The organism is Candidatus Symbiopectobacterium sp. NZEC127 (assembly GCF_025962675.1).
In the GTDB taxonomy this organism is placed as follows: domain Bacteria; phylum Pseudomonadota; class Gammaproteobacteria; order Enterobacterales; family Enterobacteriaceae; genus Symbiopectobacterium.
Genome location: NZ_JAGFPG010000001.1, coordinates 2,011,335 through 2,069,005 on the forward strand (window position 1 = coordinate 2,011,335; position 57,671 = coordinate 2,069,005).

Consider the following 57,671-nt stretch of genomic DNA (forward strand, 5'->3'; position numbering starts at 1 on the left):
CCGCTTCCAGGCTTTCTGGTGGTATTCCGCCGTTAGCGCCGCCTGCGCCAGCGTCTCTAACCGTGACACGTCCACCGCGCTCATCGTCCAGCCCGCAGAGTTTTCAAGCTGTTGCGCACAGGCCGCCAGACGCAGGTACCCACCGGGTTTCAGCAGATCGGTCGCCATGGTAATGGGATGAATACCGGTTTCATGAATCGCACGGATATTGAGCTGACTGGCCCCGCCGGAATAGGAGATGGGCAGTTTTCCGTCGAAATGGCGTGATAACACCGCTGCGACGTTAATCGAAATGGGAAACAACGCCCGGCCCGACATGTACATTTCATCGCCCGGTAGACGGTGTTTATGATTGCCAGCACCCAGCGTGTTGGTCAGTTTTACGCCGAATTCCAACCCCTGTTGGTGTGCCAACGCCAGCAGCCGCTCCAACATGCCCAGCGCTCGGTCTTGCGGCAAGTCATGCAGGAAAGAGGACTCTTTTAATTGGATATAATCAAACCCGCAGCCATCCAGAATTTCGCGAACGCGCGCATAGCCAAGCAGCGTCGGGTTCAGTTTCACAAAGGTATGCAGGCCCTTTTCTTCCAGCATATAGCGGCAAATCGCTTCGATTTCGTCGGGAGGGCAGCCGTGCATGGTTGATAAGGTCACGCCGGTGACCAGCCGGGAAGGAATACGCTCCGGTAGCATTGCCAGTGCAGTGCTGTCAGGGTGCACCACACCATCGAACAGGGTATCAACGTTCGCGATCCACTGCGCCAGCGTCTGGCGATAGCGCTGAAAGGCGGGTGAATCGGCGGCATCCATCAGGGTGGCAATAAACGTTTGCATCGGGGCTTGTTGAATGCCTTTCAGGTCATAGCCTACGCTCATATTGAAAATAAATGAGCGGCCTTGTTCAGGCGTGCGCGGGGCAAACAGACACTCCAGCAACCACAGGGCAAACCACGCTTTGAGATATTCATCGGCGGCTTTTACCAGCGTAAATTCGGTAGACCATTCGGTATTGAACCCTTCATCCTGCGCATCAATACAGGGTTTTTCCAGCTCCAGTTTGTCCAGAATCTGCACCGTTTTCAGTTCAATAAAACTGCCGCCGGTCAGCCATGCGGTAATGATATTTTGCGCCAACTGGGTATGCGGACCTGCCGCTGGCCCCACCGGGGTGTCGCAGACTTCGCCGAACACGCGCATTTGCCGAGCGGGATTGCGGCGATAGAACTGGCTCTCAGGGATGCCAAAAATAGAGCGACTTTGCTGGTATTCAGAAAACATTCTTTCCAGCAATTGCTCAAACGGAATGGGACGCATCACATCACCCACATTGCTCTCCTTTATTGGTTCTTTTTTTAAAATAAACCGAACGACATTGTTATTGTGGTTAAAGCAATATGCAGGCCAGAAATAGGCCGTCGGGGAGCGCGGCGTGGGAATAAGGCGCTATAGCGTGTTCTGCTGACCAGACGAAATACCTATGCCGAGGGTGAAAGGGCGGGATGCTCAGGGTTAGCATCAGGTTTTTGCAAATTAATAATCGCATTTCTCATTTTGAGAAAATAACCGGGGTTTCCCCGCGATGCCCCGCGTCATTACGCGCCAAAATAACCCCATACGCAGGCACAGAATTTGCATTACTCCCTTATCAGTCATGATTTATGCGAGGTATGCAATGGGGCTTTTTACTCAGGCAGCGGAATTGGAAAAAAATAACCGGGCTTTTGCCTTTATCCAGATCGTCGAAAGCCGGGGCTCTACACCGCGCCACAATGCCAGCATGCTGGTTGATGAAGACGGCAACAGTCTGGGAACCATCGGCGGCGGGATGATGGAGCGGTTGGTGCTGGAGCAAGCGAAAGAGGCGCTAGCGCAAGGGCAATCCCGCGTATTTAGCGGGCGCATGGCGCGTCAGGGCGAAGGTGCCGTTGGCTCGGATTGCGGTGGCGCCATGAAGATACATATCGCGGTGCAGCCACGCCGGCCGCAATTGGTGCTGCTGGGTGCGGGCCACGTGAACCGCGCCATCGCCGTGGTGGCCGCCCCGCTCGGCTTCGAGGTAGCGCTGATGGATACCTGGAAAGAGAATCTGGATCACCCGGATCTCCCGCCTGCCAGCCGCAAATTACTGGTTGAGAGTTTCACTGCCGGTATCCAGCAGCTGACACTGGATGATAACTGCTATGTGGTGATCGCCACCAACCATCAGGACAGAGAAGCGTTGGAACACACCATCGGCAGTCCGGTGCGTTACCTTGGCTTGCTGGCCAGCCGAAGAAAGATCCAGACCTTCCGTGCCGAGCTTGAGAAGCGAGGCGTCGATGCCGCTGACATCGCTGCGCTGCGATCGCCGATTGGGTTGGATATCGGGGCGGAAACCCCGGAGGAGATCGCCATCAGCGTGATAGCGGAAATTCTTCAGGTGAAAAGTGGTGCCAGCGCGGTATCACTCCAGTCCACCACGCTGGCTGTCGTATCAAAATAGCCTATCAGAATAGTGTCTTCACCAACGCGGCGTTAAACGGCTTGCGGCGCAGAAAGCGCCCATGCCCGGCGCGGCCGGTGAACACACCCTCACGCCACACCACCTCACCGCGGCTCAAGGTCATGATCGGCCAACCCTGGCATACCATGCCCTCATAGGGAGAGTAGTCGCCGTTATCATGCATCTCATCGTGCCGCAGCGTAACGCGCTGGTGCGGATCAAACAGCACCAGATCGGCATCCGCACCGGGCATCAGGTTACCTTTCTGCGGCCACAGGCCAAACAATTGCGCCGGACGCGTGCTGGTCAAGGCGACAAACTGCTCAGGACTGATTATCCCCGTCGATACACCGTTCGAATAGAGTAATGCCAGTCGATTTTCCACGCCTGGCAACCCGTTCGGACAACGGCTGAAATCCCCACCGGAGAGCATGTGACGTTGATGCAGTGAAAAATTACAGTGATCGGTCGCCAGCGTGGCGATACTGCCCTCTGCCATCCCTTGCCACAGCGCGGCCTGCTCTTCCTGTCCGCGCAACGGCGGGCTGAGGATGTATTTCATCCCGTCAGGGTCTTGGTAACGTTGCTCATCCAGCAGCAGGTATTGTGGGCAGGTTTCTGCCCACACCGGCTGCCCGTTGCGCTGCGCCAGACGGATATAATCCAGCCCCAATGCGTTGGACAGGTGAACGATATACAGCGGCGCGCTATCCGCTAACGACGCCAGGTTAATCATGCGCGCGATCGCCTCCGCCTCACAAGCGACGGGGCGACTCAAGGCGTGATACATCGGCGCGGTGTTCCCCTGTTGCACAAAGGCATCACGACGCCATCGAATCGCCGCATCATTTTCCGGATGTACCGTGGTTAACGCGCCCACCTGACGCAGCCGCTGCAACGCCTGCAACACCGCCGCGTCATCCAGTTTGTACTGATAGGTCAGGTAAAGTTTGAAGCTGCTGATCCCTTCTTGCTCCACCATCGACGCCATTTCATCCAGAATAGCATCGTCGACATGCTGCACCACGCCGTGAAAGCTGTAGTCGATCGCCGCCTGCCCCTCTGCATAGGCATGATAGCGCCCCAATTGATGATGCAGGTTGCATCCCGCCGGACCAAAGCCCATATGATCGACAATAGTCGTGGTGCCGCCGCACGCCGCCGCACGCGTGCCGGAAAAAAAATCATCGCAGCTGCGGCCAATGCCGACATCGATATTGAAATGGGTGTGTACATCAATACCACCGGGCATCACCTGATACCCGGTTGCATCAATCACCGCCATCTCGGGCGTGATGGCGATATGGGGTTCACGCCGTACGATCCGCCCCTGTTCGATCAGCAGATCCTCGTGATACTGCCCCTGATGATCGACCAACGTGCCGCCTTTGAGTAAGCGCTGCATAGCATTCTCCTGCATCAAGTTGAAGACGGTTAATCCATCAAAGGACGGCCTTCCCACACCACTTCGCGATAGTGTTGTCGATCGGTATCGCCTTCAGAACTGACTACCAGCACACAGGAGGAGGAATCCAACCCCAACTGTGCCAGCAACGCTTCTCGATCCGGACTGTGCAGTATCGCCGCCAAGACGCCCATACCGACAGCGCCCGATTCACCGGACACGATGCGCGCATCCTGCCCCAGCGGATTGCCCAGCACCCGCATACCCAGCGCGGTGACGCGGTCTTCACAGGAGATAAACTGGCGGGAACAATCTCGCAGGCGCGGCCATCCTAACGGGTTGGGTTCACCGCAGGCCAACCCCACCATCATGGTGTCCATCGCACCGCCGACAGCGACGATCTCCCCGTGTTGCGCTGAGCGGAACAAACAGTCAGCGCGATCGGGCTCCACGATCACCGCATGCAATTTATCTGCACCATAGCAATTCACCAGATAATCCAGCACCCCCGCCGCCATCGCACCCACGCCAGCCTGAAGAAAAACGTGCGTCGGTGTCGGCCAGTCGTTCTCGGCAACCTGTTCTACCGCTTCCACCGCCAGCGTCGCATAACCTTGCATTATCCAGGCAGGGATTTTTTCGTAACCTGGCCAGGCGGTGTCCTGTACCACTTCCCAGCCCTTTTCTTGCGCGGTTTGCATGGTCAGGCGCACGGTATCGTCATAGTTCATATCAGTGACGATACATTCCGCCCCCAGCCCGGTGATGTGTGCGACACGCTCCGCAGACGCCCCCTTGGGCATATAGACCACCGCCTGTTGCCCTAACGCGTTGGCCGCCCAGGCAACGCCTCGACCGTGATTGCCATCCGTGGTGGTGGCAAAGGTAATGCTTTCCGCCAGTGCCGCGCGGCCTTGCTCAAACGAAAAATCCTCCAGGGAGAAGTGGTATTTTTCGCACACGCAGCGGGCGATGGCATAGGCACCGCCGAGAATTTTGAAGGCGTTGAGCCCGAAACGTTGAGATTCATCTTTCACCAGCACCTGCCCCACGCCCAATTCAGCCGCAAACGCCGTCAGCGAGTGCAGCGGCGTCGGGCGATAACCCGGCATCCGTTGATGAAAGTTGCGCGCCTGTTCCGCCTGTTCCCGGCTGAACAGTGCTGCGCCGTGCGGCGTAAAGTGAGCGTTGTCGGCAATCTGCATCCGTAGTGAAAACGTTGACATGTTGGCATCCTGATTTTGATTAATGAATTCATCGCTATTCCCTATCCATACATCAATATCTGTGCCAGTTTGTAGTTGCAGCGCCCAGTGCAATGTCGAATAATCGAAAACAGGAGATCACTGTGAGAATGAACGAGTTTCTTCTGCACGGGATTCCCGCCTTCGCGGGAATGACGCCTTCCTTCGTCATCCTCGGCGAAAGCCGGGGATCTCTGTGAGAATGAACATGTTTCTTCTGTAAGGGGTTCCCGCTTTCGCGGGAATGACGGAGGGGAACGGGAATGACGGAGGGGAACGGAAATGACGAATTCTCAAAATGAGAAACAGCCGCGAGGCGCTTTACCCGATATAAGAGCGTAGCCCATGACCAGCCAGACCCTGTCTCTGATGCACATCCAGCCCACCATTCGGCATTTCACCCAGATGCTCAGTCAGGTATTGCGGCTGGAAGTGGAGATCGTTGATAACCGGTTGCTGCGCGTGGCAGGCAGTGGACCCTATCGTAACCGCATCGGCCATCCCTCGGATAACACCCGCCTGCTGCAATACGTCATTGATAACAAGCAAGAGAAAGCGGTTATTCACTCGCAGCACGATCCGATTTGCCAGGGTTGTGGTCAGTACGGCAACTGCGGCGAGCTGGCGTTTCTTGGCCTGCCGGTGATGCACGGTGAGCGCTGTCTGGGCGTCATCAGCCTTGCGGCCATCAATGCAGAACAGCAGCAGCGATTGCAGGACAATATCAGCGTATTTTCCGATTACGTTCGCCATATCGCTTCACTGCTGATCGCTAACCTGACGAAGAATCCCACTGCCAATGATGGCATGGATGTGCTGTTCACCACGCTCATCAACAGCATGGATCAGGGCATTCTGGTACTGGATGAGCGTGGCATTATGACGTTTGCCAATCAGAATGCGCTGACGCTGCTCAACGCCCGTTGGGAAACCCTGGCCAACACGCCGGTGACCATCCGTCCGTTGGTGGCCAGCAAAGATTTCGCCAACGGCAATGCACAGCATGTGATCGCCTTTGCCGCACAGCAGGAAGTGGTGATCGGGCAGCATCATAACGGTAACAACCGGCAGTTGTTCCTGTTTGCTTTCCACCAATCTGAACGTCCCGCGCCACTCAATGAGGCAGACAGCGAACCGCGTATCGGCCAGTTTATCGGCAATGCACCGGCGGTACAGGCGCTGAAACAGCACATCGCGCGTTTTGCCGATAGCCCCTCCAGCATCATGATCACCGGTGAGAGCGGCAGCGGTAAAGAAGTTCTGGCGCGTTCCATTCATCAGGTGGGACGGCGTAGCATGCACCCTTTTATTGCCATCAACTGTGCGGCGATCCCTGAGCATCTGCTGGAGAGTGAACTGTTCGGCTATGTTAAAGGCGCATTTACCGGTGCCGCCCCGAATGGCAAGGCGGGGCTGATTCAGTCCGCCCATCTTGGCACCTTGTTCCTCGACGAGATTGGCGATATGCCGTTAACGTTGCAGGCCAAGCTGCTGCGAGTACTCGAAACGCGCGAAGTGATGCCGCTGGGAGCCAGCAAGCCAGTGGCGGTGGATATCCGCATTATTTCTGCCACCCACCAAAATTTGACGCGCGCGATCGAAGCGGGAAACTTTCGCGAGGATCTCTACTACCGCCTGAAGGTGATACCGGTCGAGATCCCACCGTTGCGCGAGCGCACGGCAGATATCGAACTGCTGGTGCACCACTTTCTCAATCTGCACACACGCCGTATTGGCAGCACCTACCCTGGCGTGAGCCGCGAGGTAATGGCCTTGCTGCGAGATTATCGCTGGCCGGGCAATGTGCGTGAATTGAGCAATCTGGTGGAGTATCTGGTGAATATCGTGCCCGACGGCGAGGTGATTGATCCGACGCTGTTGCCGCCGCATTTTCATCGCGCCACAACCCCCCCGTTGCCCGCCGTCGAAGCGGTTACAGCAACAACACCCGCCGTGCCCCCGAGCCTGAAACAGCTGGAACACCAGCGCATTATCGAGGCGTTAGGTCGTGGCGTGAACAAAGCACAACTGGCGCAAGAGTTGGAGATCAGCGTGGCGACGCTGTATCGCAAAATCAAAAAATACGGGCTAGGTGATATTCACTAGCCCGCTCTCATCGCTAACGCCGCCGGAGCAACTGCTGGTACTGTTCCGGCGTATCCATATCCCAATGAATCGCGCTCTCCGATACGGGCACCCGCCGTTGGCCGTGACAGGTAATCAGCGTTTTCATCGAGGTGTGGTTATCCGCCGCCAGCACCGCATCGCGCAGGGCGGGTGGCAGCAATACCGGGTGCCCTTTCCCTTGAGCATATTCCGGAATCAGACAGGTCGCATCGCGCTGTTGCCACAGCGTGCGATACACCGCCCCGCTGACGGCAGGCATATCCCCCAACGCCAGAAAGAAATGCCCGCCGCCGAGCGCCGCCGCACCACAGCGAATGGAGGAGAACATCCCCTCGGTAAAATCCTCGTTATGGCACAGCGTGATGCGCCCATTGTCGCCATAGCGCCAGTTCAGTTCAGCACCGCGAAAACCGGTCACCAACACCACGCGATCGCAAAAGGAGAGTGCCGCCGCCAGCGCGCTGTCGAGCACCGTTCCTTCCCCCCAGGGCAGCATCATTTTCCACTGCCCCATACGGCTGGAAAGCCCGGCCGCCAGCATCAGACAGACTTTCTCACTCATGCAGCCAGCTCCACCAGCATCACTGTGCCAACACCGCTTTGATCGAGGTGATAATCGGCTGATAGCCCGTGCAGCGGCACAGGTTGCCCTCCAGCGCCTCGCGAATTTCTTCATCATTCGGTTGAGGGTTGGCATCCAGCAAGGCCTTGGCGCTGATCAACACGCCGGGCGTACAAAAGCCGCACTGCACGCCACCGTGGCGAATGAAGGCCTTTTGCAGTTTTACCCCGACAGGATCCTGATGCAGTGCTTCGACCGTGGTGATTTCAGCGCCATCGCACTGTGCCACCAGCAACAGACAAGAGCACACCGCACGCCCGTTCATGATCACCGAGCAGGCACCGCACTCACCGACGGAACAGCCTTCTTTGGTGCCGGTCAACCGACGGTCTTCACGCAGGTAATCCAGCAGGCGCGTATTGTCATTCACCGTGGCCTGCACCCGAATGCCGTTAATCTTCATTGCTACATCAATCATCTGTCACTCCTGCTGCGCCAGTCCTGTCATTACCTGACGGAACATGTCGAGATAAACTGGGATTTTGTAAGGTGCCGACCAACGACCACCAATCGCATCGGTGACCAGGGTTTCCAATGCTGCTGCGGCATTATCAATCACTGCCAGTGTCGGCGCGTGCCCCAGCAGCGCCTGCTCGACTACCGTCAAGCGCTGTGGCTTGCCAAACACGGCGCCATCGACCAAACGGCACAGTTCGATGTTGCCGTGCGCGTCCAATCGAAACAGCGCGGTGAGGCTTTGGCGCGTGATATTCACGGCAGTACGCCGCCCCAGTTGCAGATAAAAAGGGTGCAATGCGCCCGCCGGAGGCGGCGGGAGGATAATGCGTGTGAGTAATTCGCCGGGTTGTAGCTGGGTGCGATAGCCGCCGGTGATAAAAGACGCCAGTGGGACGCGGCGGCATTCACTGGCAGTACGCAACTCCACCTCAGCACCATAGACCATCAGCGGCGGCACGGAATCCGCACAGGGGGCGGCATTGACGATATTGCCGCCAACGGTCGCCCGGTTGCGCAGTTGCAGCGAACCCACCGTGCGACAGGCGGTTACCAGCAGCGGGTAATGGCGCTGCAACCGTTCATCGCAGACCAGATCGGTAAAGCAGGTGCCTGCTCCGATAGTAAGGGCGTCACCTTCAGCATCAATTCCGCGTAATTCGCGCAAGCTGGAAATATTCACCAGCCGCACCGGCGTGGTTTTTAAACGCGCCTGCACCAGCACATCTGTGCCGCCGGCCAACACCTGGGCACCGGGTTGGGCCAACAGCGTTAACGCCTGATCCAGACTGGCGGGCTGGTTCACCTCAAGGGTATTGAGACGCAGCACCTGCTTACGTTCACCGTCATGGGCTTGCACTTCACTCTGGCGTGCCGGTTTTTTCAGGTTGTAGCCCAGCCGTACCTGTTCCAGCGTCAACGGCAGCGTGCGATTCCAACGGCCAATGGCGAAACTGACCGCATTGTTGAGCGCGGCACCGCCCAGTTCCAGCACCGGCTCACCAATCACCTTGGCACCGTAAGGCCCGGCCTTATCGTGATTTTCTACCGCAATCACGTTAATGTTGGGGATATCGCGAATCGTCGGCAACAGGTAGGTGTCGAAGTTCTCGGATTTCACTTCCCCGTTTTCGATATTGAAATCTTCCAGCATGCCGTAGCCGATCATCCCTTGCACCACGCCGCCGTATACCTGCCCTTCAAACCCCACGCGGTTCACCACCTTGCCCACGTCGTGTACCGCCGTGATATCCAGCAGCGTGATTTTCCCGGTACGGGTATCCACCGCGACATCTGCCACCTGACACCCGTATACCCAGGTAAAATAGGGGCTGCCGCAGCCTTTTTCCTCATCCCAGTGAATGGAGGGCGCGACATGCCAGCCATAGGCGGAGAGATTGGCACCGGTCGCCTTGGTGAGCGTCACCACCTGAGCGAAATCCATGCAACGCGTCAGGTTGGCACGGTTGAACACCTTGCCGTCGCGCCACATCAGGGAGTCCACGCCACTTGCCCCCAGTTGTGCAGCAACCGCATCTGCCATGCGCTGTTTGATCTTGCTGGCGGCATTGAGCACCGCTTGCCCGCCCATCAGCGTGCCGCGCGAGGCAACGGTCGAGCCGCCGTCAGCTATCATCGCGGTCGCCGGATCGGTAAAGGTTATCCATGAGAGCGGCAGGCCGAAGGCTTCCGCCGCAATCATCGACATCGTGGTTTGCAATCCTTGACCATTCTCAGACACTGCCGTGGAGATATTGACGCTGCCATCGGCATTGACCTGAATCAGCGCGGATGACGCATCCAGCCCTTCCGCACCGAGCGAACAGCCACGGTGGCTTAACGCCAGACCGATGCCGTATTTGATCGGCCCCCCCTGCGCATTCAATAGCTGATAGCGTTCGCGTTTTGCCATAAATTCAACGCTGTTAGCCGCTTTCGCCAGCACTTCCTCGGCAGAGACCGTGTGTTCGCTGAACACCTGTCCTGCCATGCTGGTATCCCCTTGTTGCAGGATATTACGCTGACGCAGTTCAAGCGGTGACAGGCCAAGCGCCGCCGCCACTTCATCCATCAGCGACTCGTTCGCCAGAATCACCTGCGGCGCACCAAAACCGCGAAACGCCGAGGTGTAGTTGTTGTTGGTGTAGACCCCCGTGACATCAACGCGCACATTCGGAATGCGGTACGGCCCCGCCGCCTGCACCGAACTGCGCCAGGTGACAAACGGCGTTTGCCCGGCATAGCTGCCACCATCCGCCAGCACCTCAATCTTGATGGCTTGAATACGTGCCTCGTCATCCAGACCGATTTTGTATTTCATCTTGTACGGGTGGCGTTTATAGCTCTCCCGCATCGATTGCTCACGGTTGTAGGTAAATTTGACCGGCCTGCCCGTTAAGTGACACAACAGCGCCGCACGGCACGCCAGGTGGTCAATAATGTCATCTTTGCCGCCAAACGAGCCGCCAACGATCGCCCGCTTGATGTTGACGCGCGCTTGCGGCAAACCGAGGTACTTCGCCACAAAACCGCGCACGCGGTGCGCATTCTGTACCGACCCTGACAGCGTCATGATCTGCTCGTTATCGTCGATCCAGGCAATGATCGACTCCGGTTCAATGTAGGCGTGCTCCTGATACCCCACCTCATAGTCCCGTTCGAAAATATGGCTGGAGGCCGCGAACCCTGCGTCAATGTCACCTTTGATGGTGTGGTGGTGATTGATCACATTGCTGGCGCTGCCCGGGTGAATCAGCCGTGCATCCGGTTTTAGCGCGTCTTCTACGCGGGTGATGGGCTCAAACGGCGTGTAGCGCACGCTGATTCTATCCGCAGCCTGACAGGCCGCTTCGTAACTTTCCGCTGCAATCACCGCAATCACATCGCCGCGAAACGCAATATTCTCATTCACCAGCGGCGGATAGTCGGCCATCACCACGCCAATGTGACTTTCGCCGGGTACATCGCGCCAGGTGGCAATTTTCACCACGCCCGGCACCTGTAATGCGGCGTCGAGATCGATGTCCTCCACCCGCCCCGCCGCGATATCTGCATAGCGACACACGCCGTACAACATGTCTTTCAGGACGATATCATCACCGTACACCGCGCTGCCCTTGACCTTGGCCAAGCCATCCACGCGCGGCACTTCATGGCCGACCACTTGCATTTCCATCACGTCTTTCTCATCTGCTGCCATGGTTAACCTCATTGGTGACGCGGACTGCCATCAGCCAGCAATGCCTCGCCTTTGAGCGCGGTAATCGGACCGTAGGCGTTGGGCTGGCGATGCACATCAAAGTTGAACGTGGTGCGTTTGTAGATCTGGCAGAAATCGAGATCGCAATGGGCTATCGCCACTTCATCGCCTTTGGTCAGACAGCTGGCGACCACTTCACCCGATGGCGCAATGATGCAGCTCCCGCCAATGTGTTCCACGCCCTCTTCCGTTCCCGCTTTCGCCACCCCCACCACCCAGGTGCCATTCTGATAAGCCCCCGCCTGCATAGAGAGTTGGTTATGAAACAGTGACAGATCGTCGTGCTCCGGCGCAGGCGCATTGTGCACCGGCGTGTTGTAGCCGATCAGCACCATTTCCACGCCTTGCAGCCCCATCACGCGATAGGTTTCACACCAGCGACGGTCATTACAAATCGCCATGCCGACCCGGCCGCCAAAGGCGTTAAACACCGAGAATTCTGTTCCTGGCGTAAAATAGCGTTTCTCCAAATGCTGAAAGGCGCGCCAGGGTTCGTGCTCACGGTGCCCCGGCAAGTGCACTTTGTGGTATTTGCCGACGATAACGCCGTTTTTATCCACCAATATTGAGGTGTTAAACCGCCGTTTTTCCCCCTGTTCCACGCTCAGTTCGGCGTATCCCAGACAAAAGCCCACTTGCAATTCACGCGCCAAATCGAACAGCGGCTGTGTTTCGGCACCCGGCATCGCCGCCTCGCACCAGCTATCCAGTTGGGACTCATCGTCGATATACCAGCGCGGAAAAAACGTGGTGAGCGCCAACTCGGGATACACGATCAGATCCGCACCCAGTTGGTGCGCCTCGCGCATCAGGTTCATCAAGCGTGCCACCACGGCAGCACGGGAATCTTGTTTATTGACCGGCCCTAACTGGCCGATAGCGACATTGACATAACGCGCCATGTGATTTTTCTCCTGTAAACGCATCGGGTATCAGGCGCGATCGGCGCGCTGTACGACGGCACCCAGCAGAACGTTCGCGCCCGCGATCAAATCCTGTGGTGCCGTAAATTCGTTAATGTTGTGGCTCAACCCCGCCACGCTGGGCACGAAGATCATTCCGGCCGGACACATGGCAGCCATGATTTGCGCATCATGCCCGGCACCGCTAGGCATGCGGCGCGACGGTAAGCCACGCAGGCGCGCCTGTGCAGCAACCAGTTCGACCATCTCCGGCGCAAAGGGCGTCGGCTCAAAACGCGCCAGCATGTTGCGTGACACGCTAATCCCTTCTTCGTGCGCCGCCTGTTCGGCAAATGCCCACAGGCGCTGTTCGGCCAGACGCAGTGCCTCTGCGTCGGTATTGCGTAAATCCACAGTCAAGGTCACGGTATCGGGGATCACATTGACCAGATTTGGCGTGAACACCAGATGCCCGACGGTAGCGACCTGATCGCCACCCAGCTCTTGTGCCAGTTGGCGAGCAAACACGCCGATCCTAGCGGCGACGTAACCGGCATCGTGACGTAACCGTATCGGCGTGGTGCCCGCATGGTTCGACACGCCCTGCAAGTGGAATTCGGTCCATGAAATCCCTTGCACACCTTCCACCACCCCAATCGCCAGCCCTTCTTCATCCAGCACTGGGCCTTGCTCGATATGCAGTTCGAAATAGCTGTCCACCCGGTTATTCCCCACCGATGCCGGACCGGCATAACCGATTTTCCGCAACGCATCGCCTACGGTGACACCGTCAATACCGCGGGTTGCCAGCGCGGTTTCCAGCGCCAGCCCGCCCTGATACACCAGGCTGCCCATCATGTCGGGTTGAAAACGTGAACCTTCTTCATTGGTGAAAAACGCCACCGCAACGGGACGACGCAGCCGCACACCGGCATCTTTCAAGGTGGCAATCACTTCCAGCCCAGAGAGCACGCCGTAGTTACCGTCATACAGCCCGCCGGTTGCCACGGTATCAATATGCGATCCCATCATCACCGGCGGCGTATCGGTTAATCCGGGGTAGACACCCACGGTATTACCGATGGCATCCACCGTTACGTTGAGTCCTAACGCCTGCATGCGCGCCACTGCCCAATCACGCCCCTGCCGGTCTTCATCGCTGAGCGCCAGCCGACACACACCGCCCTGCGGCAATGCGCCTATCGCGCCCAGTTGATACAGCGACGCCATCAGGCGTTCGCCGTTAATGCGTAACTCGCTTGTCATGACATAACCTTTTTTATCGTGCTGCCGCGCGCCATCAACGATGCGCCCAGTGCGTCATCCGCTTTTCAATGAAGGCGAAGATTTCATACATCACCACCCCCATGGCGCCGATAACGATCAACCCCGCAAACACCAACGCCATATTCATGTTGGAGCTGGCCGACATCATCAGATAGCCAATACCCAGATTGGAGGCCACGGTTTCCGAAATCACCGATCCGACAAACGCCAGCGTGATGGCCACTTTTAACGAGGCAAAGAAGTAAGGCAGCGATCGGGGCAACCCCACCTTTTTCAAAATGTCGAAACGGGATGCCCCCAGTGAACGCAGCACATCCTCCATTTCAGGCTCTACCGTCGCGAGCCCGGTCGCGACGTTGACGACCACCGGGAAAAAAGAGATGAGAAAAGCAGTGGCAATGGCCGGAATGGTACCGATGCCAAACCACACCACCAGTACCGGCACAAAGGCCACTTTGGGAATCGAGTTAAACCCGACCAGCAGCGGATACACCGCTTTGTAAACCAGCGAGGACGCACCGACCGCAACCCCCAACACCAGCCCTACGGCTACCGCCAACACAAAACCCGCCAGCGTGGTGTAGAGCGTTTGCAGCGAATGCGCGGCGATGGGCCGCCAGTCCGCGACCAACGAGCGGAAGACATCGCTCAATGACGGGAACAGGTAGGTCGGCACATCCAGCCCCACCACAATCACCTGCCACAGAACGCCGAGCAGGACCAGCAGTGCCCAAGGGGCTATCTTGATTAACACATGACGAGATATCACGACGGGCCTCCGTTAGGCATGATGTTGTGAAGAGATGTGCTCGCGCAGTTCAAACACATAGCGAGAAAACGCATCGGTGTAGGTCACCTGAAGATCGCGCGGACGAGGAAGTTCAACCTCCCGGCGCGCGATAATCCGGCCCGGCCTGGCACTCATCACATAGACGGTATCCGCCAGAAACACCGCTTCACGCAGATCGTGCGTGACCAGCACCACCGTAAACGGCGCTTCCTGCCACAGATCGCGCAACATGCACCACAACTCTTCACGGGTGAACGCATCCAGCGCACCGAACGGTTCATCCAACATCAGCAAGCGCGGTTTGTGGATCAGCGCGCGACAAATCGAGGCGCGCTGCTGCATGCCACCGGACAACTCCCACGGGAATTTGTCTTCATACCCTTCCAGCCCAACCCGTTTCAGCAAGGCTCGCGCCTGCTCTTCATACTCGCGCCCTTTTTTACGTCGCGTAGAGCGGTAAGGCTCCACGATCTCCATCGGCAGCATGACGTTTTGTAGCGTGGTGCGCCAAGGCAGCAAGTTAGAGGCCTGAAACGCCATGCCGACGCATTTCTGCGGCCCCACCACTTCGCGTTTGTTGACGAAAACGTAGCCCTCACTCGGCGAGAGCAGCCCCGAGGTCAACTTCATGAATGTCGATTTACCACAGCCGGAAGGTCCTACCAGCGCCACGAACTCATTTTCATTGATACTGAAATTAATGTCCTTTATGGCCAGCTGTTCGCTGTTGCTGTACGCCAGACTGACATTCTCGAACTTAACGAAACTCATTGTTCACCACCTGAAATCATGCTGCCTGACGGAAATTACCGCACGGTACGATCGGCAGATGCCGGTAACAGCGCACTGGTAAACAACGCCTCCGTTTTCGGCGTCTCTTTCAACTCGAACGCGGACACCACATCACTGATGGAGTTACTCAAGCGCTGGGTATCCACACTGCCCAGACCGTTTTTCTTGGTTTCTGGCGTTACCACCAACTGATCAAACGCCAGTTGCAGGCGACGGGTTTCCAGCGGCAAATCGATCAGTGAATCCTGCTCCTTCACAAACTTGGCGGCGCTGACGGGATCGGCGAGGGTTTCCTGCACCGCTTTGTTAAAGGCACGCAAGAAGGCTTTGATGGTGTCAGGGTGTTTTTCCAGCATCTCTTTGCTGGCGATGATGGTGTTGCCGTAGAGATCGACGCCATATTGCGCATACGGGAAGATAGTCAGGTCATCAGCCTTGGCACCGCGCGCTTCGAGATTCAGCAGATTGGTAAAATAGAAGCCGGAAATCGCATCGACGTTTTTGCGCACCAGCAGGTTGGCGGTAACGGTGGGGTCAGCCGATTGCCAGGTGACGGCGTCTTTGCTCAACCCCACTTTCTTCGCAAAAGCTGGCCAGGCTTTGCGCGCGGCATCAAAGACCGGAGCCGCAATGGTTTTCCCTTTCAGGTCTGCTGGCGTTTTTACCCCAGTGCTTTTCAGCAAAAATACCGCGGCAGGCGTGGCGTTATACAGCATATAAACGCCTTTAATGCCGGTGCCTGGATGCTGGGATTCTTGTTCAATCAAAGCATTGAAATCGGCAAAGGCCATATCATAGGCACCGGTTGCCACACGAGTCACGGCACCCGCGGAGCCGTTACCGGAGTCGATCTGTACGTCCAGCCCTTCCTGGGCGAAATAGCCTTTGGCTTTAGCCATCAAAAACGGTGCAGAGGGCCCCTCAAAGCGCCAGTCGAGCGAGAATTTTACTTTGACAGGATCTGCCGCATAGGCGGATGACGCCAGTACAGATAAAGACAGTAGCGCCGTACAACCCAATTTGTGCAGTGTTGCGAATCTGGATGTCAACATCACGAATGTCCTCAATAGTGAAAGTCAGTGTGTAGCCGAATTAACGCCGGTTTTTGTCGTCCGCCGATGGGAGCGGAGCACGTTGATACAGGTCGCCAATCTGCTGATGAATATCTTCCATGCGTTGCATGCGTTGGCTTGCCCTCTCGGAACAGCAGGCCGCCAGCTCATTGCCAATAAAATTGACCATGCTGATGGCGGCGGTGTAGGAATCAAAAATGTCGCTGTGCTTTGCGGCACATGGGATGACCACATCGGCCAGCGCGCAGACATCAGATACCGGGGTATTACTGAGCACCACAATGCGGGTGCCATAGCGTTTGGCCACGCGTACCAGATGTAGCAGCAGTTGGATCTGGCGGGGAAAATCCACCACGAACAGCACATCCGTCTCGCGAATGTCCGCCAGCACGTCGGCAAATTTCGCAGCCGGATCGTTTATCAGTTGCACATCGCTCAGCGCATGAGAGAACAGCGACTGGGCATAGAAAGCAGGGGCGTAACTATTGCGAAACCCCAACACCCAAACGCGGCGTGCATCACGCATAAGATGCACCGCGCGTTCCAGCTCTTCAGGCATGCTGTCGCGCTGCATACCCGCCAGATTTTCGCGTTCCCGTTCGATATGCACATCAAGCCGTTCACGCACCGTTGTCGGATGTGGCGTGCGCTGTGCCAGATTAGTGAGCGGCGAATAGCCCATCGGCTCAATACCGCGACATTTCATGCGAAACTGATTGAAATCCTGAAAACCGAGGCGACGAAACACCCGCGCCGCGGTCGATTTAGAGACGCCCGCCAGTCGGGATAATTCCGTCGCGCTATAGCTTGCCAATTGATGTTGATGCGCCAGAATGACATCGACCAGCTTCTTCTCTGCCGGGGACAACGCGCCATAGATAAGGCGGATGGCAGTGTGCAACTCAGCCAATACGCTGGTGTGTTCTTCAGGTGCGGTTAGCGCGTTATTCATCATGACCTCGGTCTGCGTGGTACTTAACGTTTCGCGGTGCAAAGCAGCCACAAATGGCACATCTGTTTTATGAGAAAGCACATAACGAAACGCCTGTACCAACCACTAAGCAAAGGGCGCGCCAAAACCTTACCAATTCAAAGGTAATTATTTATCTACATGAAAAATATGGTTTTTATTGAGTAATCAGAAACGGCCTAGCCGAAAAATGGCGGCGGTGATGCATGTAGTATTTCAACTTTGGTGCAGATTTCACGCGTTTTGCACCATGACAATGCAGGGAGGCAAAGTAAAAGGGTACTCACTGTGGAAATTTTGTTAGCTTTGCCAGATCTCTGATAATTAAACTTAGCGTATCCGGATTATTGACTAAAAAAATCATCCGGAGATAATTATCACGTTGAAATATATGGTAAAGGGTGGAAGGTTTAAGCAAGCTGTCCAGGTTATAGGCTTTGTAGACCGGGTTGGTCATGAAATAAACCTTGCATAAATAAACAAATCTTTCGCTTAGCATCTTTCCTGTAATAATATGGTACTCAATACGGGCAATCGAAGCATCAACATCCTCAAGATTCCCCTCCGCATCTGTTCTTAGATAAAAATAATCATCCGGGCTGCCCAAAGCATGCACTGCCTCGTGGCGCATCGTATCCGCAGCCAGATTGACATAGTATTGCTGCTCGGTATATCCCTCATACTCTCGCTCGTCAGGGGTGTAATCTGCCGGAATAAACTCTGCATTGATAAATATTCTATCGAGTGGATCGTTAACGTAGGAAAACCCTAATATATTGCTCTCAGCGCGCGCTTCGTCCATCCCGCTCTCTCGTTTTTTTACCGCGATAATAATATTATCTTTAGCTTCATCACCAAAGACCAGCTTCATTTTATTTATCTTATCGCAAAAAATTTCACTAACATAATCCCTAACCTTTTTATCTGTTATCCTTAATTTATTCAACATATATTCATCGAACTCAGAATAATCATTACTGATTAAATAGCTGGCGCTGGATAGCGTTGCTTTTGTTTTATCAAAGGCTTGTAACATGATAGTAGAGACAGCAGTATATTGATGCTCCTTTTCAATCACATCGAGGCTTTTATACGCGTACTGTTCAGGATCCCTGAAAAGCACTGTTTTCTTTTCTTCAATATACAAATCTGCCTGCTGAACCGATGTGACAACTTTTTTTCCACTACGCTCAAGCAAGTTATACACCTCATGCATATTCTCATTGTTGTATAACTTAAACGGCAACCCAGACAAATCTGATCCATCAATATTAAAATCATGTCCTCTTGAATTACCCGACTGCCACTTGACCGATTTATCAGCCAAATCTCTGTCGAGAGAAAAGATCATCTCTTGTGCTTCAGAAGGGGTAGTAATGATGATTTTCTTAGTGCCAAAATCCTTAACAATGCTGACATCTGTGATTAAAAAATTAGGATTGATTTCACCATCATTATTCTTTCCATAAAGTTTAAAGTAAGTGGGGATAGCATTATCACTCACTGGACTCTCTAATGCATGAAAGAAAACATCATTATTGGATAAGTAATATAACTTACTGTCAAGCTTAATGTCTTTGTAAAAGCCATTGATTCCCACATAAGGTTTGAGTATTTCACTGGGTGAATCAAATTTCAATCCAGCACCAACATTTCGCTTCAATAAAAAACTGATATCGTTGCTTTCATAGAAATCAGCCGTACACAAAGAGAAAATCTGCCGTTTAGTTCTGCACATTGATGAGCGAAGTTTATAACGTTGCCGTCCTGAGTTAATGCCTGCCCCCTGAGGCATTAAATAATAGGAATTTGATTTCTGGTTCTTATAAAGATGAATACCCTCCTCCTCACCGGTTAACTCACCTAAAATATAGGTATCATCACCATTAGCCTTGATGCTTATTAATCTGTCTTCATAAGGAAGATACTCTTTCGCTTCACAAATAACAGCGCCATCGATGCTCTTCGACGGTGTTAACGCATGCATAGCGAGTTGACTAATGGTCTGTGAGTCTTTAGCACTGAGCAATATTTTATGTTTATTAATCTCGTTCACAATAGTATTGTCGATATAATAATCCTGGTCATAAGTCTCCCAAGGCAATCTCTCTAATGGATATTTGATGATTGAATAGATTCCAGTGACAAGATCAGGTTTGATAACAAATTTCCCACCTGAATAGGTTAACGGCAGCAAATCACCCTTACCTTCTAAATACATCGTCATACTGTCATCAACATGAAATCTAAAATACTCATCTGATATTTTTAAATATTTATTATGATATTTATCGAATTGATATTTCCTCCCTGCCGTTATCGGCCCGACATTGTGGTGTTGGATATCCATACTGACCAATTCATTCTTTAGTTTTTGATCAGACTCAATCAGTGATATCAACGCTTCGCTTGCCAGCGGCGTATGCTCACTTTCAAAAACCCATTTCCCCGCACGCTGAGTAATAGGCCGATACCCTCTGTCATCCTTGGCCATGTACCTGAAAACATTATCTGATATTTGAATCTCTAAGGCTGGCTTGAAAACATTGCCGACAAGCGCATAAGCCATGCCGTCAAATCTGATTAAAATTCCATCACCGTAGATTTCTGGTGAGCTATTTTTATAAAAATAAATATTTTTGGCGTTTGTCCAGAAATTTTCAGCCAAATTAAACGTGCTTTTAACTTCATTATTAAAAGGTAAGTTTTTATCAATCACCCAACAATTATGTTCATTATAAAATATTAATCCTTTGCTTTCCTCATCAGCGAAATGGTTGGCGACTCGGTCAATATAAACTGTCTTCTCTGGCCTCTGTGTTTTAATAATCAAATTATTATTTTTATGCTTGATGTTTTTGACAATGCTACTGATTCGTTTATCATCATTATTGTTTGCTATCTCATTTACCGTTTTGGTGAGCAAAGAGGATACAATATCTTTTGCCAGAGATAAGGTATAGTTTTCCAGATCCTCGAGATAATCTATAGACAGTTCTTTGTTATCAATAGAGTCAGAAATCATATCCAGAACGGTAGCGAAAATTAATGTTACCAGTCGTGTCTTATTATAGGTGGGTAACCATGTAAAAAGCCCACCTAATGCAGTCTCTATCTTTTGGGAAAGGGCATTAAAATTAGTGTAATTTGTACAACCCATGCCATAAATTTCGTAATGTAAAATCACACGCCCCTCTTCAATCAGAGAGGTCACTGGGCTCTTTACTGTTTTACTGATAACTCTTAATATTTTTGAAACTGACAACGCTTCCCGTTGATCGTGACAGTCCGTGGTTTTCACCCTCACCACGTCGTCGATAGTTGCACTCTGATTTTTTTCTCTTTCTTTTGGTGAATATATTCTCTTTTTGATATCATACATAACCTGAGAACGCCGATTGGCATTAAAGGAAAATCCTCTCTCGACTGAGCCATTTTTGTTTTTATTGACAGAAAGGTAGGGATCGACTTTCCCATCAACGCCAGGACGTTTCTTATTTGTTCTCTTTCGCTTATGATTATTTTCGAGGAAAGAAAAATGATGGGTTTTCCCTTTGAACATAGCGTTATGTTCTTTTATTAAAACACGAACTGTTCTTTTATCTTTTTTAGACAAGCTTTCAACAATCCGCCATAGCTTTACCAAATGGATATTTGCAAGAAAAAAGGACAGGTTATTTATTTCATTAGCAAAAGCGCCATAGATATATTTATGCGTATACTGAATACACTTTAACAACAGCCTGATATTTCTTTCTCTTTTATTTTCAATTTTTTTTACATCTGGTGATGATTCTGAACGCCTAAAAATATGATGAAATTCATTTCTTAAATGCCGGTCAATTTTTTCATCGCGTGTAAGATTAATTATCTCACTCAGTATGTTTTTATTTTTAATAATTACTCTTCTGCTCTGTCGCGCCACTCTATCAGGAGGGGCGTTAGCATGATCTACAACGTAACCGTCGTCAAAACTGGATACTACCAACTGATTTATCACAGAAATATCATTGTAAAACTCCTCTTCTGATATTTGCCACAATCCAGTTACAGGATCAGGAATGCCAATAATAGTTTTGTCGGTGTAAATGGAAGGGTTCACAAAATCATCGTCATTCATTTCATAGGGATATTCAGAAGAATTTTTAATGTCCAAATAAATACCCCGATCGTTGTGATAATTATTTTTATCACTATGCTGTTTTTGGGGGGAGTGGTTATTGCGATAATAAACAACTCCGGCAAATCCAGCGCCAAGGAGCAGACTGCCAAAAACCAATGCTTGCTTTTTTGTCAGATTGAACCCAATTTTCTGTTCATTAACACCTCTTGTTTTCTCTTTCAACGCCTCACTTTCATCTATCAGCTTTTGCCCCGAGAGGGATATGTGAGAAAACGCACTCTCGTCAGTACGTCGTGGTAAGGATGTGCCGAACGAGAAAACCCGTGTAATAAACGAAAATATGCTGAACACATCCGCCCGCGGGTTCGCTTCCTCGGCCAAGGTTTTTCTCGCCGCCGATGCAACAGGCCGGCCATTGGGCTGATGATGTAATCGATGAGCGGTAGTCATTTCATTGAAATTTTTACAATAAGGCAAATTTTCGAATGAATGCTTTTGGTTTGTTTTTACATGCATCAATAAATGCTCCGATTGTTACCAACATAACTCGTCATTAATAAATATCATTAGCTATTAGCCCTATGACTACTTACAGAGAAAATTATCATCGTGCATGACATCTAAATAAGACAAACAAGTCCGGTTATAACAGCAAAACATGATCCCGTGCAAAATCACGAATCAGCAGCGTTAATGTATCCGGGTTATTTAACAGAACGATAGCGCGAAGATAATTATCCCTGACGAAAAGCTGATGAAACACGGCTGGTTTCATCAGACTCTCTATATTGACTCCAGCATATATAGGGTTGCTCATAAAATATGATTTACAAAGATAGACAAATCGATCATTGAATGCATTTCCCGTCAGGATAAAATACTCAATCCGGTCGATAGCGTCCTCAACCTGTTGCAGTTTCCCATTTTCATCTATTCGATGATAAAAGTAATCATCAGGATTGCCTAATGCATGTATGGCTTCGTGGCAGAGTGTTCCAGACATCAAGTTTACATAGTACTCTTGCTGGCTAAATCCCTCATAATCACTCGCATTCATGGTCAAATCATCAGGGATGATATCCGTATTTAAAAAAACCCGATCAAGAGGGTCATTAATAAATGAAAAACCTAAAACATTACGATTCACATCTATATTTTTCTTATCCGATGCTATCGGATGGTTTTTGTTTCTGACAATAAGAATAATATTTTCTTTATTATGCATGCTAAACAACTGATTTATTCTACCTGAGATCTTAGTGAATGAATCAATAAAAATGTCAATCACTCTTTTATCAGAAATCTTTAACCGCTCAATGATATACTCATCAGCTAAATAACGATCGCTTTTGACAAATCGACTTGACTTATCAACCATTTCTATTGCATTACTATAGGCTTCATTGAATATCGCTGATAAAATGACATCACTCTTTTCATTCTCTATTGACGCTAACGTTATATAATCAAATGAATCAGGCCTGTTGATGATTTCTTTTATTGCATTATTAATATAATAATCGGCATCTTTTATGGAAGTAATGCTCTTTTTGCTGCTCAAATCAAACAGTTTTGTGACTTCATCACTATCAAATTTTTCATGTAACTTGCGTAATAACTGCTCAATATCTTCACTTCCCTTTTCAGCGATGATACCTTCCGAACTGCGTTGCTGCCACCTTAGTAATTTTTGTGAATACGTTTTGTCTAAGTCCAATACGATTTCTTGTGCTTCTATAGGCGTACTCACGATAGTTTTTTTATCATAAAAATCTTTTATGATGCAGACATCTGAAATGACGAAACTGGGGTTTATTTCGCCCTCTGCATTTTTTCCATACAGTTTAAAATAAACAGGTGCAATTCTATCTTCGGCGCTGTCCACTTCACTGGCATGAAAATAAACATTATCATTAAAAAAATAATAGAGCTTATTTTCATCATTTTTATTTCGGTAAAAACCGTCAAGATCGCGGTATGGCTCTAACATTTCCTTTGCGTTGAACAATTTAATGCCATTATCGACATTCCGTTTAAGTAGAGAAGTAAACTCTGCCGTTTCATAATACGCGTTCATGCACCCTGAAGGTACTTGCCGCTTTACTTTGCATTGCAATGTTTTGGTATTGTATTTATTTATTTTGATACCACTTTTTTTTTGAAAAGAATAATAGGTATTTCCTCGACTGTTTTTATATAAAAAAATACCATCATCAGCATGTCTCTCATTCGGTAATAAAAAATAATCATTTCCTAAGTCTGTAACCGCAATCATTTTATTGTTATAAAGAAAAAAATATTTTCCGTCTAAAACGTAGGCACCATCAATTTTTTGGGATCTATCATATTGATGTTCAGCAAGAAAAGTATCATCAGAAAAGGATTTGGCTTGCATGAATAACTGACTACGGGGCATCCTCTCAACCACGCTGTTATCTAGATAATAATTTTTATCATCATGGGAGGAAAAAGGTTTTTGTAACGCTTTTTTATAGTATGAAAACTGTCCTTCTGCAAGGTATGATTTTGTATAAAACTGGCTATCTTTTTCTCTCAAGGGAAGTATATCTCGATGTCCATCAACATACAGAGAGCCGAACACATCTTGCTTAACCCTGTAATAACCTTCATTGATTTTTAGATATCGATTGTAATTTTTATCGAACTGGAATTTTCTGGATAATGTTATTGGCCCAACGTCGCTGTGTGCTACGTGATTCCTAACCAATCTATTTTTGATGTTTTCTTTTTCTGTTAAAAAATGAACCAGATCGCTGCTCGCAGAATGGGTTATTTTACTTTCAAACACCCACTTTCCTGCTCGCTGTACAACAGGGACATACACACTGTGTTTCAATGCCAGGTAGCGAAACACTCTCGGATTGACTTGAAATTCTTTTGCCGGATAAATTCTATTTCCAATAACAATATACAGTTCATCTAAATGTCTTATTAAAATCGAATCACCATAAAACTCGGGTGAGCTGTTTCTAAAATAAAACACCCCCTTTTCATCCCTCCATATCTTATCAATCAATCTCTTGGTTTTTTTTACTTCGTGATTAAATTGAATGTTTCTATTTACAACCCAATGATTGTTCTCATAAAAAAGATATTTATTTCTTCTTTCATCGATGAAGTGGTTAAAAAAGTTTTTTACAGGAATATCTCTTATAGGGTGAGCTGTTCTGATTATTAATTTCCCTTTGCGATATTTAACATCATTAGTCATGGCATTAATCTCTTTTTGACCATCAGGCTTTATCATGTTATTGATCTGTATGGTTGATAAAGAAGAGATCATATCCTTCGCCAAATTAATAATATTATTATCAATATCCTCGATATAGGATAATGATAACTCCTTGCCTTCGATAGCATCAGAGATCATATCCAGGACGGTAGCCGCTATCAGGGTAATCAAGTGCGTTCTGTTATACATAGGAATCCAGGACAGCAGCGAATTGATAGCACTTTCAATTTTTTGAGAGATTGAGTTAAACTTACTGTGATCGACACACCCCTTGGCATAGATACTGTAATCTAACACTATCCGCCCCTCCTCAATCAATGAGGATATCGGGTATCTTATCGTTTTGCTAATCACTCGTAATATATCTGACAGCGCTAAACGCTCTCTTTCATCGCGACAATCTGTAAGTTTAATTATTTTAACGTCATCGTATGCTGGTGCATTTTTTTTAGTCTCCGTCTCTTTTTCAATGTGTCTTTTTCGAACGTACAAAACACGCGCTTTCGGAAAATGCGTCGTTACATTAGCCTCATTGGTATAGCCCTGTTTTTCATGCCTATCAGGGTATTTTTCAATAGTAATTTTTTGGTCAGGATACCGCGCTTCCGCAGGATAAATCGAACCGTTATCCGCTGAGATAGGCTGAATGGAATCGCGTCCCCACTGCCGGTAGCGAGAATAACCTAACCACCATCCTGTGCCGCCTAACATAATGAGTCCAATAGCTATCGTTGATTTTCTCCCAAGTGAGTAATCAGGAAGTACAGGTTTATCATTTATCTCACTGGTTTTCAGTCTCTCCGACTCTACATATAATTGATGCCCACGCGCCATCAGCGTTGAGAGTGATAGATTATTGTCTTCATAGTGTACATTGCTTTCTCGTAAACAGGTTTTTGTTAATTTGGTGACAGTTTGATTTTGATGCCTTAGGTTTTTCCTGCCGCTTGGACATTCAGTGGAACTGGCTATTTTGTTAATTTTAGCAGGCAATATATTTTTCTGCATTGATGGTTTTATTGCATCCTCAACGGATAAGTATTTTTTTTTCTCGTCCGCTATAATAAGCCTCACATCCATAGGCAATCTCATACAAGAAGTACGTGGTCATGATATTGAAAACATGATTAATCATATACAGGCTTTAGATAAGCGGATACCAGTTAACGATGATTTATGCTTACCCTTTTATTATATTGATTTTTTTAGTTTTAATGAATGGCCGAACAATAAAACCCCCGAGAATATAAATAATATTCAATATAATATTTTCCAAACTAAAAAATTAGCGCAGTTGGCTATCCTTGGAACCCCGCCGATTATAACCAGAAAAATTTTGCTGTTTGACATCCAGAGACTTCTGACAATTCACACAAAAACGCACGCCAGGTAATGCTTTGCGTCTTGCCTCCGGGATCGGCTCACCGCACTCGGCACAATGCGACAAACTCTCACCAGAAGGCAGTTCATTTCTTACTCTGGCAACAGCGTCCTCAACCGTGCTGTCTATTTGCTCCTGTACCGCACCATCCCCTGCCCAGCCAACGGCCATGTTATGTACTCCAACGCGAATCATCTTGTCTTTATGGTAGTGTGGATGGGTAAAATTGTCTTTTCAAGCTTCATGTTTCCGTGTACTGTACATAAAAACAGTAACATCAAGGATAGCTTTCATGTTTGTTGAACTTGTTTATGACAAACGTAACGTTGCCGGACTGAACAACGCCCACACGCTTATCGAAAAAGAACTGATAAAACGCGTACACCGCGCCTTTCCCGATGCTGAAGTCAGGGCAAAGGCCATGCAGGCGAACGCGATAAATTCTGATGCCAGTAAATCTGACAAAGCGGTCATCAATCGCCTCATTGAAGAGATGTTCAATGATGCAGATGAATGGCTGGTTGCAGACTAAAAAAAATGCACTATGACAATAAATTACGCAAACTTTGCAATATCATTGACCAGCACGCTGATGGTGTCTGGGTTATTGATTAATATTACACCACGTAGGAAATCATCATATTGGAATAAAAGACTCAAGCTCTCAGGTTTGATCAAGCTATCCAAGTCATAGGAACTGTAAACAGGGTTGCTCATAAAGTAGAGTTTGCACATGTGAAGAAACTCTCCTCTGATCTGTACATTCCCTCGGATATAGAGCTCAGTGCGTGCTAACGTTTCTTCGATAGTGCCAAAATCGCCATTCCCATCAGAATAATGATAAAAATAATCTTCAGGGCGACCCAACGCATGGATCGACTCATGGCACATAGTGGCAGAAACTGCTTTGGTATCCTTAGAGAGTTTCTGAGATTTGATGTGCGGTGGGAGTGACCCATATTCTTTAGCGTGAATAAAATCCGTCATGATAAAGATTCTATCCAGTGGATCGTTTGAATATGAAAATCCAGCAACATTATTTTTCCTACTCAGGTCACCGTTGTCCATAGTCTGTTTTTTTTCATGCTTATTCATGACTAGAAAAATATTCGATTTATCATTTTCATCAAAAACAAGATCCATACGATTCAGTTTAATCAATAACGTATCAATGAATAATTTTTGAGCAGAAAAATCAGAAATTCTCAACCTATTCTCTACGTAGTCTTTCACCTCCGGAGATTGTTTTTCGATCAGCATACGGACTTTCGAAATATCTTTCTTAGTCTTATCAAAGGCATCATTGAATACCTCAAAAAGATAGGCATGAGAGGGAGAATCTGCAATAGACGTGATACTATTGAAAGAATAATCATCTTTATTCTCGAGAACATCAATTTTGTAATCATCAATAAATTCATTACTGTATTTTATTGACGTTACTAATTTTTTACTGCTGAGAGAGAAAAAATCCTTGACATGTTGTACATCACCATTATCCAATAATTTTTTTTTCAAGTTGTCCAACGATGTGAAAGAAGTTTCAAAAGGCTCACGTTTAATATCGGAATTTTGCCATTTTGATAAAGCGCTTGATACCTCAGCATCTAAATTAAAAACCATTTCAAGAGCTTCTGATGGCGTAGTGATTATCGTCTGCTTTGTGTCAAAATCCTTGATAATACAGACATCAGCAATGATGATATTTTTGTCTATCTCACCCTCATTTTTTTTACCATAGATTTTGAAAAATACAGGAACCATACCGTCGCTGATAGGTTCCTCTTTGGCATGAAAAAAAACGCCATCATTAGATAAAAAATAAAGGGAATAAGAAGCCTCTTTTTCTTTAAAAAAGCCATCAGCATCTCCATAGGGCTCAAGGTGTTCAACTGGAGCATCAATATTTATACTATGATCAGAGTTTCTTCTAAGAAGCGTAGTTATGTCCTTTGACTCCATAAAACGTGCGGTGCATAGTGATAAAACCTGCCGTTTAGCGATGCAGCGTGAATCGCGAATTTTTAACTGTTGTGCTTTGAATATCTCATTAACTTTTTTTGGCATGATAAAATAAGTATTGCTTTTTGAATTTTTGTATATTTTTATATTATCATCCCTCCCCAATAAATAAGTATCATCCCCATTATTAGATATCTCTATAAAGTTTTTATCAAAGATAATATAATCCACTCTATTGATAGTGACTGCACCATCAATGTTATTCGACTTTGACATATACTGAGAAAATGATTTTTGGAAACTGAAAATACCGTTAGCCGTGTTTAAAAATCTTCTTTTAGATATTTTATTAATCACGGAACTGTCTAAATAATACTTACCCACATCATCCTGTTCAAGTGGCTGTCTCAAGGCTATTTTATATACATCATACATATTTCCTAACAGATCAAAATGAACATGGTATTTACCAGCATCAAAATTAACAGGTAAAATGTCATGACACCCTTCAATATAGCTCGATGAAAAATCATTAGTTTTAAAAAGATAATAATTATCATCAATTTTTATGTATTTATTATGCTTGCCATCATACTGATAAAGTACCGATGGACGAATTGGTGTCACATTTTCATGAAGGGTATCCTCACTGACCAACTTTTCTCTTATTCTTTCATTGTTGACCAAAAAATCAATAAGATCCTCGCCTACGTATGGTGAATGCTTACTTTCAAATTCCCATACACCACCGATATTAACCACGGGCGTAAATACATCATCTTTATTTGCTACATAACGATAAACACCATCCGAAATAAGCGTTTCAGAAACAGAATACATCTCATTATCAACAAAAACATGAAGTATATCATCTATTCTTGCCAACGTTCCATCCGCATATAAATCCGGAGAGCTATTTTTAATGAGATAAATATCATATCCTTGTTGATAGATTCCATACGTATTTTCCAATATTTTTTTTGTTTCAGGTGTGAAACGAACATCTGGACTTATATGCCAAGCATTATCATCATTATAATAAATAACTTTTTTACTCATTTCATCGACAAAATTCCCATATTCTCTATCGATAAAAGTTATTTCATCAGGGTCTGAAGTTTCGATTGTTAATCTGTTATTTGTGTGTTTTATTTTTCTGGTCATCTTAAGAATTTCATCTTCTAAATTTTTAGACTCCATGTCATTTATTTGTTTTGCTGAAAGTGAAGAAAGCAGATCTTTGGTAAAACTAATAAAATAGCCATATATTTCACTTACGGAACTCACGGATAACTCATTCCCATCGATGGCATCGGCAATCATATCCATAGAAGTTGCAGCCATTGATAAAATCATCCGACCCCGGTTATAATGCGGTACCCACTCCATAAGCAGATCAATACTTTCATCTATTTTCTTAGTTAGCTCAACAATATGCATGTCTGTTGCACATCCCTCCTCTTTAACATTATAATCATAGAGAATTCTTCCTTCTTCAGCGAGTGTGGATAGGGGATGCTTTATTGCCTTAGCAATGAGTCGCAAGGTATCACTCAGTGTTGGATTTTCTCTTTCTTTTTGACAAAAAGTGAGATCAATAATCTTCACTTCGTCTTTTTCTGGTTTTTGCGCGGTAACATTTTCACCTTTTAAGACATGCTCTCTTATTGCTGAATAGAAATAATCATTCCTGTTTTTATGCAAAACCTGGCCGTGCGTAATAGTGTGTTTATACATATCCATCACATCGTATGGCATATCGACATTCTTATTTGAATATATATCACTGATGTATAACTTAACATCCTGGCGCAGTCTTTTACCCTCCCCCCCTTTCCTCGCTAACTTCACTTCGTCTAAAATCAATAATAACTTATCAATAAAAAACACCCCATAGATGAAAGAAACGCCACTTAACCCATTTTTCCTATTTTCATGAAGATAATGCAATGTTAAATCAATACAGGCCAAGATCAACTTCGCATCCCTTACCTGACCGTTTTTAGCATTACTGACCTCGACTGTTTCATTCGCTTTGGAGTATAACAAATGCAGTTCATTTCTAATTCGCCAATCGATCATTGGATCATTCAAAAAAAAATTTATTTCCTCTGAAACCGATATCTTTTTTTCCTTTAAGTCATTATGTGACCGCTGCACCCTTATTTTCATATCAACATTAAAAACCTTATTATAAAAATCATCCAAGTGTAGAGGTGCTAACTTTCCAATGACTTCAATTTCCTTCAAATACTCATGCAGTGTTATTTTAAACTCTCGAGTCACAGAGGAGTGATTAGTGAGTGAGTTTTCGCTGGCGTTTAGCACAGCGTTTTTATCGGAATCCTGTTGTATTGCGTTTAATCTCTGCATGCTGTAGGCGTTATTACCCTGCACAATTTGATGCACAGCAAAAGAAAGAGAGTCGTTTTTTTCTACGCTTCTATTTTCAGTAGATGGATTCACATTGCCATAAGTGCTGTATATTTTACGCCCAACTGTCGCTGTTAAAACTAATCCAGCCACAATACCAACAGCACGCTGAAAAGCGGGATGCCACATTCTGCCAAAGAAGCCATTAGTAGGCCTTACATTTTCGGATGAGCCAGGCTCACTTAATAAATGCTCGCTATCACACCCGGCAGCACCTGGTTTTTTGCTAAAAGAGGGTTCTTCTCGCGAATTTTTTACAACTATTATATCTTGCAAGCATGTCGCAGTGATGTTACAAGTTTCTTGCTCAGGAAAACCTGTTTGTGAAAATAACACTATATTACGATTAGTATTATTGCATTGTATTGCTTTTGGCATAAAAGACATCCATTTTATTAAAAATTACATGACCATCAGATATTCAAAAATACAAACAAAACAATCAATAGTGTATTTAGTGATACCGAATTTTCATATCATTAAACGATATAATATCGATGAGTGAGATCATTGGTATTAACCAATGGACCGAGAACTTGAAATTGATTGATAGGCAATTATTTTTGCATTGCTCAAAAAACAGGCTATCGCATTCACCATCATGTTAGCCACTGATGACTCGGCCCCGTTTTTATACATGCACTGATAATAAAGGAGTATTGCCTCCCTCTTTCGGGTCATTGTTCTGGTAGAAATGATGGCAGTAGTATCGGGGAGGGCTAAGGCCTGATGGCATTACGCCCGTCCACGTTCTACTGAGGTGATTGATAATGAAAAAAAGCGTTAACGTAAAATCGTTTTACTATGGTTTTCCGGTATTTTTGGCTTCAACTCGCGACCCCATCACGCAACAACTGAATATCGCGCCACTCTCTGCCTCTTTTTCACTCGGCAATACGCTGATGATTGGCGTAAATAAAAGCAACAAAACTCACGACAATATCGTGGCCGGTTCGGATGTGGTGATCAATATCCCCCCGCATCAGTTGTGGTCTAAAATTGAGCAGTTGGGCCGTGTGACCGGAAGAGAAATTGTGCCTGACAGTAAATTGAGTCAGGGTTTTTCCTACTGCTCAGATAAAGCGGATTTAAGCGGATTTACCCTGGAAGCCTCCACGCAGGTTTCCCCCGATCGTATTGCAGATTGCCCGATTCAGGCTGAATGTAAAACCGTCGACGTTATTGAGAAAGCGGCCTTCATTTTGGTGGAGTTGGATATCAAACAGGTGTGGATCGATGAATACCTGTTGAACGAAGATGGCTCCCTCAATACCGCTCAGTGGAACCCGCTTATCTATAAGTTCCGTGAATACAACACCACCACGCCTGCATTTGGGTTTAACTTTAAATACGGCAGTTGATGTGCTGATTGGCGGACGAGGCAGGACGTAAAGATTTTAAATCTCCCTTGACGATGTGGCGTTATTTCCGGTAACTCTCAACGTTTGTTTATGTTACGGTTTCTTGCTGCCGACTCGCTATAGCATTCAATGGGATATGCCACGATGACTCGATTCTCCAGATTACAGATTCACCTGCATTGGATAACGCTGCTGCTGATTGCGCTGGCGTATGCGGCGATGGAATTGCGGGGCTGGTTTCCACGCTCATCCTTTGCCTTTTCCGCAATGAGAACGTTGCATTACAACGCAGGGGTTGCCGTTTGGGTATTGATGTTTATCCGCATAGGGCTCAAGCACAAATACCAAACGCCCGCGATCGTGCCTGCGCCACCGCAATGGCAGCATCACCTCGCCACGCTGACGCATATCGTGCTTTATGCTACTTTCCTGGCATTGCCTTTATTGGGCATTGCCATGATGGCATATGGCGACAATGAATGGTCGCTCATGGGCTTCACCGTCTCCCCTTTCGTCACGCCCGATGAAGACACTCAGTTCCTGCTGAAAGACATTCACGAAACGCTCGCCAATCTGGGCTATGTGCTGATTGCCCTGCATGCAGGCGCAGCACTCTTTCACCATTATGTTCAGCGCGACAATACGCTGCTGCGCATGATGCCGGGCAAATCCGACACCACTCAAACGCGCTAAACGCCAAGGCCAGAGCATATGCTCTGGCCTTGTACGCTTACCCGGAGAAACGTTATTCCAGCGCTTTCCCTTTCAATTCAGGGATCAGGAACAGCGTCGCCAGAATATCCAGCACGTAGATAGCGGCAAGCAGCGCGATCGCCATCTGGAAAGAGTAAACGCTGGCTACTGCACCAATCACCACGGGGCCAAAACCCCCAATACCGCGTCCAATGTTGAACAGCACGTTCTGCGCGGTCGCACGGGCATTGGTTGGATACGCTTCAGACATCACCGCACCATAGCCACCCATCATACCGTTAACAAACACGCCGAGCAGCGCACCGGCCCACAGCATGGTCATGGGATCGGTCAGTTGAGAATAGGTCAAAACCATAACGACAGCGCCAACCTGGAACAACAAAAACGAGGGTTTGCGGCCAATACGATCCGCCAGTTGTCCAAACACCCAGATACCGGCGATCATGCCTAAAATAGTCACCGAGGTCCACATGGCCGATTTGGTCAGGTTGAAGCCCAGGGTTTTGGACAGAAAGCTTGGCATCCAGATCATGATGCCGTAATAACCAAAGTTCTGAACTGAGGTGAGCACCACGATCCCGGCGCTGACTTTACTGGTCGCCTTGTCTTTCATCAGCAGTTTGAAAGAAGACCAGGTCGAGGCTTTTTTATCGGTCTTACGTACAAACACTTCCGGCTCGTGCAGGCGGTGACGAATAAACCAGGCCACAAAGGCCGGAATAATCCCCACCAAAAACATGCCACGCCAGCCGATGTGCGGCAGCAGCGCAGGGGTAATCAGCGCTGCACCTAAAACGCCAGCCTGCCAGCCCAGTGCAACATAAGAAGACGCGCGGGCGCGATGCTTGGCGGGCCAGGCTTCCGCCGCCAGCGCCATACCAATGCCAAACTCACCGCCCAGACCGATACCGGCAATGGTTCGGTAGATCAGCAAATCCCAGTAGCCCTGCGCAAAAGCACACAGCCCGGTAAACACAGCGAACAGCACAATGGTCCAAGTCAGAACACGAATACGACCGTAACGATCGCTCAAGGCACCAAAAATCAAACCACCGATCACAGCGCCGATCAGTGTCCAGGTGACCAACGATCCCGCCTGACCGGACGTCAGGCTCAAATCCGCAGATATCGCCGTCAGCATAAAGCCGAGAATCAGCAAATCAAATCCGTCCATGGCGTAGCCCACTGCCGACCCTGCTAATGCTTTCCAACTGTAGCTGTCAACGTGTTCTTTTTCCGTGCTCTCCGGCCTTGACGCGGGTGCACTTTGTGAAGGAATGGATTCCATCCTGCTCTCCTGAATCATTGTTATAAGAATATGAAATTACGTGCCTGGTATTGCCACCCTTGCCCTTGTGCGCCACCAGTATCATTTTTGATACAAGCATGACTAGCAATAGTCATACCACTTTTCCTCCAACACCCACGCAAACGTTTACTTCGCAAAAGCGCCCAACGACGGAGTGCGAAATGAATAATAATTTGATTTATAACGAGTTATTTTTCAGCCATTTCCTAAGAACAGGGGAATGCCAATTTGTACTAAAAGGGTTGTGCACTGATTACGGTAAACACCAGCACCAAAATAATGCAAACGCACCATATTATCACTAAATCAGTGCAATAAAAGAATTCACGCCTAACATGCAAACCTATGCACTGATTTCTCATCTTTGGCCTTAAACAGTGGTAGGCAGCAAAATTTACCCGTTTGTTTTATTTTTGATACAAAATAACAAGCAATAGTTAAAAAAAATCCTCCTGAAAGCGGAGGATGTTTGGCAGAGCAACCCCTTGCATCGCTGGATGCCGGGGGGCGAATCGCACACTAAAACCGTTTTTTTCCCGATGAGTAGCTGGTCACCAACGCGTTAATCGCCTGATAGCGCACCGCTACCGATGCGGTTTTATCTGCCAACGCCGGTTTTACGATATCAAGCAATCGAATCATTTCCGTCTTAGCCTGATGCGCGAAATCAGGGCTAACTGCCTGATCGGCATACAATGTCACATAGCTATCCGCCAGACCGCGTAAAACGTAATAGGAAACCGCGTTATCAGGATCGCTCCCAATCAGGCTGTCCAAATCGCGGCGCAAGACAACATAGCTATCCGTGCCATCCAGACTCTGAGTAAATGCATGATATACCGTTGTAAAATCCATCATTGCCACCTTTAGTCGCGGTTAGTCAACCACATAGGGAAGCTACCTTTTCTAAAACGAATACCGCAACTTGTCAACTGTGTTCAGCAATGGATATCTAAAAATTGACACAAACGAACATCACCCATCGTTTTTTCTTATTACCACAAACAAATACTTTCTTAAAAACAGCTTATTGCTAAATCCCCTACTAGCACATTTCGATTTTTGTCTAAATTTTTAGACAATCATATTGACGAGCATTAAAAAAACGAGCAACACTAAAAACCATAACATCAGCCCAGGTTTACCAACGTGGTTGGCCCTTAGGGTTAACCGGTAATGGCTGACAGTACAGAGGATCAGGAGTCCCTATGCCGCCCCGTTTCACCACAGAAGACATCACGGTGTTGCTGGAAGAATTACGCCAATTTTCCACCACCCACGGTCAGGATGGCGTCACGCGTCTCGCCTTCAGCCGGGAGGACGAGGCGGCGCACCGTTATCTGGCCGACATATTGGCGACGCAGGGGCTTGAGGTACGCCGGGACGCGATGGGCACGATATTCGCGCGGTTGCCCGGTCATGACCGTTCGCTTCCCGCGATTGGCACCGGTTCACACATTGACTCCGTGCCGAGCGGGGGCGCATACGACGGCACGCTGGGCGTGATCGCTGGCCTGTATGCACTGGCGCAATTCGAACCCGGCGAGCTAAAACGCAGCCTGGAACTGGTGGTGTTCCGTGCTGAAGAGTCGAGCCGGTTTGGTTTTTCCTGCATCGGTAGCAAAGTGCTGACCGGGCACATCGAACGTAGCGCGTGGATGAAAAACACCGACGATCAAGGATTAACGGTATTTCAGGCACTGAGCGCGGCAGGTTATACCGAGCATGAACTCGCCAGCTGCGAGCTTGCCCCCACACGCTACGATGCCTTTATCGAACTGCATATTGAGCAAGGACGCCGCCTTGAAAACGAAGGAAAAACCCTCGGAATTGTTGAAGGCATTGCGGCACCAACGCGCTTTCGCGTGACCGTAACCGGTCTTGCCGACCATTCCGGTGCCACGCCGATGTACCAGCGTCATGACGCTCTGGTCGCCAGCGCCATGATCATTGAAGACGTGCACCATGCAGCCTGTAAAGAGATGGTCTATGGCACCGTTGGCACCGTCGGCAAACTGGACGTGTCGCCCAACGCGATGAACGTGATCCCCGGTCTGGTGAAGTTTTATGTTGATATTCGTGGCATCGATAAAAACAGCATTCAACGGGTAGCGGATCGTCTGGCCGATTCCGTCAGCAAAGTGGCGAAAGAGAACGATGTGCAGATTGCGCTGGAATCGCTGGCCGCTGAAACCCCGACGCTGCTGAATAAATCGATTTGCAGTGTGTTAGAAGAAAGCGCCGCGCAAGAGGGGATTACCAGCATGCGCATGGCGAGCGGTGCCGGGCACGATGCGATGTACATGGCCAGTCACTACCCCACGGCGATGCTGTTTGTGCCTTCTCGGGAAGGCATCAGCCACCACCCGGCGGAATACACGGCACCGCAGGATATCGCACTGGCCGCCACGGTATTGAAAAACACGCTGGCGCGGTTAGCCAACGCCTGAAGCAGAAACAACAGAGCGCGTCATCAGTAGCGATCGAGGGTATCACGTAACAAACGCAGGGCATCTTCCCCTTTGGCGGCATTTTCCCACAGCGCATCGAACAGGGATTGATGGTGGTGAATCGCCTCTTTTGATGAGGAAACCCACGCCACCCCGGCGCTGATATTGGGTAATTCCCCCAAACGGAAAGGGCTGGAGGCCACCGAAAGCGCCTCACTGTCGTTATAGAAAATCTGGAAGGTAGAAGAAGGGATGGTCTGTTTGGTGATGGCTACCTGAACGATATCCTTTTTCTCTTCCAATACCTGGAGCAGGTATTTCACTTCCTGACGCGCCGCCAGCACACGCTCCATGCGCGTACTGGGTGAAATATTCAGGGAACCCACCAGCCCGAGATGAATAAATTTCTCGATGTGCTGAATACCGATCAGGTTATGAATTTTCGGCAAATGGGTATTCAGGTGGGATTTACGTTCCGACAGGATAGCCAGCGTTTGTAATGACTTCGGGTCAAGTTTGTCGCCCTGCACCGTCGTGCTGTCGGTTTCCAGCAACATCTGTTGCAGGTAGGCATCGTATTTTTCTGAGGTGAGCAGATAGGAGAACGGTTCAAAGTGAGAATAAATACGCGTAGAGCCCTCTTCAAGTTGACGCATTCTCTCAAAGAAGCCGCTGGCATGGGGATAATACTCCATGCCCACGCCCAGCAACGTCTCGACAGTGGTATTCAGGCACTGCGCCAGACGCTCAAGGGTTTCGATCTTTTTTATTTCGCCTTTTTCCAGACGGTATACCGCCGCACGCGATATACCCAGTTCGGCAGCAATCTGTTCCGCATTAAGCGACGCGGCAATCCGGTATGCACGCAACCGTTGCCCAATAGCCAAATAATCGATCGACGTGAGGTTCATGATTCCAGGCCACTGAATAATTTGCATTATTTTATCATCAACGGTTCTGACTGACAAATGTAGCCACCCGCGGAGAATACCGTGATGGCGCTTCATTATAGCGGTAACTCATAAATACAACGCCACACCAGGGCGAAAACATTATGCGCGGATTGGTTTCTCTTTTTTACACCGCGCCAGGGAAATTTATTTTATCTATATCACCGGAGTTTTTATGACAATGCGTGACGATGCCGCGCGTGCCTGTTCCCGTAGAGGAAGTACCGCACGCGAAAATGCCGCCAGCGTGCTGAGTAATGAATGGGTCAATGATGAATATAAACATCTGCGCGTGCGTGTCGATGCGCTTGCGGCACAGGTGAAACCGGGCCAATTCTTTAACCTGCAATGCCCGCAAACGGAGCAGGATAAACCGTTTTTCCGCCGCCCGATGAGCACCTGGTTTGCCAATGCGGAGCAGGGCTATGTCGATTTTCTGTATAAAGTGGTCGGTGCCGGAACGCGCGGTTTGTCGACGCTGCGCCCACAGGATGCGGTGAATGTGCTGGGTCCGCTGGGCAACGGCTTCACGCTGCAACCGGGCCATCGCCATATTCTGGTCGCCGGGCGCGGCGTCGGTCTGGCAACATTGGCACCGCTGGCCGAGCACGCGGCGGCGCATCATGTTCAGGTTACCGCCCTGCTGAGTGCGCGCGATCCTGAGCACTTGATGTCGCAGCAGCGTTTTCTCGCCAGCGGTGCCACTGTTATCGAAGTGACGGACAGTGATGGCTCCAGCGCCATGGCCCAGGTTGAGCAACGCATTCGCGCCGTGCACCAGCAGCGCCCGATCGATGCCGTCTATACCTGCGGTTCATCCCGCGTGATTCACCTGTTGCAACGCCTCTCACAGGAGTTGGGATTCAGCGGCGAAGCCGCACTGGAACAGCAGATGGCGTGCGGTTTGGGCATGTGCTACTGCTGCGTTCGTCCCATGCGCGATAAAGAGAGCCACGCGCTCAGCGATAAACGCGTGTGCTACGACGGCCCGGTATTTCCGCTGCATGAGGTGGTGTTATGACGGATTTGAGCGTCGATATTAACGGACTGCGTCTGGCAAATCCGGTGATGCCCGCGTCAGGCACCTTTGCCGAAGGATTGGCCGACGTGATTGACTTTAATCGCCTTGGCGCTTTCGTCACCAAAACCTTCACGCTGCACCCGCGCAGCGGCAACCCGCTGCCGCGTGTGTGTGAGCTGGATTCGGCCATGCTCAACGCCATTGGTATTCCCAGTAAAGGCGTTGAGGACTTTATTGAACATACGCTGCCGTTTTATCAGCGCTATGCGCCGCCGCTGATCGCCAGCATATCCGCACCGACTGCCCAGGAGTTCGCTACCCTGGCAGCGCGCCTGAGCGAAGTGCCGGGCATTGCCGCTATCGAGGCCAACATCTCCTGCCCCAACATTGAAGAAGACGGCCGCGCCTTCGCCATTGAACCGGTGGCAACCGCCCGAGTGATCAAGGCGTTGCGTCAGGCGACTTCCCTGCCGCTCTGGGCCAAACTGACGCCGAATACCTCGGATGTCGCCGCCGTGGCGCAGGCGGTAGAAAACGAAGGGGGGGATGCGGTGGTGGTGGGTAACACGCTGTTGGGCATGAGTATTGATATCCACAGCAGGCGACCTCGGCTGGGCAATATCATGGGAGGTCTCTCCGGCCCGGCCATCAAGCCCATCATGCTGCGCATGGTCTACCAGTGCCACAAACATATTTCCATTCCCATCATCGGCTGCGGCGGTATTTCCAACGCGGAAGATGCCATCGCCTACCTGCTGGCAGGGGCGAGTGCCGTACAGGTGGGCACAGCAACGTTTATCCAACCGCAAACCATGATTACGCTGCTCGATGACCTGCACCACTACTGTCAACAGCAGGGCATTCGCCATATCCGTGAACTGACAGGCGCGCTGAATGATACCCCGCTGCTGGCAGAGGTACGCTAACGGAATTCGGGTTTACGCATTCCCACTAATCCCGGCATGGCATCGCGCATTAACGCCAAAAATTTGCGCAGCCGTGCGGGATAGTAGTTGGCATAAGGGTAGAGCAAGAAAACCGGCAGTGGTGAGGCTTGCCACTGCGGTAACACATGAATCAGCCGACCGGAGCGGATGTCATCCTCCACCAGCCAGGCCGAAATAATGACCGCGCCAATACTGCTTAATGCGGCCTGACGCACGGCATACAGACTGTCTGACGTGAGCCGTGGAACAATGGAAAAGTGCTCGCTCTGCCCGGTTTCACTGTGGGACAACGTCACATCGTAGTGATAAAACTGCCGGATGGCGATCCAGGGCAACGCCGCCAAAGCATCAATATCTTCAATGGCGTTCTTAGCCTGAGCCAACAGCGTGGGAGAGGCCACGATGATACGCGGCACCTCCGCTAAACGCGTGGCAACCGTCGCCGGATCGGTGGCTGGCCCAACGTGTATCGCACAGTCAATATTGTCGGCAATAAAATCCGGTGATTTATCGTTCAGCATCCACTCCACGGAGAGTTGCCCGTACTGATTGAGAAATTGCGTCAGCGGCGCAATAAGCTGTTCCTGACCAAACGCATGCGGAGCACGCACCCGAAGCACGCCCGTGGGTTCAGCATCCGCCCCTTTCAAATCGTCCTCTAGCGCCTCCCAGGCGGCGATCAGCGATCGCGCGTGTTGGTAACAGCGCTCACCGTCATCCGTCAGCTTCATGGCATGGGTAGTGCGCAGCAGAAGCTTGGTATTCAGCAACTGCTCCAGCGCTTGCAAACGGCGGCTGATGGTCGCCTGAGTCGTCCCCATCTGCTGCGCCGCTGCCGACAGAGAACCACTTTCAATAATGCGCGTCAGCGTCTGCATCAATTCTATACGATCTATGTTGCTCACTATGCCATCACTCATACGCGATACGTATAACTGTTTTACCACTTATCCGGCTACAACGCGACGCCACATTGCTGAACAATACGCCCCAACACGACAGCACAACGGGGAAATTCACATGTCGACCATATCAAACACCGAGAGCGAAAGCGTCGCACAGCCGACCCTTTCCGGCCTGATGACGCTCATCCTTGCCATTGGCGCGGGATTCAGCGTGGCATCAATTTACTATGTTCAACCGATTCTGCCGCAGATAGGTCATGACTTGCAGTTGACACTTGATGGCATGGGGCTGGTGCCCACGTTGACGCAAATCGGTTATGCGCTCGGCATCCTGCTTTTATTACCGCTCGGCGATCGCTACGATCGGCGTAAGATCATTGCCGTTAAAAGCGCGGCGCTGACTGCCATGCTCTGGCTGTGTAGTCAGGTGACAGGGCCAACCGCACTGTGGCTTTCCAGCCTGCTGCTCGGTATGGCCGCCACTCTGGCGCAAGATATCGTGCCCGTCGCGGCCATTTTGGCCCCAGCGGGAAAACAGGGAAAAAATGTCGGCACCGTCATGACCGGTTTGTTGATCGGGATACTGCTGTCTCGAACCGTGAGCGGCGTGGTGGGTGAATACATTGGCTGGCGGGCTATGTACCAGTTGGCCGCCGTCAGTATCGCGATTATCGGTGTTGCCCTGTGGCGTATTCTGCCTGCCTTTGCGCAACACTCGGCCTTGAGCTACCCAGGTTTACTGCGCTCTATGCTGCAACTGTGGCGCAGCTATCCGGCACTGCGCCGTGCGGCACTGGCGCAAGGGCTGCTCTCTGTCGGGTTTAGCGCATTCTGGTCAACGCTGGCGGTGATGCTGGAACAGCATTACCAATTGGGCAGCGCCGTCGCCGGCACCTTCGGTCTGGCAGGGGCCGCCGGGGCACTGGCCGCCCCACTCTCAGGCAGCCTGTCGGATCGTTTTGGCGCAGGAAAAGTCACACAGTTAGGCGCAGCACTCTCGGCCCTCTCTTTTGCCGCCTTGTTCCTGTTACCCGCACTGCCGCTGCACGGTCAATTGGCCCTGATTGCGCTTTCCGCCGTGGGCTTTGACCTGGGATTACAATCCGCATTGGTTTCCCACCAGACGCTGGTTTACAGTTTGAACGCTCAGGCACGTGGTCGGCTCAACGCCCTGCTATTTACCGGCGTATTTATCGGCATGGCGTCAGGATCGGCACTGGGTGCCAAAGCGATGTCGATCGCCGGTTGGCCGGGCGTCACCCTGCTTGCCACACTCGCCAGCGTTATGTGCCTTATCGTCAGGCTGCGTTCAGAAAAATAACGCTGAATAATCACACCGGGCGGCAAATCATGCCGCCCGTTATTAAAAAAATCCCACTTAAGACTCGCTTTTTAATAACACGGCTACACTTAGTGTATTCGCATCCTGCGTTTTTCTATGCTGCCATTTAAAATCATTAACATAGACTTATCGGGGCAGAGAAATTCTCTTTTCGCGGGATACTTTACTGACATGGATAAGTAATGCGGACATGTCAGCATGGGGGACAAGGGATACCATTGCATGAATACACGCGCGCAGTCGACAGAACAACGCACATCACCGTCTCTGCAAAACCTGATGGCAGGTTTTATCCTTTTTATTATTCTGGCCGTGGTCATACTTAATGGATGGGTGGTTTTTAACTCCTATCAACGCACCCTTGAAGCCACCGAAAAGCAGGCGGATAACTTATCTCTTTCGCTGTCACGTCACGCCGAAGACACCTTCTTGCAAGTGGAACTGTTGCTCCAGGATCTCAATGAACGCATTGAACAGGATGGGTTTGGTGGGCAACAACTGCCCCGTCTGCAACAAACGCTGAAAAATCGTAAATCAACGCTGCCGCAACTGCACGGCATCTTTATCTATGACGCTTCAGGACACTGGCTGGTAAACGCCGCGGATTACACGCCTAAAAATGCCAATAACTCCGATCGCGAATACTTCAAATATCATCAAAATAATCCCAGTAACAGTTTGTATATTGGTAATGTCATCCGTAGCCGCACCACTGACGATCTGATTATTCCGGTTTCGATGCGTTTGAATAATGGTGATGGCAGTTTTGCGGGCGTGCTGCTCGCCACCATCTCTATCAATTATTTCAAACTCTATTACGGCTATTACTCGATGGGCGAGACTGACGTATTAGCCATTTTGCTGTCGGACGGGCATATCCTGTATGGGCGTCCTTTTGATGATTCACAAATTAATCGCGATGTATCCGCAAGCCCGCTGTTTGTGGAGCATCTGAAAACATCCGCCAGCGGTACGGCCACCTTCTATTCCGCCGTTGACCACGTTGAGCGCATCTATGGCTATACCCGGCTGAAACGCTACCCGATTGTGATTGCGGCGGGTTATAACAAAACCCAGGTGCTCTCCAACTGGAAAGTCGACTCCACCATTTATACCGCTATCGCCCTTACCTTGCTGCTGATCATGAGCAGCATGGGCGCGATCGTGCTTAAGCAGATCAACATCAATGAGAAGAACCAGATCGACCTGACTAAAGTGCGCGACCAGCTCACCGCGATGAATCACACGCTGGAAACGCTGGCGCTGTTGGATGGCCTCACCGGCCTGGCAAACCGACGACAGTTTGATATTTTCCTGCGAGAGACCATCGCGCAGTCGGCCCTTTCCGGCAAACGAATAGCGCTTATCATGCTCGATGTCGATATGTTCAAGAAATATAACGACCATTACGGCCATGTCGAGGGTGACAAGTGTCTGCAAACCGTGAGCCATGCGTTAAGCAGTATGCCGCGCCGCAAGGAGGATTTGATTGCACGCTACGGCGGCGAAGAGTTTGTCATCATTCTGATGGATGTGACGGAAGAAGGCGCCGTGGCCTTCGCGGAGCGGGCGCTGGAAGCCATCAGACACCAGCGCATCCCCCATGAACTCACCACGTTGGATGAAAAAGTCGTCACCGCCAGTGCAGGCGTCTACCTTTTTGTCGGTACCACACCGGCTCAGGCACCGGAGAGCGTGATTAATCGCGCAGATAAAGCGTTGTATCAGGCCAAGAATAACGGCAGAAATCGCGTTGAAATTGCGGAGGAAGAAGCCAACAGCGGTCAGGTGCGGGCGAATTTATATTGATACAGAGCCTGACAGCGCGCGTTGCTTCTGACAAAATAGCGCCATCCCCCGTAGTTTTATTTGATGGATTTCCAGAGAGATGGCAGCGAAGATTATTGATGGTAAAACGATTGCGCAGCAAGTGAAGGATGAAGTTTGTGCGCGCGTCAAGCAACGTCTGGCCGAGGGCAAGCGTGCGCCAGGGCTGGCGGTTGTGTTAGTCGGCGATAATCCCGCCTCACAGATTTACGTCGCGAGCAAACGCAAAGTGTGTGACGAGGTGGGCTTTGTCTCACGCTCTTATGATTTACCCGCTACCACCACCGAATCCGCGCTGCTGGCGCTGATTGATGAACTGAATGCCGACAACGCCATTGATGGCATTTTGGTTCAGTTGCCACTCCCCGAAGGCATTGATAACACCAAAGTCATCGAGCGCATCGCACCCGATAAAGACGTGGACGGTTTCCACCCCTACAATGTCGGCCGTCTGTGTCAGCGCGACCCGCTACTGCGTGCCTGCACGCCGCGCGGCATCATCACGCTGCTGGAACGCTACAATGTGGACATGTTCGGCTTGAACGCCGTGGTGGTGGGAGCTTCCAATATCGTTGGCCGCCCGATGAGTCTGGAGCTGCTGCTGGCAGGTTGTACCACCACGGTCACCCACCGTTTTACCAAGAACCTGCGCCAACACGTTGAGCAGGCCGAGCTGCTGATCGTGGCAGTGGGCAAACCGGGCTTTATCCCCGGCGAGTGGATTAAACCGGGCGCCATCGTGATCGATGTTGGCATCAATCGCCTGGACAGCGGCAAAGTGGTGGGCGACGTAGAGTTTTCCGTCGCGCAGGAGCGCGCGTCGCTAATAACACCGGTACCCGGCGGCGTTGGCCCGATGACCGTTGGCACCCTGATTCAAAATACGCTGCAAGCCTGCGAAGAGTACCACGACGGCAACGCGTGACAGCACTGAATACGGTTAACGCATCACGTTAACATCGCGCGCTCAGGCGCGCCTTTTTCTTTCTTACAGCAGGATGTTATGGAAACTTTTCATCTCGATAAACACCCGCACGTTGAACTGTGCGATCTGCTTAAACTGCTTGGCTGGAGTGAAAGCGGCGCTGCCGCCAAAGCCGCCATTGCTGACGGTGGCGTCACCGTTGACGGCCAGGTAGAAACGCGCAAACGCTGCAAAATCATTGCCGGTCAACGGGTCACCTTTGCCGGGCAATCGGTCACTGTAGCGCCCTAAGCGACAGCCTGTCGTTTGACCCCATAAAATTCGCCCGCGACGGTAAACGTTCGCGGGCGAATTTTTTAGTGCAGTAACACGTTACGTGCAGTAGCGTTACTTACGACGCCAAACCGTACCCTGTGGGCCGTCTTCTAATACAATCCCCATTTCCGTCAGGCGCGCACGCGCTACGTCGGCCAGCGCCCAGTCTTTGGCTTGACGCGCGTCGTTACGCTGTTGAATCAGGGCTTCAATCTCTTGCACTTCATCATTATCCGCCTGAGAACCGCTTTGCAGGAAAGCTTCCGGGTCTTGCTCCAACAGCCCCAACACGCCCGCCAGACGGCGCAACGCGGCTGCCAGCGCATCGGCGGCCACCGCATCTTCCGCTTTCAGGCGGTTGACATCGCGCGCCATGTCAAACAACACCGAGTAGGCTTCCGGCGTATTAAAGTCATCGTCCATGGCCGTGCGGAAACGCGCTTCAAACGCCTCGCCCCCTTGCGCCGTCGCCGCCGCATCGGTACCGCGCAGCGCCGTGTACAAGCGCTCTAAAGACGCACGAGCCTGTTTCAGGTTCTCTTCGCTGTAGTTCAACTGGCTGCGGTAATGACCAGACATCAGGAAGTAACGCACGGTTTCCGCATCGTAATACTTCAGCACATCGCGCACGGTAAAGAAGTTGTTGAGCGATTTAGACATCTTCTCGCGATCGATCATCACCATACCGGAGTGCATCCAGTAGTTGACATAGGGACCGTCATGGGCGCAGGTCGACTGGGCAATTTCGTTCTCATGGTGCGGGAACATCAGATCGGAACCACCGCCGTGAATATCAAAATGCTCGCCAAGCTGTTTGCAGTTCATGGCGGAACATTCGATGTGCCAGCCGGGACGCCCTTCGCCCCACGGAGATGTCCAGTGCGGCTCGCCGGGTTTGGACATTTTCCACAGCACAAAATCCATCGGATTGCGTTTCACTTCCGCAATCTCAATGCGCGCACCCGCTTTCAACTGTTCCAGATCCTGGCGAGAAAGCACGCCGTAACCCGGCGCACTGTCGACAGAAAACATCACATCACCGTTGCTGGCCACATAGGCATGCTTACGCGCAATAAGCTGCGCCACCAGTTCGATGATTTCGGCGATGTGGTGCGTGGCACGCGGCTCCAGATCGGGGCGTAAAATGTTTAACGCGTCAAAATCAGCGTGCATTTCGGCGATCATGCGCGAGGTCAGCTGTTCGCAGCTCTCTCCATTCTCTGCGGCACGTTTGATGATTTTGTCGTCGATGTCCGTTACGTTACGCACATACTTGAGCGAGTACCCCAAATAGCGCAAATACCTGGCAACCACATCGAAAGCCACAAAAGTACGCCCGTGACCGATATGACACAGGTCATACACGGTAATGCCGCATACATACATGCCCACGTTCCCGGCATGAATGGGTTTGAATTCCTCTTTTTGGCGACTCAGCGTATTAAAAATCTTTAACATCAAAACATTCCATGATATTCGCGGGAGAAGTGGAGTATGCGCAGCTAACGGAACAACGCCATAAAGGCGGGTTCAGCAAGCCCAGCAGCGTATTGAAACCTGAACCTCGGGCTATTGCAAGACTGAGACAGCGTAATAGGAAGATAATTGACAAGGATTAAAAAAACAGAAACCCGGCAATGGCGTGCCGGGTCTCGTGTTACTGCTTGCAAACCGAAGCGGCGTTAGCGCAAATTCGGGTTACTCATCACTGAGTATTTCCCGCTGCCCAACAGCGCGATAGCCAATGCGGCAAAGAAGAACACCGCCGTCGGTTCAGCGCCCCAGGCACCGGTTTTCGCCAACGAAACAAAGCCCGCTGGAGCCGCCAGGAACTGCGCAACCACCATGGTGCCCGCAACCACTAAGGCGGAAGGACGGGTCAGAATGCCGAGAATCAACAAAATTGGAGCAACCACTTCACCAGCGAAGACGCCATACGCAATAAACGTCGGTAATCCCGCATTGGTCAGCATGCCCGCGATAGCACCCACTCCATCAACAACTTTGTGCCATCCATGAAAAATCAACAAAATGCCAAAAGCGAGACGCAGCAGCAGTTTGCCTGCATCGGGTTTATCCAGTACACGATTGATTAAGCCCAGCATGATTCACCTGTTAGTATTGTTAGTAAACTCAGTAATACGAATCATTTAAGACTAATCTGACTTGATTGCAAATCCTACCTCCAAATAAGTAATGTTTGATCTACAACAAGAAAATTTTTATTCAATAAAATAATGCAAATGTATGACATATTGTCAATTTTATTGACACTGTGTTACTTTTTAACCAAACGGTCCACATTTGCCCGGCGAATAGTTCCCTCGTCATACTGACTCGCGCAGCCAGTTATGCTATAAGAGCGCCTTGGTTATTCAGCCTTTGTGCAGGCAGAGCTGCTCGGCGGCTCGTGTCTCGTCCTTCTGGTTATCAGGGTTTACTCATCATGATTACATTACATACAAACTTCGGTGACATCGTCATTAACACGTTTGCAGACAAAGCGCCTGCTACTGTGGAAAACTTCGAAAACTACTGCCGTAACGGTTTTTACGACAACACCATCTTTCACCGTGTGATCAATGGGTTCATGATCCAGGGCGGTGGTTTCGCACCGGGTATGCAGCAAAAAGCCACCGAAGCGCCTATCGCCAATGAAGCCAATAACGGCGTGAAAAACACCCGCGGCACGCTGGCTATGGCACGCACCAACGATCCGCACTCCGCTACCGCACAGTTCTTTATTAACCTGGTGGATAACGATTTCCTCAACTTCCGCTCAGAACGTGCAGACGGCTGGGGTTATTGCGTGTTTGCCGAAGTGACTGACGGCATGGACGTGGTTGACAAGATCAAAGACGTGGCAACCGGCCGCAGCGGCATGCATCAAGACGTTCCTAAAGAAGATGTGGTGATTACCCACGTGACTGTCAGCGAGTAATCGCAGCAGCATGGCAACACTGTTTATTGCCGACCTGCATCTTAACGTACATGAACCGGCGATCACCGCCGGTTTTCTGCGTTTTCTGGAGCGTGATGCCCCGCAGGCGGACGCGCTCTACATCCTGGGCGATCTGTTCGATGCCTGGATTGGCGATGACGATCCGCAGCCGCTGCATGCCAGTGTCGCGCAAGCGCTGCGTCAGTTGCATCAACGCGGTGTCCCTTGTTACTTCATTCACGGCAACCGTGACTTCCTGCTGGGCAAGCATTTCGCCGCGCAGGCAGGCATGACGCTGCTCCCCGCCGAGCAGGTAGTGGAGTGCGATGGACGCCGGGTCCTGATCATGCACGGCGATACCCTGTGCATTGACGACGCGGCCTATCAGAAATATCGCCGTCGGGTGCACAATCCCGTCATCCAGTGGCTGTTCCTGCGTTTACCCCTGCGCCTGCGTCTCAAGGTGGCGGCAAAAATGCGTGCGGCCAGTCAGCAGGCAAACCAGAGTAAGTCGCAGCAGATCATGGATGTCAATCAACAGGCGGTGCAGGCGTGTTTACAGGCGTATAACGTCAACACCCTGATTCATGGCCATACCCACCGACCCGCCATACACACCGTCATAACCCAAAGCGGCGAAGCGCAACGCGCGGTGCTGGGTGCCTGGCATGAGCAAGGATGGATGATAAAAGTCACGGCTGACGATACCGCCTTGATTTCCTTTCCCTTCTGATTTTCTCCGCTTTTTCGCCGCCTTTTGTAGCAAACCTGTGATGCCGTTAACGGCAATAATACTGCGATTTGTCCCTACGCAACCGTTTTCCTTCCCGAACGCTCATGGTATGATCTGCGCCCTCCAGCCAGAGCGTCATTCGTTTTCTGGCCGACGCAGCCATGCGTCTCAATACGTCATATCACAGGAGCACTACAGGCATGTCATCCAACGCTGCCCCGGCAAAAATTGCCATCGTCATGGGTTCAAAGAGTGACTGGGCTACGATGCAGTTTGCTGCGGAAATTCTCACCACACTCGCTGTTCCCTTTCACACCGAAGTCGTTTCAGCGCACCGCACGCCGGACAAACTGTTTAGTTTTGCAGAGCAAGCCGCACAAAACGGGTTTGATGTGATCATTGCGGGCGCAGGCGGAGCAGCGCACTTGCCCGGTATGTTGGCAGCGAAAACGCTGGTGCCAGTGCTGGGTGTGCCGGTTCAGAGTGCAGCATTAAGCGGCGTTGATAGCCTGTACTCCATTGTGCAAATGCCGCGTGGCATCCCGGTAGGCACGCTGGCCATCGGCAAAGCCGGTGCCGCCAATGCTGCCCTGCTCGCCGCACAGATTCTGGCGCTGCACGATGGCGAGCTGGCGGTTCGCCTTGCCGCCTGGCGTCAACAGCAAACCGATGAGGTACTGGCACATCCCGATCCGCAGGAGGAGGCATGAAGCCCGTTTGCGTATTAGGAAACGGCCAACTGGGCCGAATGTTACGTCAAGCCGGTGAACCCTTGGGGATTGCCGTCTATCCGGTGGGACTGGATGCCGAACCGGAATCCGTGCCGTTTCATCACGCGGTCATCACCGCCGAGATTGAACGCTGGCCGGAAACCGCATTGACGCGCGAATTGGCTGAGCACGCAGCCTTTGTTAACCGTGATATTTTTCCGCGCCTGGCCGATCGCCTAACGCAGAAACAGTTGCTGGATTCGTTGCAGTTGCCTACCGCCCCCTGGCAGTTACTGGCTTCAGCGCAAGAGTGGCCCGGCGTCTTTAGCAGACTGGGCGAGTTGGCGATCGTCAAACGTCGCGTGGGTAGCTATGACGGCCGCGGTCAGTGGCGTTTGCGTCATGACACCGCAGCGACCCTGCCACAAGAGTGCTACGGCGAATGCATCGTGGAACAGGGCATCGCCTTTTCCGGTGAAGTGTCGATGGTGGGTGCGCGTAGTACGGATGGACACTGCGTGTTTTATCCGCTGACGCACAATCTGCATGAAGAGGGCATTCTGCGTGCCAGCGTTGCGCTGCCGCAACCGGATGCGCGCATGCAGCAACAGGCGGAAACCATGCTTGCTGCCATCATGAATGCGCTCGGCTACGTCGGTGTGATGGCGATGGAGTGCTTTATCGTGGGCGATCGTTTACTGATCAATGAATTGGCCCCCCGCGTGCACAACAGCGGCCACTGGACGCAAAATGGCGCGTCCATCAGCCAGTTTGAACTGCACCTGCGCGCCATCCTGGATCTGCCGTTACCGAAACCGGTGATTGATGCACCGGCCGTTATGATCAATCTGATCGGCACAGACGTTAATCCCGCCTGGCTGGCACTGCCGCTGGTTCATCTGCACTGGTATGACAAAGACGTTCGCCCAGGGCGTAAAGTCGGCCACCTGAACCTGACGCACAGCGATCGCGCTCAGCTACAACACACGTTACAGGCGCTGGTGCCCTTGTTACCTGAAGCCTATCACTCCGGCTTGCAGTGGGCGCAAGCAACGCTTTAACCACTGTACGCTTCCCACCGTGTGGCGTTACGCGGTGGGAAGTGCATTCCCGCACTATCCCCCTCTGTTGGGTAAGCAAACCATAAACCCCTATTTTTTTTATGGTCTTATTTTGGCGTGACATATGGATTATTAGGTTTATTATTAATCGCTGGTGAATTAACGCTATTTATTAGCAACAGTGCTATTGGTTATTATTTGGCATAATTATTACGTTAAAGTATCAAATAAGAGACCTTATAAATAAATAACGTAAAGTATCATCATTGATATTTTATTTATGGCCGAATTTTGATAAAATTAAAACACGTCAATTCATTTCTGTGATCGTCTCAATATTATTCGCTGACCGCCTCAATATAGAATGCCGCCACAATCAGTATTGACTCTCTAACATACGATTGCGTTATAAAAACGCGTGGATGTTTATTATTTATACAATGTTGGTGCCGTTGCCAATATTGACATGATTTGCAAACTGTGTTCACCAAGGAGAACCCATTATGAGCACAATTCAAGAAAGCGGTGCGATCGTCGCACCCGCTTCTGGTTGGCATAAAAGCGACACCGTCTGGATGCTCGGCCTGTATGGCACAGCCATTGGCGCGGGCGTGCTGTTCCTGCCGATCAACGCCGGTATTGGTGGATTAATTCCATTGATAATTATGGCAATTATTGCTTTCCCGATGACATATTACTCACACCGCGCACTGTGTCGATTTGTTTTATCCGGTAAAAAAGGCGGTGAAGATATTACTGAAGTGGTCGAAGAACATTTCGGTGTCGGCGCAGGAAAATTAATCACACTGCTCTACTTTTTTGCAATTTACCCTATTCTGTTGGTTTATAGCGTTGCCATTACCAATACGGTAGACAGTTTTATCACTCACCAACTTCATTTACCGTCTCCGCCGCGTGCCATACTGTCCCTGGTATTAATTCTGGGCCTGATGTTTATCGTTCGCTTTGGCGAAGCCATGATTGTAAAAGCCATGAGCATTCTGGTTTATCCTTTTGTCATGGTATTGATGCTGCTGGCATTTTATTTAGTTCCGCATTGGAATTTAGCGATTTTTGATAATATGTCATTCACCAGCAGCGCAACCGGCAATGGACTGTTGTCTACCCTGTGGTTGGCGATCCCGGTAATGGTATTCTCCTTTAACCATTCACCGATCATCTCCTCGTTTGCCGTTGCCAAGCGTAAAGAGTATGGCGACGATGCCGAGCCGAAATGCTCCCGCATCCTCTCCTACAGCCATATCATGATGGTGCTGACTGTGATGTTCTTTGTGTTCAGTTGTGTGCTGAGCCTGTCACCCACGGAACTGATGGAAGCCAAAACGCAAAACATTTCCATTTTGTCTTACCTGGCCAACCACTTTAATAACCCGGTCATGGCCTATCTGGCACCGGTTATCGCCACCATCGCTATCTCCAAATCGTTCCTCGGCCACTATCTGGGAGCGGGCGAAGGCTTTAACGGCATGATAATCAAATCGCTGCGCAGCCGCGGTAAAACCATCGGTCACGCCAAACTGAACCGCATCACGGCGCTGTTTATGCTGGTGACCACCTGGATTGTCGCCACGCTCAACCCCAGCATTCTGGGCATGATTGAAACGCTGGGTGGCCCGGTTATCGCCTGCCTGCTGTTCCTGATGCCGATGTACGCCATTCAGAAAGTCCCGGCAATGAAGCAATACAGCGGACAGATCAGTAACGTATTCGTTACCGTGATGGGTCTGATCGCCATTACCGCCATCGTCTATAGCCTGCATTAATCCCACTCAGAAGCGGCACTAGGCCGCTTCCCTGTTCCCCTCACTGATGTCAGGAGACGGTCGGCATAGGTTGCCGGCCGCCTCCTGGCACACCTGATGACGGAATCTGTTGGCAACGCCTTGGTGCTGCCAGCATCTTGTTAGAGGAAATCGCCATGGTCAGCGTATTCGAGATTTTCAAAATTGGTATTGGGCCGTCGAGTTCGCATACCGTCGGGCCGATGAAAGCGGGCAAAATGTTTACCGATGAGTTGGTCAGCCAGTCACTTATCGCTTCCGTCACCCATATCGTGGTGGACGTGTACGGTTCGCTCTCCCTGACCGGCAAAGGACACCATACGGATATCGCCATCATTATGGGGCTGGCCGGAAATCTGCCGGACAGCGTGGATATCGACAGCATTCCGGCGTTTATTCAACGGGTAAAAGAGACCCAGCGCCTGCCTCTGCTGGGGGGCGACTATGAGGTGGACTTTCCGCTGGAAACCGCTCTGCGTTTTCAGGCGGAAAACCTGCCGCTGCACGAAAACGGCATGACGATCCGTGCCTACCAACAGCAAACCTTGCTGCACAGCAAAACCTATTACTCCATCGGCGGCGGCTTTGTTGTCGATCAGGAGCATTTCGGCAAGACGCTGACCACGGAAGAGAGCGCGCCCTACCCGTTCTATTCCGCGCAAAAGCTGCTGCAACACTGCCACGATCACTGCCTGTCTCTGTCGGCGATTGTGATGAAGAATGAGATTGCCCTGCACGGACGTGAGGCTATCGAGCACTACTTTGCCGACGTGTGGCAAACCATGCAAAACGCCATCCATCGCGGCATGAACACCGAAGGTATTCTGCCCGGCCCGCTGCGCGTTCCGCGCCGCGCCTCGGCACTGCACCGTTTGCTGTTTATCAACGATCGTTTCTCTAAAGACCCCATGGATGCCATGGACTGGGTAAACATGTTCGCCATGGCGGTCTCGGAAGAGAACGCCGCCGGTGGACGTGTGGTGACGGCACCGACCAACGGCGCGTGCGGCATCATTCCCGCCGTACTGGCCTACTACAACCAGTTTGTCCAACCGGTGACGCAGGAATCCTATCTGCGCTATTTTCTGGCGGCGGGTGCCATTGGCGTACTGTATAAAATGAACGCCTCTATCTCTGGAGCGGAAGTTGGCTGTCAGGGCGAAGTGGGGGTTGCCTGCTCGATGGCGGCGGCCGGGCTGGCGGAGCTGCTGGGCGCCAATCCGGAGCAGGTGTGCATCGCGGCTGAAATCGGCATGGAACACAATCTGGGATTAACCTGCGATCCGGTGGCTGGTCAGGTACAGGTGCCCTGTATCGAGCGTAACGCCATCGCCGCGGTCAAAGCCATCAATGCCGCACGAATGGCGATGCGTCGTACCAGCGAACCGCGCGTCTCGCTGGATAAGGTGATCGAGACCATGTACGAAACCGGAAAGGATATGAACGCCAAATACCGAGAAACCTCACGCGGTGGACTGGCGATCAAAGTGGTGCTGTGCGAATAACGCGGTATCGCCTTATCGTCCTCGGCTCACACACTCATGTAGTCCTCGGTTGACACACTCATGTCATCCTCAGCTCACATTCACGTCATCCTCGGCGAAAGCCGGGGATCTCTGGCAGCGGGAACGCGTTTAGCCTGTAGGAGATTCCCGCCTGCGCGGGAATGACGGGGAAATACGAAAGAGCCCGAATGGATACCAGAGTGACAGGCTATTGCCTCACGACTTTTTCTCGTTTTCCGGGCGCGACCAGATAATGTTGTTTTCCGCCGCCGAAATGTACCAATCCACCGTGCTGTTCGCGACCGGTTTCACTGCGGCGGGTGCGCTATGGGCTTGCGGCGGGAATGCTGAGGCTTTCTTGCGAATACGCATCGGCGTGCGCTGTTTCTCTCCGCTGATTTGCGCATGGAAGGCGGTGACATCCGCATCAAACAACACGCCTTCCAACTGATGCAGGCGGTTCAAACCGCGCAGAATACACAGCAGGCTGCTCAAGGTTATCGATTCACCCAACTCTGCGCGTTTAATGGTGGCGATACCCAACCCGGCGCGTTCGGCCAAATCAACCTGCGACAGCCGCTGCTGAATGCGTGCTTCTTTGATTCTCCGGCACAGTTCAACAACAATGTCGCCTTCACTCATACTGCTGAATTTCATGTTACGACTTTACCTGCGCCTGATTAAATTCCGCACATTTTATCATCACTTTTTCATATGGCACGGAGAATCGTACAAAAGACAGGTTTTTTTACGATTTTTTCTGCTGAACCCTCAACCAAAGCGTCCGGTAATGTAATCTTCCGTTTTGCGCTGAACCGGAGAGGTGAACAGCGTATCGGTAAGATCGTACTCAATCAGCTTGCCCTGGTGGATAAAGGCGGTGTAATCCGATACCCGCGCCGCCTGCTGCATATTGTGTGTCACCAACACCAGCGTGAAGCGCTGTTTTAATGCCCCCATCAGCTCTTCAATCACCAGCGTAGAGATAGGATCCAGCGCGGAGGTCGGCTCATCGAGCAGTAACACTTCGGGTTCAATCGCGATGGCACGGGCAATCACCAGACGCTGCTGCTGACCGCTGGAGAGCGTCAAGGCATTATCGCCCAACCGGTCTTTCACTTCATGCCACAGCGCCGCGGCACGCAGCGCACTCTCCACGGTTTCGTCCAGCAAGCGCCGATCGCGGATGCCTTGCAGGCGCAAGCCGTACGCCACGTTGTCATAGATGGATTTAGGAAACGGATTGGGGCGCTGGAACACCATGCCCACCCGCCGCCGCAGCGCCGAGACATCCCACTGGGCATCCCTGACGGAAACCCCGCGCAGCCGGATATCGCCTTCAATACGGCAATTTTCCACCAGATCGTTCATGCGATTAAAACAGCGCAGCAACGTCGATTTACCGCAACCAGACGGGCCAATCAGCGCGGTCACCTGATGCTGCGGAATGCGCAACGAGATATCGTTCAGCGCCTGTTTTTCGCCGTAATAGAGGCTGAGATGATCCACTTCCAGCGCCGTCTGCTCGTCGCTCAGTTGGCGGATATCCAGCAGCGGTGATGCATGCAGGGGATTGGTTACTCGCATAGCCTTTTCCTAATAAAATATCGCTTCAAGACGAGAAATCCCGTCACAACGTCAGCGCGCGGTATTTTTCGCGCAACACGTGGCGCAAGCCCATGGCCGCCACGTTCAGCCCGACCACAATCACCACCAGCAACAGCGCCGTGAGATATACCAGCGGGCGCGCCGCTTCCACATCCGCACTCTGAAACGCCAAATCGTAAATCTGAAAGCCAAGGTGCATGAATTTCCGTTCCAGATGCAGATAGGGGAAGATATCATCCACCGGTAACACCGGTACCGACTTCACCACCCCCACCAGCATCAGCGGCGCAGTTTCACCGGCAGCCCGCGCCACCGCCAGGATCAGACCGGTCAGCATGGCGGGAACAGCCATCGGCAGCACCACGTGCCACAAGGTTTCCGCCCGCGTCGCGCCCAACGCCAGCGAGCCGTGGCGCAGCGACACGGGGATACGCGCCAGCCCTTCTTCCGTTGCCACAATCACCACCGGCAACGTCAGCAATGCCAGCGTCAGCGATGCCCACAGCAGCCCCGGTGTACCAAACGTCGGGTTCGGCAACGCATCGGCATAGAACAGCTTATCCAGCGTACCGCCCATCAGGTAGACAAAAAAGCCCAACCCGAACACGCCGTACACAATCGATGGCACGCCCGCCAGATTGGCAACGGCGATACGCACCCAGCGCGTGAAATGATTTTTCCCTGCATACTCATTAAGATAGATCGCGGCGATCACCCCTAACGGCATCACCACAATCGACATCAGGATCACCATCAGCACCGTGCCAAAAATGGCCGGGAACAGATGGCCGCTGGCGTTGTCCGGCGCATCGTGGGTGAGCAGGTAGGCCATTTCATGCCCCCAGTGCCGCACTTTATCCCAGCGGTTCATGCTATTGGGAAACCAGGCCCCTTCGATCTCTTTGAGCGGAATGCGATACAGCGTGCCTTCGGCGTCGCGCAGCAGTACCTGATTGCGATCGATCTCCTGATTGAGCGTAGCCAGCTGCCCCGACAGCGTATCAAACCGACGCTGCAACTCACCGCGCTCGGCCTGAAGTCGCGCCAGCGTTTGGGTATCCAACGCCTCGACGCGCTGCTTTTGTTTCTCCTCCAGCCGCAGCGCCTCAACCCGTTGGTTGATTTTTCGCATCTCTACCAGCCGGATACGCTGCGTTTTATTGACAAAACCCTGCACCAGTTGAATACGGCGCTGCAAGGTCGCGGGCAGATCTTCGGCCAGCAGCGGTTGACCATCTTCCAGCATCCCGGCCAGAAAACCGTAGGCAACCCCGTTGTGTGCGCGCTTAAGCACCAGCACATCGGCGGGCAGCGATCGCGCGGTGATCTCCGAAGAAAGCAGCGTCTGGAAACTTTGCCCGTAACGCTCCCGCATTCCGACCTTAACCAGATAGCGTGCCACCTCATCGCCAGCGGCGGTTGACGTGGAAGGCGCGGTCAGCGTTTGACGAGCATACCTTTCGCCCAGCAGCGCGCGCGGCGCTCCCGCCACCTGCTCGGTTAGCGTGAACTGCCACACCGGTTGCGGCCACAAATAGCGCCCACCCTGCCAGGCCAGCATCACCACCACTGCCAGCATCGCCAACAGACTGACGCCAATGGCCGCACCGGTTAACCAGACCCAGGGCGTGCCGCTGCGAAACCAGTTGCGCGTTTGCCCTTCAGGGACGGTCGATTGAGATGTCATGCGTGATCTCCCTCATCCCGGTAACGTCGGCGTAGCCGCTGACGCAGGGTTTCGGCCAACGTGTTGACCACAAAGGTAAAGACAAACAACACCAGCGCAGTGAGAAACAGTACGCGATAATGCCCGCTGCCCATCACAGCCTCCGGCATTTCGATGGCGATATTGGCCGCCAGTGAGCGCAATCCTTGCAGCAGTCCCGCATCGACGATGGGCGTATTGCCCGTTGCCATCAATACGATCATGGTTTCGCCGACGGCGCGGCCAAAACTCAGCATCAGTGCGGCAAAGATACCGGCGCTGGCAGAAGGCAACACCACGTGCCACAGGGTTTGCCACGGGGTCGCACCCAGCGCCAAAGAGCCTTGACTCAGCCGCGTGGGCACATTGAACAAGGCATCCTCCGCCAATGAGAAAATCAGTGGGATCAGCGCAAAACCCAACGCAATCCCCGCCACCAGCGCATTGCGCTGCACAAAATTGCCGTCCATCCATTGGAACAGCGGTTGTCCGAACAGGCGCACTTCCAGCGCCGGGGCAAACCCGCAAACCCCGAGCACGATCAGCAGCAGCACCGGCATCAGCAGCAGCACCTCGCGCCCCTGCATCCAGCGCGCCGTCAGCGCCCCCACGCCCAATACGCCCAGGGTACAGAGCAGCGGCAAGGCCAGAATGGCGGAAAGGTAGGTTTCAACGTGCGGCGCAAGCCAGAGCGCGGCAATCAACCCCACCACCACGGTCGGGAGCGCGCCCATGACCTCGAGCGTCGGCTTCACCCAGCGGCGTAAACCCGGCGTCATAAAACAGGCGGTGTACACCGCCGCAGCCAGCGCCAGCGGCGTGGCAAACAGCATGGCGTACAGCGCCGCCTTCAGCGATCCGGCCAACAGCGGCACCAGACTGAACTTGGCCTGATAGCTGTCGTCTGCCGCCGTTGACTGCCAGATAAAATCAGGTTGGGGGTAGTTCTCATACCAAACACGCTGCCACAGGCCGCGCC

The 57,671-nt window shown here is 50.9% G+C and carries 44 protein-coding genes (2 of these 44 cut by a window edge); 18 read left to right on the top strand and 26 right to left on the bottom strand.

The features are described 5' to 3' along the window. Positions 1 to 1,326, bottom strand: partial view of a putative selenate reductase subunit YgfK gene (gene ygfK / locus J5069_RS09315; protein ID WP_264643538.1) — the start only. The gene continues 1,782 nt to the left of window position 1, outside the view; the window shows 1,326 of its 3,108 coding nt (coding positions 1–1,326); the start codon lies at positions 1,324 to 1,326; its stop codon lies beyond the left edge, outside the window. A 346-nt stretch (positions 1,327 to 1,672) separates the two neighbouring features. Between ygfK and J5069_RS09320 the strand changes: the two genes are divergently transcribed. Continuing rightward, complete coding sequence (locus tag J5069_RS09320) at positions 1,673 to 2,482, top strand: XdhC family protein (RefSeq protein ID WP_264643539.1); 810 nt, start codon at positions 1,673 to 1,675, stop codon at positions 2,480 to 2,482. Positions 2,483 to 2,486: 4 nt separating this feature from the next. Here the strand turns inward: J5069_RS09320 and hydA are convergent, their stop codons facing one another. Together hydA and dpaL are read right to left on the bottom strand one after the other, a co-directional pair. Further along, on the bottom strand, positions 2,487 to 3,887 hold the full coding sequence (gene hydA / locus J5069_RS09325) for a dihydropyrimidinase (protein WP_264643540.1): 1,401 nt from the start codon (positions 3,885 to 3,887) through the stop codon (positions 2,487 to 2,489). Positions 3,888 to 3,916: 29 nt separating this feature from the next. Further along, positions 3,917 to 5,113, bottom strand: coding sequence for a diaminopropionate ammonia-lyase (gene dpaL / locus J5069_RS09330; protein WP_264643541.1), 1,197 nt, complete (start codon positions 5,111 to 5,113; stop codon positions 3,917 to 3,919). A 363-nt stretch (positions 5,114 to 5,476) separates the two neighbouring features. Here dpaL and J5069_RS09335 point away from each other — a divergent pair, with 363 nt between their 5' ends. Further along, positions 5,477 to 7,237 carry a sigma 54-interacting transcriptional regulator gene (locus tag J5069_RS09335; protein WP_264643542.1) on the top strand — a complete coding sequence of 587 codons (1,761 nt, stop codon included), beginning with the start codon at positions 5,477 to 5,479 and terminating at the stop codon, positions 7,235 to 7,237. A 13-nt stretch (positions 7,238 to 7,250) separates the two neighbouring features. Here the strand turns inward: J5069_RS09335 and J5069_RS09340 are convergent, their stop codons facing one another. The 12 genes from J5069_RS09340 to J5069_RS09395 form a co-directional block, all read right to left on the bottom strand. Next, positions 7,251 to 7,820, bottom strand: a complete 570-nt coding sequence (locus J5069_RS09340) for an NTP transferase domain-containing protein (protein ID WP_264643543.1) — start codon at positions 7,818 to 7,820, stop codon at positions 7,251 to 7,253. Positions 7,821 to 7,839: 19 nt separating this feature from the next. After that, positions 7,840 to 8,298, bottom strand: coding sequence for a (2Fe-2S)-binding protein (locus tag J5069_RS09345; protein WP_264643544.1), 459 nt, complete (start codon positions 8,296 to 8,298; stop codon positions 7,840 to 7,842). 3 nt (positions 8,299 to 8,301) lie between these two features. Continuing rightward, complete coding sequence (locus J5069_RS09350) at positions 8,302 to 11,511, bottom strand: molybdopterin cofactor-binding domain-containing protein (RefSeq protein WP_264643781.1); 3,210 nt, start codon at positions 11,509 to 11,511, stop codon at positions 8,302 to 8,304. A 32-nt stretch (positions 11,512 to 11,543) separates the two neighbouring features. After that, entirely contained in the window at positions 11,544 to 12,497 is a 954-nt protein-coding gene (locus tag J5069_RS09355; protein ID WP_264643545.1) for an N-carbamoyl-D-amino-acid hydrolase, read from the bottom strand. A gap of 30 nt (positions 12,498 to 12,527) precedes the next feature. Next, positions 12,528 to 13,763, bottom strand: a complete 1,236-nt coding sequence (locus tag J5069_RS09360) for a Zn-dependent hydrolase (RefSeq protein ID WP_264643546.1) — start codon at positions 13,761 to 13,763, stop codon at positions 12,528 to 12,530. A 34-nt stretch (positions 13,764 to 13,797) separates the two neighbouring features. Continuing rightward, positions 13,798 to 14,553: an ABC transporter permease gene (locus J5069_RS09365; RefSeq protein WP_264643547.1), complete on the bottom strand. Its 756-nt coding sequence runs from the start codon at positions 14,551 to 14,553 to the stop codon at positions 13,798 to 13,800. Between the two features lie 12 nt (positions 14,554 to 14,565). Then, on the bottom strand, positions 14,566 to 15,345 hold the full coding sequence (locus J5069_RS09370; protein ID WP_264643548.1) for an ABC transporter ATP-binding protein: 780 nt from the start codon (positions 15,343 to 15,345) through the stop codon (positions 14,566 to 14,568). Between the two features lie 35 nt (positions 15,346 to 15,380). Then, positions 15,381 to 16,418 carry an ABC transporter substrate-binding protein gene (locus J5069_RS09375; protein WP_264643549.1) on the bottom strand — a complete coding sequence of 346 codons (1,038 nt, stop codon included), beginning with the start codon at positions 16,416 to 16,418 and terminating at the stop codon, positions 15,381 to 15,383. Between the two features lie 40 nt (positions 16,419 to 16,458). Next, entirely contained in the window at positions 16,459 to 17,442 is a 984-nt protein-coding gene (locus tag J5069_RS09380; RefSeq protein ID WP_264643550.1) for a MurR/RpiR family transcriptional regulator, read from the bottom strand. A gap of 250 nt (positions 17,443 to 17,692) precedes the next feature. Next, a complete protein-coding gene (locus tag J5069_RS09385) occupies positions 17,693 to 22,048 on the bottom strand; it encodes a hypothetical protein (RefSeq protein ID WP_264643551.1) in 4,356 nt (1,451 codons plus the stop codon). Between the two features lie 127 nt (positions 22,049 to 22,175). Further along, positions 22,176 to 25,865, bottom strand: a complete 3,690-nt coding sequence (locus J5069_RS09390; protein ID WP_264643552.1) for a hypothetical protein — start codon at positions 25,863 to 25,865, stop codon at positions 22,176 to 22,178. Positions 25,866 to 26,070: 205 nt separating this feature from the next. Further along, positions 26,071 to 26,337 carry a DksA/TraR family C4-type zinc finger protein gene (locus tag J5069_RS09395; protein ID WP_264628947.1) on the bottom strand — a complete coding sequence of 89 codons (267 nt, stop codon included), beginning with the start codon at positions 26,335 to 26,337 and terminating at the stop codon, positions 26,071 to 26,073. Positions 26,338 to 26,458: 121 nt separating this feature from the next. Here J5069_RS09395 and J5069_RS09400 point away from each other — a divergent pair, with 121 nt between their 5' ends. After that, positions 26,459 to 26,698 carry a DinI family protein gene (locus J5069_RS09400; protein ID WP_264643553.1) on the top strand — a complete coding sequence of 80 codons (240 nt, stop codon included), beginning with the start codon at positions 26,459 to 26,461 and terminating at the stop codon, positions 26,696 to 26,698. Between the two features lie 23 nt (positions 26,699 to 26,721). Here J5069_RS09400 and J5069_RS09405 read toward each other — a convergent pair whose 3' ends face one another. After that, complete coding sequence (locus tag J5069_RS09405; RefSeq protein WP_264643554.1) at positions 26,722 to 30,939, bottom strand: hypothetical protein; 4,218 nt, start codon at positions 30,937 to 30,939, stop codon at positions 26,722 to 26,724. A gap of 392 nt (positions 30,940 to 31,331) precedes the next feature. Between J5069_RS09405 and J5069_RS09410 the strand changes: the two genes are divergently transcribed. After that, positions 31,332 to 31,922 carry a flavin reductase family protein gene (locus J5069_RS09410; protein ID WP_264627728.1) on the top strand — a complete coding sequence of 197 codons (591 nt, stop codon included), beginning with the start codon at positions 31,332 to 31,334 and terminating at the stop codon, positions 31,920 to 31,922. A gap of 144 nt (positions 31,923 to 32,066) precedes the next feature. Continuing rightward, positions 32,067 to 32,615: a cytochrome b561 gene (gene cybB, locus J5069_RS09415; protein ID WP_264627727.1), complete on the top strand. Its 549-nt coding sequence runs from the start codon at positions 32,067 to 32,069 to the stop codon at positions 32,613 to 32,615. A 52-nt stretch (positions 32,616 to 32,667) separates the two neighbouring features. Here cybB and J5069_RS09420 read toward each other — a convergent pair whose 3' ends face one another. After that, a complete protein-coding gene (locus J5069_RS09420; protein ID WP_413542224.1) occupies positions 32,668 to 33,810 on the bottom strand; it encodes an MFS transporter in 1,143 nt (380 codons plus the stop codon). A 654-nt stretch (positions 33,811 to 34,464) separates the two neighbouring features. Next, positions 34,465 to 34,803, bottom strand: coding sequence for a hypothetical protein (locus J5069_RS09425; RefSeq protein WP_264643556.1), 339 nt, complete (start codon positions 34,801 to 34,803; stop codon positions 34,465 to 34,467). 350 nt (positions 34,804 to 35,153) lie between these two features. Between J5069_RS09425 and J5069_RS09430 the strand changes: the two genes are divergently transcribed. Next, positions 35,154 to 36,395 (top strand): Zn-dependent hydrolase, encoded by a 1,242-nt coding sequence (locus J5069_RS09430; RefSeq protein WP_264643557.1) that lies wholly within the window; start codon positions 35,154 to 35,156, stop codon positions 36,393 to 36,395. A gap of 23 nt (positions 36,396 to 36,418) precedes the next feature. Here J5069_RS09430 and J5069_RS09435 read toward each other — a convergent pair whose 3' ends face one another. Next, positions 36,419 to 37,306, bottom strand: a complete 888-nt coding sequence (locus J5069_RS09435) for a helix-turn-helix domain-containing protein (RefSeq protein ID WP_264643558.1) — start codon at positions 37,304 to 37,306, stop codon at positions 36,419 to 36,421. Between the two features lie 214 nt (positions 37,307 to 37,520). Here J5069_RS09435 and J5069_RS09440 point away from each other — a divergent pair, with 214 nt between their 5' ends. Together J5069_RS09440 and J5069_RS09445 are read left to right on the top strand one after the other, a co-directional pair. Continuing rightward, a complete protein-coding gene (locus J5069_RS09440) occupies positions 37,521 to 38,366 on the top strand; it encodes a dihydroorotate dehydrogenase electron transfer subunit (protein WP_264643559.1) in 846 nt (281 codons plus the stop codon). Next, a complete protein-coding gene (locus J5069_RS09445) occupies positions 38,363 to 39,292 on the top strand; it encodes a dihydroorotate dehydrogenase (protein ID WP_264643560.1) in 930 nt (309 codons plus the stop codon). The genes J5069_RS09440 and J5069_RS09445 overlap by 4 nt, the downstream gene beginning before the upstream one ends. Here the strand turns inward: J5069_RS09445 and J5069_RS09450 are convergent. Beyond that, entirely contained in the window at positions 39,289 to 40,233 is a 945-nt protein-coding gene (locus J5069_RS09450) for a LysR family transcriptional regulator (protein WP_264643561.1), read from the bottom strand. The two genes, J5069_RS09445 and J5069_RS09450, sit on opposite strands and share 4 nt — an antisense overlap. A gap of 100 nt (positions 40,234 to 40,333) precedes the next feature. On the opposite strand from J5069_RS09450, the gene J5069_RS09455 reads away from it, so the two are divergent. The 4 genes from J5069_RS09455 to ybcJ all read left to right on the top strand — a co-directional run bounded on the left by J5069_RS09455 (position 40,334) and on the right by ybcJ (position 44,603). Then, the gene (locus tag J5069_RS09455; RefSeq protein WP_413542209.1) at positions 40,334 to 41,539 is read left to right on the top strand and encodes an MFS transporter; all 1,206 of its coding nucleotides are present in this window, start codon (positions 40,334 to 40,336) and stop codon (positions 41,537 to 41,539) included. A gap of 243 nt (positions 41,540 to 41,782) precedes the next feature. Next, positions 41,783 to 43,369 carry a sensor domain-containing diguanylate cyclase gene (locus tag J5069_RS09460; protein ID WP_264643562.1) on the top strand — a complete coding sequence of 529 codons (1,587 nt, stop codon included), beginning with the start codon at positions 41,783 to 41,785 and terminating at the stop codon, positions 43,367 to 43,369. A 79-nt stretch (positions 43,370 to 43,448) separates the two neighbouring features. Further along, positions 43,449 to 44,312 carry a bifunctional methylenetetrahydrofolate dehydrogenase/methenyltetrahydrofolate cyclohydrolase FolD gene (gene folD / locus J5069_RS09465; protein ID WP_264643563.1) on the top strand — a complete coding sequence of 288 codons (864 nt, stop codon included), beginning with the start codon at positions 43,449 to 43,451 and terminating at the stop codon, positions 44,310 to 44,312. A 78-nt stretch (positions 44,313 to 44,390) separates the two neighbouring features. Further along, positions 44,391 to 44,603 carry a ribosome-associated protein YbcJ gene (gene ybcJ / locus J5069_RS09470; RefSeq protein WP_264643564.1) on the top strand — a complete coding sequence of 71 codons (213 nt, stop codon included), beginning with the start codon at positions 44,391 to 44,393 and terminating at the stop codon, positions 44,601 to 44,603. Positions 44,604 to 44,699: 96 nt separating this feature from the next. On the opposite strand, the gene cysS is transcribed toward ybcJ, so the two are convergent. Beyond that, positions 44,700 to 46,085 (bottom strand): cysteine--tRNA ligase, encoded by a 1,386-nt coding sequence (gene cysS, locus J5069_RS09475; protein ID WP_264643565.1) that lies wholly within the window; start codon positions 46,083 to 46,085, stop codon positions 44,700 to 44,702. A 224-nt stretch (positions 46,086 to 46,309) separates the two neighbouring features. Further along, complete coding sequence (locus tag J5069_RS09480; RefSeq protein WP_195316028.1) at positions 46,310 to 46,732, bottom strand: DoxX family protein; 423 nt, start codon at positions 46,730 to 46,732, stop codon at positions 46,310 to 46,312. 341 nt (positions 46,733 to 47,073) lie between these two features. On the opposite strand from J5069_RS09480, the gene ppiB reads away from it, so the two are divergent. The 6 genes from ppiB (at position 47,074) to J5069_RS09510 (ending at position 53,379) form a co-directional block, all read left to right on the top strand. Further along, positions 47,074 to 47,568, top strand: a complete 495-nt coding sequence (gene ppiB, locus J5069_RS09485) for a peptidylprolyl isomerase B (RefSeq protein WP_264643566.1) — start codon at positions 47,074 to 47,076, stop codon at positions 47,566 to 47,568. Between the two features lie 10 nt (positions 47,569 to 47,578). Next, positions 47,579 to 48,301, top strand: a complete 723-nt coding sequence (locus J5069_RS09490) for a UDP-2,3-diacylglucosamine diphosphatase (protein ID WP_264643567.1) — start codon at positions 47,579 to 47,581, stop codon at positions 48,299 to 48,301. Between the two features lie 200 nt (positions 48,302 to 48,501). Beyond that, on the top strand, positions 48,502 to 49,011 hold the full coding sequence (purE, locus tag J5069_RS09495; RefSeq protein ID WP_264643568.1) for a 5-(carboxyamino)imidazole ribonucleotide mutase: 510 nt from the start codon (positions 48,502 to 48,504) through the stop codon (positions 49,009 to 49,011). Then, positions 49,008 to 50,072, top strand: a complete 1,065-nt coding sequence (purK, locus tag J5069_RS09500) for a 5-(carboxyamino)imidazole ribonucleotide synthase (RefSeq protein WP_264643569.1) — start codon at positions 49,008 to 49,010, stop codon at positions 50,070 to 50,072. Before purE ends, purK begins: the two co-directional genes overlap by 4 nt. 503 nt (positions 50,073 to 50,575) lie before the next feature. Continuing rightward, positions 50,576 to 51,856: an HAAAP family serine/threonine permease gene (locus tag J5069_RS09505; RefSeq protein WP_264643570.1), complete on the top strand. Its 1,281-nt coding sequence runs from the start codon at positions 50,576 to 50,578 to the stop codon at positions 51,854 to 51,856. A gap of 155 nt (positions 51,857 to 52,011) precedes the next feature. After that, positions 52,012 to 53,379: an L-serine ammonia-lyase gene (locus tag J5069_RS09510; protein WP_264643571.1), complete on the top strand. Its 1,368-nt coding sequence runs from the start codon at positions 52,012 to 52,014 to the stop codon at positions 53,377 to 53,379. A 216-nt stretch (positions 53,380 to 53,595) separates the two neighbouring features. On the opposite strand, the gene J5069_RS09515 is transcribed toward J5069_RS09510, so the two are convergent. From J5069_RS09515 to J5069_RS09530, 4 genes are all read right to left on the bottom strand, one after another. Further along, positions 53,596 to 54,036, bottom strand: a complete 441-nt coding sequence (locus J5069_RS09515) for a helix-turn-helix domain-containing protein (protein WP_264643572.1) — start codon at positions 54,034 to 54,036, stop codon at positions 53,596 to 53,598. A 114-nt stretch (positions 54,037 to 54,150) separates the two neighbouring features. After that, the gene (pstB, locus tag J5069_RS09520; RefSeq protein WP_264643573.1) at positions 54,151 to 54,966 is read right to left on the bottom strand and encodes a phosphate ABC transporter ATP-binding protein PstB; all 816 of its coding nucleotides are present in this window, start codon (positions 54,964 to 54,966) and stop codon (positions 54,151 to 54,153) included. A 43-nt stretch (positions 54,967 to 55,009) separates the two neighbouring features. Further along, positions 55,010 to 56,674 (bottom strand): phosphate ABC transporter permease PstA, encoded by a 1,665-nt coding sequence (gene pstA / locus J5069_RS09525; RefSeq protein ID WP_264643574.1) that lies wholly within the window; start codon positions 56,672 to 56,674, stop codon positions 55,010 to 55,012. Further along, a protein-coding gene (locus tag J5069_RS09530; RefSeq protein WP_264643575.1) for an ABC transporter permease subunit crosses the window boundary here: on the bottom strand, positions 56,671 to 57,671 show its 3' portion. It continues 1,183 nt past the right edge of the window; the window shows 1,001 of its 2,184 coding nt (coding positions 1,184–2,184); its start codon lies beyond the right edge, outside the window; it ends in the stop codon at positions 56,671 to 56,673. The genes pstA and J5069_RS09530 overlap by 4 nt, the downstream gene beginning before the upstream one ends.

Excerpts from the sequence above, each read along its gene's own strand:
- J5069_RS09435 (WP_264643558.1), bottom strand. The coding sequence starts at position 37,306 with ATGAACCTCACGTCGATCGATTATTTGGCTATTGGGCAACGGTTGCGT.
- purE (WP_264643568.1), top strand. The coding sequence starts at position 48,502 with ATGTCATCCAACGCTGCCCCGGCAAAAATTGCCATCGTCATGGGTTCA.
- J5069_RS09320 (WP_264643539.1), top strand. The coding sequence starts at position 1,673 with ATGGGGCTTTTTACTCAGGCAGCGGAATTGGAAAAAAATAACCGGGCT.
- hydA (WP_264643540.1), bottom strand. The coding sequence starts at position 3,887 with ATGCAGCGCTTACTCAAAGGCGGCACGTTGGTCGATCATCAGGGGCAG.
- pstB (WP_264643573.1), bottom strand. The coding sequence starts at position 54,966 with ATGCGAGTAACCAATCCCCTGCATGCATCACCGCTGCTGGATATCCGC.
- ybcJ (WP_264643564.1), top strand. The coding sequence starts at position 44,391 with ATGGAAACTTTTCATCTCGATAAACACCCGCACGTTGAACTGTGCGAT.
- folD (WP_264643563.1), top strand. The coding sequence starts at position 43,449 with ATGGCAGCGAAGATTATTGATGGTAAAACGATTGCGCAGCAAGTGAAG.
- J5069_RS09405 (WP_264643554.1), bottom strand. The coding sequence starts at position 30,939 with ATGCCAAAAGCAATACAATGCAATAATACTAATCGTAATATAGTGTTA.
- J5069_RS09445 (WP_264643560.1), top strand. The coding sequence starts at position 38,363 with ATGACGGATTTGAGCGTCGATATTAACGGACTGCGTCTGGCAAATCCG.
- purK (WP_264643569.1), top strand. The coding sequence starts at position 49,008 with ATGAAGCCCGTTTGCGTATTAGGAAACGGCCAACTGGGCCGAATGTTA.
- J5069_RS09360 (WP_264643546.1), bottom strand. The coding sequence starts at position 13,763 with ATGACAAGCGAGTTACGCATTAACGGCGAACGCCTGATGGCGTCGCTG.
- J5069_RS09505 (WP_264643570.1), top strand. The coding sequence starts at position 50,576 with ATGAGCACAATTCAAGAAAGCGGTGCGATCGTCGCACCCGCTTCTGGT.
- cysS (WP_264643565.1), bottom strand. The coding sequence starts at position 46,085 with ATGTTAAAGATTTTTAATACGCTGAGTCGCCAAAAAGAGGAATTCAAA.
- J5069_RS09420 (WP_413542224.1), bottom strand. The coding sequence starts at position 33,810 with ATGGACGGATTTGATTTGCTGATTCTCGGCTTTATGCTGACGGCGATA.
- J5069_RS09425 (WP_264643556.1), bottom strand. The coding sequence starts at position 34,803 with ATGATGGATTTTACAACGGTATATCATGCATTTACTCAGAGTCTGGAT.
- J5069_RS09430 (WP_264643557.1), top strand. The coding sequence starts at position 35,154 with ATGCCGCCCCGTTTCACCACAGAAGACATCACGGTGTTGCTGGAAGAA.
- J5069_RS09480 (WP_195316028.1), bottom strand. The coding sequence starts at position 46,732 with ATGCTGGGCTTAATCAATCGTGTACTGGATAAACCCGATGCAGGCAAA.
- J5069_RS09400 (WP_264643553.1), top strand. The coding sequence starts at position 26,459 with ATGTTTGTTGAACTTGTTTATGACAAACGTAACGTTGCCGGACTGAAC.
- J5069_RS09450 (WP_264643561.1), bottom strand. The coding sequence starts at position 40,233 with ATGAGTGATGGCATAGTGAGCAACATAGATCGTATAGAATTGATGCAG.
- ppiB (WP_264643566.1), top strand. The coding sequence starts at position 47,074 with ATGATTACATTACATACAAACTTCGGTGACATCGTCATTAACACGTTT.
- J5069_RS09390 (WP_264643552.1), bottom strand. The coding sequence starts at position 25,865 with ATGGATGTGAGGCTTATTATAGCGGACGAGAAAAAAAAATACTTATCC.
- J5069_RS09350 (WP_264643781.1), bottom strand. The coding sequence starts at position 11,511 with ATGGAAATGCAAGTGGTCGGCCATGAAGTGCCGCGCGTGGATGGCTTG.
- J5069_RS09355 (WP_264643545.1), bottom strand. The coding sequence starts at position 12,497 with ATGGCGCGTTATGTCAATGTCGCTATCGGCCAGTTAGGGCCGGTCAAT.
- J5069_RS09410 (WP_264627728.1), top strand. The coding sequence starts at position 31,332 with ATGAAAAAAAGCGTTAACGTAAAATCGTTTTACTATGGTTTTCCGGTA.
- J5069_RS09385 (WP_264643551.1), bottom strand. The coding sequence starts at position 22,048 with ATGCATGTAAAAACAAACCAAAAGCATTCATTCGAAAATTTGCCTTAT.
- J5069_RS09340 (WP_264643543.1), bottom strand. The coding sequence starts at position 7,820 with ATGAGTGAGAAAGTCTGTCTGATGCTGGCGGCCGGGCTTTCCAGCCGT.
- J5069_RS09395 (WP_264628947.1), bottom strand. The coding sequence starts at position 26,337 with ATGGCCGTTGGCTGGGCAGGGGATGGTGCGGTACAGGAGCAAATAGAC.
- pstA (WP_264643574.1), bottom strand. The coding sequence starts at position 56,674 with ATGACATCTCAATCGACCGTCCCTGAAGGGCAAACGCGCAACTGGTTT.
- J5069_RS09440 (WP_264643559.1), top strand. The coding sequence starts at position 37,521 with ATGACAATGCGTGACGATGCCGCGCGTGCCTGTTCCCGTAGAGGAAGT.
- J5069_RS09370 (WP_264643548.1), bottom strand. The coding sequence starts at position 15,345 with ATGAGTTTCGTTAAGTTCGAGAATGTCAGTCTGGCGTACAGCAACAGC.
- J5069_RS09335 (WP_264643542.1), top strand. The coding sequence starts at position 5,477 with ATGACCAGCCAGACCCTGTCTCTGATGCACATCCAGCCCACCATTCGG.
- J5069_RS09510 (WP_264643571.1), top strand. The coding sequence starts at position 52,012 with ATGGTCAGCGTATTCGAGATTTTCAAAATTGGTATTGGGCCGTCGAGT.
- dpaL (WP_264643541.1), bottom strand. The coding sequence starts at position 5,113 with ATGTCAACGTTTTCACTACGGATGCAGATTGCCGACAACGCTCACTTT.
- J5069_RS09460 (WP_264643562.1), top strand. The coding sequence starts at position 41,783 with ATGAATACACGCGCGCAGTCGACAGAACAACGCACATCACCGTCTCTG.
- cybB (WP_264627727.1), top strand. The coding sequence starts at position 32,067 with ATGACTCGATTCTCCAGATTACAGATTCACCTGCATTGGATAACGCTG.
- J5069_RS09345 (WP_264643544.1), bottom strand. The coding sequence starts at position 8,298 with ATGATTGATGTAGCAATGAAGATTAACGGCATTCGGGTGCAGGCCACG.
- J5069_RS09375 (WP_264643549.1), bottom strand. The coding sequence starts at position 16,418 with ATGTTGACATCCAGATTCGCAACACTGCACAAATTGGGTTGTACGGCG.
- J5069_RS09455 (WP_413542209.1), top strand. The coding sequence starts at position 40,334 with ATGTCGACCATATCAAACACCGAGAGCGAAAGCGTCGCACAGCCGACC.
- J5069_RS09490 (WP_264643567.1), top strand. The coding sequence starts at position 47,579 with ATGGCAACACTGTTTATTGCCGACCTGCATCTTAACGTACATGAACCG.
- J5069_RS09515 (WP_264643572.1), bottom strand. The coding sequence starts at position 54,036 with ATGAAATTCAGCAGTATGAGTGAAGGCGACATTGTTGTTGAACTGTGC.